This window comes from Kitasatospora sp. NPDC008115 (assembly GCF_042957205.1).
Classification (GTDB): domain Bacteria; phylum Actinomycetota; class Actinomycetes; order Streptomycetales; family Streptomycetaceae; genus Kitasatospora.
In genome coordinates, this window is sequence record NZ_JBIBHU010000001.1 from 527,059 (window position 1) to 576,098 (window position 49,040).

The following is a 49,040-nucleotide window of genomic DNA, read 5'->3' on the forward strand; positions in this document are numbered from 1 at the left end:
CACCCCGTACCGGCCCGCCCGGCACCACCGTCGCACCACCCGGCCGGGCTTGTACGGCACGTCCCCGGAAGACACAGGAAGCGATTCACCATGAGCAGCGTCGCCGTCACCGGAGCCGAGGGATTCATCGGCTCCCACCTCGTCGAGACCCTGGTCGCCGACGGCCACCAGGTCCGCGCGATGGTCCAGTACAACTCGTTCTCGTCGTTCGGCTGGCTGGAGACCCTCCCGAAGGAGGTGCTGGACTCCGTCGAGATCGTCCTCGGCGACGTCCGCGACCCCGGCTCCGTCAACGGCCTGGTCAAGGGCACCGAGGCGGTCTACCACCTGGCCGCCCTGATCGCGATCCCGTACTCCTACCGTGCCCCGCACTCGTACGTGGACACCAATGTCACCGGCACCCTGAACGTCCTGGAGGCCGTGCGCCACCTGGAGATCCCCCGCCTGGTGCACACCTCGACCAGCGAGACCTACGGCACCGCGCAGACCGTGCCGATCACCGAGGACCACCCGATCAACACCCAGTCCCCGTACGCCGCCTCCAAGGCCGGCGGGGACCGGCTGGCCGACAGCTACCACGCCAGCTTCGGGACCCCGGTGGTCACCCTGCGCCCGTTCAACACCTTCGGCCCGCGCCAGTCGATGCGCGCCGTCATCCCGACCGTGATCGCCCAGCTCGCCGCCGGCGAGACCGAGATCACCCTCGGCGACCTGCGCCCGACCCGCGACTTCATGTTCGTCAAGGACACCGCGCTGGCCTTCCGCACCGTCGGCACCGCCCCCGCCGAGACCGTGGTCGGCCGCACCTTCAACGCCGGTACCGGCGGCGAGATCTCGGTCGGCGACCTGGTCTCCCTGGTCGGCAAGCTGATGGGCGTCGACGTCGCCGTCAAGGAGGACGAGCAGCGCATCCGCCCGGCCAACTCCGAGGTCATGCGCCTGGTCGCGGACGCCACCCGGCTGCGCACCGCCACCGGCTGGGCCCCGGCGCACTCGCTGGAGGAGGGGCTGGAGCAGACCATCGCGTTCTTCCGCGACCCGGCCAACCTGGCCCGCTACAAGACCGACATCTACAACGTCTGACCCGACTCCGCCTTCCGTCGCTCCCGGCACCCGAAGGCCCCTTGTCGAACCGACTTCCGTGGGGGAACCACCATGCACGCAGTGATCCTGGCCGGCGGTAAGGGCGTACGCCTGCGCCCGTACACCACCGCGCTTCCCAAGCCGCTCGTCCCGATCGGCGACCAGCACGCGATCCTGGAGATCGTGATGCGCCAGCTCGCCGCCGCGGGCTTCCAGACCGTCACCCTGGCCATCGGCCACCTCGGCCACATCATCCGCGCCTACGTCGGCAACGGCTCCCAGTGGGGGCTGCGGGTCGGCTACGCGGTCGAGGACAGCCCGCTCGGCACCCTCGGCCCGCTGCTCACCATGCAGGACCGGCTGCCCGACCACTTCCTGGTGATGAACGGCGACATCCTCACCGACCTGGACTTCGCCGGGGTGCTGAAGCACCACGAGGCGGCCGGGGCCCCGCTCACCATCGCGACCTACGCCCGCCAGGTGAAGATCGACTTCGGCGTGCTGACCGCCGAGGCCGGCTCCATCACCGGCTTCCAGGAGAAGCCGAGCATCGACTACCGGGTCTCGATGGGCGTCTACGGCGTCTCCCGCGCCGCGCTCGCCAAGTACACCCCCGGCCTGCCGCTCGGCTTCGACGAGCTGGTGCTGGACCTGCTGGCCGCCCGGACGCCGCCGTCCGCCTACGAGTTCGACGGCTACTGGCTGGACATCGGCCGCCCGGACGACTACGACCGGGCCAACGCCGAGTTCGCGCTCAACCGCTCGCTGCTGCTCCCCGGCGAGCCGTCCGGTCCCGCCGCCGGCGAGGGCCTGTACGCCGTACCGAACGGCCAGGCGCTGCCGATCCCCGCCGCCAGAACCGCCCCCGAGGCCGCCGACGGGCAGCCCGCGGCCACGACGGCCTCGGTCCAGACCGGCCCCGAGAACGACGGACGGGCCGCGTGAGGATCCTGCTGCTCGGCGCCGACGGCTTCCTCGGCCGGCACGCCGCCACCGCCCTGCGGGCACTGCCCGGAGCCACCGTGCTGACCGCCGGGCGGCGGCCCGACCACGACCTGCGGCTCGACCTGGCCACCGCCCAGGCCGGCCCGCTCGGCGAGGAGTTGGCCGCGCTGACCCCGGACGCGGTGGTGAACCTCGCCGGCGCCGTCGCCGGCAGCGCCGTCACGCTCTCCGAGGTCAACGCGCGCGGACCGGCCGTGCTCTGCGAGGCGCTCGGCCAGGGCGCCCCGACGGCCCGGCTGGTGCACATCGGCTCGGCCGGCGAGTACGGCGTCTGCGCCCCCGGCGACTCGCTCGCCGAGGACGCCGACGCCCGCCCGGTCGGCGTCTACGGCGCCACCAAGCTGGCCGGCTCGCTCGCGGTGGCCGGCTCGCCGCTGGACGCCGTGGTGCTGCGGGTGTTCAACCCGGTCGGCCCGGGCGCCCCGGCCGGCTCGCTGCCCGGCCGGCTCGCCGCCGAGCTGCGCCGGGCCGCACCCGAGGGCGCCGGGGGAGTGGTGCGGGTCGGGGACCTCTCGGCCCACCGCGACTTCGTCGACGCCCGGGACGTCGCCCGCGCGGTCGCGCTCGCCGTCACCGCCCGGGGCCCGCTGCCCCGGGTGCTCAACCTGGCCTCCGGACGGGCCCGGCCGGTCCGGGCGATCGCCGACGGCCTGGCCGCGGCGGCCGCCTTCGCCGGCCGGATCGACGAGAGCGGCGCCGGTTCCGAGCGCTCCGCGGCCGTCTCCTGGCAGCAGGCCGACGTGTCGGCCGCCGCCCGGGCGCTCGGCTGGCACCCGGAGACCGGACTCGACGAGACGCTGCGCGACCTCTGGCTCTCCACCGAACCGCTGGTCACCGCATGACCGGGGGCAACCACCCCGACGGCCGCCTGCTGGTGCCGCTGTACGTCCACCCCGCGGTGGACCCGGCGGCCTGGCAGGCGGTCGCCGCCGCCGACCCCAGGCGCGTCGCCGCCGTCGTGCTCAACCTCGCCGACGGGCCGGGCGAGCCCGACGACGTCTTCGCCGAGGCCGCCGAGAAGCTCCGCAAGGCCGGCCTGCCGCTGCTCGGCTACGCCGACACCGACTACGGCCGGCGGCCGCACGCCGCCGTGGTGAACGACATCCTGACCTACCGTCAGCGCCACGGCATCTCCGGCGTCTACCTCGACCAGGTGTCGGCGGCGCCCGGCGCGCTGCCGCACTACCGGCGCCTGGCCACCGCGGCCCGGGCCGCCGGCTGCGCCACCGTGGTGTTCGGCCACGGCGACCACCCGGACCCCGGGTACGCCGAGGTCGGCCTGGCCGACCTGCTGGTCACCTTCGAGGGCGACTGGACGGCCTACCAGGAGCTGGCCCTGCCGCTGTGGACCGGCCGGCACGCCGCCGCCCGGTTCTGCCACCTGGTCTACGACGTGCCCGCCGAACTCGCCGGTGAGGCGGCCGCCTTGATCGCCGCCCGGCGGGCCGGGGTCGGCTGCGCGGTACCGGGCGCCGGGGAGAACCCCTGGCGCACCCTGCCGCATGAGCTGACCGCCCACCGCCCGCTCACCGAACCCATCTGACCCGATCCGGAGTCCGTGCCCCGTGACCCGCCGTACCCGGCCCGTGTGGGCCGCCCTCGCCCTCGCCACCGCCACCGCGCTGCTGGCGACGTCGTGCAGCAGCTCCGGCCCGGACGACGAGGACGACGCCTCGGCCGACGCCACCGCGGCCCCGCCCCCGGCGGCCACCGCCGCCCCCGTCCCGGGCGACCCGACCACGCCGGCCACCCCGGCGGTCCCGGTCACCCCGGACGCCCCGGCCACCCCGGCCACCCCGACCGTCCCGGTCACCCCGGACGCCTCCGCCCCACCCGGCGGCCCGGGCTCGCCGACCGCACCCGGCCGGCCGTCGACCCCGGCTCCCGGCACCCCCGGCACCCCCGCCGTGCCGGGAACCCCGGCCGGCCCGGGAACCCCGGGAACGCCCAACACCCCCGGCGCGCCCGGCACTCCGGGAACCCCCGGCAAGCCCGGCCCCGCCGGCGCCCGCTGGCAGCCCACCCCCGGCCTCGCCTGGCAGTGGCAACTCGGCGGCGGCGTCGACCAGTCCGTCGACGTCCCCGTCTACGACATCGACGGCTTCGAGTCCGACGCCTCCGTGGTCGCCGCCCTGCACGCCAAGGGCCGCAAGGTGATCTGCTACATCAACGCCGGCTCCTGGGAGGACTTCCGCCCCGACTCCGCCGCCTTCGCCAAGGCCCTCCAGGGCTCGGGCAACGGCTGGAAGGGCGAGAAGTGGTTCGACATCCGCAAGCTCGACCAGCTGCGGCCCCTGATGGCGGCCCGCTTCGACATGTGCCGGCAGAAGGGCTTCGACGCCGTCGAGCCCGACACCATCGAGGCCTACAACCAGAACAGCGGCTTCCCGCTGACCGCCGACGACCAGCTCCGCTACAACCGCATGCTCGCCGAACTCGCCCATGAGCGCGGCCTGGCGATCGGCCTGAAGAACGACCTGGAGCAGGTCCCGGCACTGCTGGACCACTTCGACTTCGCGGTGAACGAGGAGTGCGCGCAGTTCGACGAGTGCGCCCGCCTCTCCCCCTTCATCCAGGCGGGCAAGGCGGTGTTCCACGTCGAGTACGAGCTGGGCACCGAGAAGTTCTGTGCCCGCACCAAGGCGCTGGGCTTCAGCTCGATGCAGAAGAAGCTCGAACTGGACGCCTGGCGCAAGCCCTGCTGAGGAGGCGGGGCCCGGCACCCGAAGGCTGCCGGGCCGCCAGGCATTCCACCGCGGGGATTACTTGACGGCCAGCCAGATGACGGCGCCCAGCACCAGCAGGACGGCCACGGCGATGCCCGCGATCAGGCCGGTGCGGTTGCCGCTGTTGCCGCCGTAGGTGTTGACGGAGCCCGGCGCCTGGGGTGCCGGGGTCTCCTCGACGAAGGCCCGGAACATCTGGGTGCTGCCGGCGGGGTCGTACTCGTTGTCAGCCATGGCACGGACTCTAACGAATCCGCGGACCGCCCCGACACCCGGACTGCGCGCTACGGGCGTGCGACGGGTGTGTGAAGTCCGCCTCGTTCACGGAATGACCCCAGGGCCGATCGGGTTGACTCGGACCATGACCGATTCCCGCATCGACGCCCCCCGTTACGTGCAGCTCGGCGCCTCCGAGCTCGCGGTGTTCCCGCTCTCCCTCGGCGGCAACGTCTTCGGCTGGACCGCCGACGAGGCCGCGTCCTTCGCCGTCCTCGACGCCTACGCCGCGGCCGGCGGCAACTTCGTCGACACCGCCGACGCCTACTCCTGCTGGGTGCCGGGCAACACCGGCGGCGAGTCCGAGGCCATCATCGGGAAGTGGCTGCGCAGCCGCGGCAACCGGGACTCCGTCGTCGTCGCCACCAAGGTCGGCCTGCACCCCGAGGCCCGCGGGCTGGGCGCGGCCAACGTCAAGGCCTCCGCCGAGGGCTCGCTGCGCCGCCTGGGCGTCGACCACATCGACCTGTACTACACCCACCAGGACGACGACACCCCGGTGGAGGAGTTCGTCACCGCCCTGGACGCGCTGGTGCGCGAGGGCAAGGTGCGCGCCGTCGCCGCCTCCAACATCGGCGCCGACCGGCTCGCCGAGGCGCTCGCCTTCGCCGAGCGCGAGGGCCTGACCGCGTACACCGCCGTCCAGCCGCACTACAACCTGGTCTCCCGCGGCACCTTCGAGGGCCCGCTGGCCGACGTGGTCGCCGCGCACGGCCTCGCCACCGTGCCGTACTACGCGCTGGCCTCCGGCTTCCTCACCGGCAAGTACCGCCCGGGCGGCGCCGAGGTGGCGAGCGCCCGCGCCGAGGGCGCCGGCCGCTACCTGGACGACCCGCGCGGCCCCAAGGTGCTGGAGGCGCTCGACACGGTGGCCGCCGAGCAGGACGTCGAGCCCGCCACCGTCGCCCTGGCCTGGCTCGCCGCCCGGCCGACGGTCGCCGCCCCGATCGCCAGCGCCCGCACCGTCGACCAGCTCCCGCCGCTGCTGGCCGCCGCCGCGCTGGAGCTCACCCCGGCGCAGACCGCCCTGCTGGACGACGCCTCCGCCTGAGCACCGCCGCGCGCCAACGCGAGGGCGCGCCGTCCACGGCCGGTGGACGGCGCGCCCCTTCGCGCTCCCGGCAGGCCCTACGGCCGGCCGAAGTGGGTCGGGTGGAAGCCGCTGCTGATCGTGGAGACCCGGACCGTCTTGCCCGGCCGGGGCGCTTCGACGAACTTGTTGCCGCCCAGGTAGATCCCCACGTGGTGGATGCCCGAGGCCCGACCGCTGTCCGACCAGAACAGCAGGTCGCCGCGGCGCAGCTGGCCCTCGCTGATCGGCGTGGTCGCCGCGTACTGGTCGTCGGCCACCCGCGGCAGGCTGATGCCCGCCCGCTTGTAGGCCTGCTGCACCAGCCCCGAGCAGTCGAAGCCCGAGGGGCCGTTGCCGCCCCACACGTACGGCTTGCCCTGCTGGGCGAGCGCGTACTCGATCGCCGACTCCAGCCGGCCCGCGGACGGCGCCGGGTTGGGGGCGGGCGTGGTCGTGGCGGGCGTGGCGCCGGCCGACGAGGCCGACCCGCCGCCACCGGACTGGCCGGTGCGGCTCAGGTAGACGTCGTGGTGGCTGGTGTAGCGCCACTCACCGCTGCTGTTCTTGAACCAGTACTTGGAGCCGTCCCAGCCCTGCCGCATCCCGCCGGAGGCCGCGGTCGCCGAGCCGTTGGAACCGGCGCTCTGCGCGGAGGAGGAGCCGGAGCCGCCGCCCACCGCCTTGGTGTAGACGCTGTGGTGGCTGGTGTACCGCCACTCGCCCTGGGCGTTCTTGAACCAGTACTTCGAGCCGTCCCAGCCCTGCTTGCCCGGGGCGGCGTGCGCGGCCCCGGCTCCGGCGGTCAGTCCGACCACCCCGGCGCCGGCCAGCACGGTGGTGGCCAGGCAGGTATTTCGCACCGCCCGGTGTATTCGCCCCCCGCCGGACGGCTCCGCCGCGCGGGCGGTGCGCGGCCGGGCCACACAGTTCGGGCAGGCGCAGCCCGTGATCGCCGGGATGCTGCCGAGGCTCTCCTCGAAACCGATCAGCGCCGCGTCGTCCGCGTCCGCGAACGCCGGGGCGGCGTCCGTGCCGGTGGCTATCCTCATGCCGGTCGTCCTTCCTTCCGCCCGGCCCGGGCGGCCGGGGGCGGTACCGAGGCGGCCACTCCGGCCGGGGCGACGAAGGCGACCAGCAGCTGCTCCATCAGCGCGCTCCGGGCGGCCTCGTCCAGCTCGTGCGCGGTCGCGCGCTCCAGCCGGCGCACGGCGAGCGCCGCCGCCTCCACCGCGTCGTCCACCAGCACCGTGCGCAGGCCCGCGTCCAGGTCGGCCAGCCGGCGGCGGCGCATCGACTCGGCCACCTCCGGCGCGTAGTCCAGGGCCAGCGGCTGGGCCGAGTAGACCTCCAGGCCGGCCGGCGCGACCTCGGCGGCCAGCGCCCGGGTCAGCTCGTCGGCGAACCACTGGCCGTCGCGCAGCGCGGGCCCGGGAGCCGCGTTGCTGTCGCACGGCAGCGTGGAGGCGGTCCGGGTGAGCACCGCCTGGACCTGCTCGCGCAGGTAGCTCTCGTGGTCCTCGATCGCCAGCGTCGCGCGGGCGGTGTCCTTGACCCGCCAGACGATCAGCAGCCGGACGACGATCGGCGTCCCGGTGCGGTCGACGACCTTGACCGGCTCGCTGCGCCAGTGCCGCAGCCGGACGTCCACCCGGCGGCGGCGCAGCAGCGGGTTGACCCAGACCAGGCCGGTGCGGCGGACGGTGCCCCGGTAGCGGCCCCAGCGGGTGAGCACCCGGGTCTCGCCGCCCGCGTTGGCCAGCAGGCCGGCGAGCGAGAGGACGACGACCAGTCCGGCGGCGCCCACGGCGGCCACCGACCGGGCGGTCACCTCGGCCTGGCCGCTGGCCCGGGCGGCGTCCGTGCGCAGGTCGGGCAGCGCATCCCAGTACGGGATGACGCCGTCGCGTGCCAGCACCAGCAGGACGGCGGCCGTGCCGATCAGCAGGCCGGCCAGGGCGACCCAGCCGGGCAGCGAGGAGGCGCTCCGCTCACGGAGCGTCTGGTCGGCGCGCGGGGGGCGGCGCGAGGTGGCGGCGGCCGCCGCCCCGGCGTGGGCGGGCTCATGCTCTTCCACCACGGGGAGCGTCGAGGTCACCGGCGGCGCCGGATCCACCGTCTCCAGCGGATCGCGCAGGTCGACGGGGGTGCCGACGGACGGGCCCGGAACCACCGCGATCGGGGTGGTGGCGGGTCCGTTGTCAGCCGGCCTGGCAGGCCTGGGCGTCCTCGCGGCGTTGGCCGACGGGCTGGAACCCACGGCGGAACGTTCCGGCAGCGCCGGGGGGAACGACTTGGGCAGGTGGTCGGGTCGCTGCGAAGAATCGCGGGTGACGTCCATGCACGGATCCTCAGGTTCAGTGTGTCGCGCAACGGGCGGCCCGGATCTGACGGGCAGTGCCAGGGCCCAGGCTAAGTTCATACGTCATCAAATGCGACATTTGAACCAGTGCGTGTCGACATTTACTGACGAATCATCCGTAGCCGGACCTGACGCGCAGGCACATGAGCGGACAAAGGGGAGGCGGTTCAGCGCCGCCGGGGGCCGGATCCCCGGGTGATCACCCGGCGGGTGATCAGCCCGATGCCGGTGAGCACCAGCAGGACCCCGGCGAGCGCGCCGCGCCAGCCGTCCGACCGGTGCCGGTCGGAGGCCGTCGGTGACGGCGCCTCCTCCGCGTCGGCGGTGCCGGCGGCGGGGGCGGCGGTGGCTGCGGCCTGGGCCGCCTGCCGCGGCCCGCTCGGCGGCGGCGCGGCAGGCGCCCGGTCCGGGGTGGCGGCGGGGGTGGCCGCGGGGGTGACGGGCGGGGTGGAGGTCTGAGCGGGAGCGGGGGCGACGGTGGGCCGCGGGGACGACGCCGTGCTCGGGGTCGTGGTCGGCGTCGCGGTCGGGGTCGCGATCGGGGTCGTGGTCGGCGTCGGGGTCGCCGTCGGCGTGGCGGAGGGGCTCGGGGTCGGGGTCGCCGGACCGGACACCGTGGGCGTGGGCGACGGTGTCGCCGGTCGGATCACCACCCCGGTGAACGGTGGCACGACGACCGGCAGCAGCCCGGACGGGGCGGGACCGGGTACCCCGGCGGGAGCGGGAACGGACGGAACGGCGGGAACGGGTGCGGCCCCGCTCCCGGGCGGCACGGGAGCGCTGGGCGAGGGGGCTGCCGGAGTGGCGGCCGAGGGCCTCGGCACCGTCGGCGCGGCGCTCACCGGGGACGGAACGGCCACCGAGGGAACGGGCACGGTGGGCGTGGCGGTGGGCGTGGCGGTGGCACGCGTCGCCGTGGCCGTGGGGCTCGCCGTAGCCGTGGGCGTCGCCGCCCGGGTGGGCGTGGCCACCGGCGACGGCGTCGCGGCCGCCGGCCCGGAGGGCGTCGGCGCCGGAACCGCCGTCGGCGTCGCACCCGGCCCCACCGCCGACCCGGACGCCGCGACCCGGACCGCCACCGCGTCCGCCGCCGTCCTGTTCCCGGCCTGGTCGGCCGCCGTGACGACCAGCCACTGCTCCCCGTCCGTCAGGTCCCGGTTGGCCGTGCACGTCCAACTCCCGTCGACGGCCGCCGTCGCACCGCACGCGGTGATCCGCGCGGCCCCGCCGCCACCGCGCCCGGGGCCGGCGGTGACCAGCACCTGCGCCCCGGGCTCGGCCCTCCCCACCAGCCGGGGCCGGGCGGACCGGAGGGTCTCCCCGGCGGCCGGCGCGGTGAGCACCGGACGCTCCGGCGCCACGGTGTCGACCACCAGCTCGGCCGGCCGCCCCGCGGTCCGGTTCCCGGCGAGGTCGGCGGCGGCCGGGGTGAGCCGGTGCCGGCCGTCCGCCAGGTTCTCCACCGGCAGGCAGGACCAGCCGCCGTCGGCCCCGACGGCCGTGCTGCACAGGTCGGCCTCCGGGCCGCCGGGCGGCAGGTCGGTGACGATGACGGTGCCGCCCGGCTCGCCGGTGCCGGCCAGCCGGAGGCCGGGGTCGTTGGTGAACCCGGGCAGGCTGAGCACGGGGGTGCCCGGTGCCGCGGTCCGCACGGTGATCCGGACCGGCTCGCCGCGCAGCGCCGAACCGGTGACGGTGGCCGGCACCGGGGTGAGGGTGTGCGGGCCGTCGGCGAGCGGCGCGTCCGGGCGGCAGGACCAGTCGCCGCCCCGGGCGGACCGGGCGCGGCAGAGCACGGCGTCGCCCTCGCGGACCTCGACGCCCGCTCCGGTCCTCGCCCCGCCGCCGGAGATCCGGGGACGGTTCTCGGCGACCGTGCCGCCGTCCACCGGGTAGGAGATCTCCGGGCGGGCGGCTCCGACGGTGAGCCGGATCCGCTGGTCCAGGGCCTGTCCGGAGTCGGCGGAGCCGTCGGCCGGCACCACCTGGGCGGAGTCCCGGCCGATCCGCAGCCGGGCCCAGGTCTCGCCGGAGGAGGCATTGGCGGGGACGGTCCACTCCAGGGTGGTGCCGCCTCCGCCGGGGGCGACCTCGGTCTGCACCCGCTCGGCCGGGTCGAAGCGGCCGTTGCGGTCGAAGTCGACCCAGCCGGCCAGGGTGGCGGGCGCACCGCCGGCGGCGACGGGCACGGTGAGCCGGTAGCCCTGGCCGACCGCCGCCTCCTCGGGGAAGCCGAGGGTCCGGTCGGTGCCCCGATTGTCGGCGTCGCCGCCGAACCGGAGATCGGAACGCGGATGGGAGGCGCTGCCGTAGCTCTGCGGGGCGGCGCCGGAGCCGGAATTCCCGGTGGCCTTTCCGGCGGGTCCGGCGGGGCCCGGCCCGGGATTGCGGACCGCTCCGGGGAATGCCGCCCGGAACGTTCCGACGGCCTGCCGGGAAGTGCCCCCGGCGGCATTGTCCCCGGCGGTCCGGAAAGTCCGCTCGGGACCCCCGTCCGCACCCAGGGCGCCGAAGCGATCAATTCCGGGAGGGCCGGCGAATTCACCGGCGCCGCCGGCGACGGCTCCGCCGGGGGCCGCGACGAACCCCGGCCCGCCGGCGGACGGCGCGTTCCAGCCGGTCAGCAGCCCGGCCGCCAGAACGGCGGCGGCGCCCGCCGCAGCCGGGAACTGTCGGCTCATCCGGCTCTCCTTCGCATCGGCTGCCGGGCGGCCTGGATGGCCGGGCAGGCTGAACACAGGACTGGACACAAGATCAGACAAAACGGAATCACGATCCCGGGCCGGCCGTACCGCGACACTTGCACCATCGGCCGCATGACACCCGATTGGCGGCCCTCCGACCGGCAGGACGGGATGTACCCGAAAGAACTGCATTTCATCCATTAAGCGGGGTATCACGGGGTATCGCGCGGAGTCCCGGTGAAGCCGACCGCGCACCCACGTCCGGTATCCGACCATTCACCGGTGAACTCTGTTCGAATTGCCGGACCGCTCGGCAGCCTGCGCGACCCCGGGACCCGCCACGCCGGGTACGGGGCGCTCCCCGACCACTTCCCCGCCGTCGGCGGCCGGACCGGATCCGGCCCGACCCGGTGCCGGCGATCTTCAACCGGGCCCGGTCGCCGATCTCCTCGGAATGGTTCCTGGATCAACCGGACCGAGCAGGGCTGAGCCCCGGGCGAACCCCCGGCGAACCCCGGAAACGCGAAGACCCCCGGCCGATGGCCGGGGGTCTTCCTGTGGTGCGCTCAGCAGGATTCGAACCTGCAACCTCTTGATCCGTAGTCAAGTGCTCTATCCGTTGAGCTATGAGCGCAAGTTCCGGGCGGACCCGGTCTTGCGGGGTTTGGTGCGCTCAGCAGGATTCGAACCTGCAACCTCTTGATCCGTAGTCAAGTGCTCTATCCGTTGAGCTATGAGCGCTCGCCCCGTCGAACGTTTCCTCCGGGGCGGTGCGGGGACAACATTACATGACCTGCGGCGTGGGACGAAATCGATTGATCCGGGCACCCCGGGCACCCCGGGCACCCCGGCCCGCACCTCCCCGGACATGCGAAGAGCCCCGCCGACGAGATCGTCGGCGGGGCTCCCGGCTGGCGGAGGCTGAGGGATTTGAACCCTCGATCAGGAATAACCCCGAAACCGCATTAGCAGTGCGGCGCCATAGACCGGACTAGGCGAAGCCTCCTCCACACGGATCAAGCCCGCGTGCGCGGACTCGTTCCCTGTGCCTGTGATGATGCCACAACCCGGGGGCCCGGCACCAACCGCCGACCACGTTACTAGGCGGGTCGTCCCCGCCGCAAAGAAGAATGAGATACTGCCCTCTCCGGAGAGAGCTGCCCTGAGCCGAGGAGACCTGTCGACGTGAGCAGCAGGCCGATCCGAGGCGCTGCTCGCCTCGCCGCCATACTCGACGCCCTGCCCGACGCGCTGCTGCTGGTGAACAGCAACGGCACCGTCGTCGATGCCAACAACGCTGCCGTCCAGGCGCTACAGGCACCCGGCACCTCGCTGGTCGGCATGGGCGTGCTCGACCTGCTCCCGGAGTTCGACCCCAGCCGGATCCCCGGCTCGATGCGGCCCGCCGCCCGCGAGGACGAGGCGCTCGACCGCCCGGTGCGGATGACCGCCCGGCGCACCGACGGCACCACCTTCCCCGTCGAGGTCTCCGGCAACGACTTCGACGACGACGGGTCCGGCGCCGGAGCCGGCCCGGGCTCCGGCTACGCGCCCCCGACGCCCTACGACCCGTACCGCGAGGGCTCCCGCTCCTCCGACCTGCTCCTGCTGCTGGTCCGCGACCTGACCGGCCGGCTCGGCGTCGAGGCGGAGCTGCGCCGCCAGCACAAGCAGACCGAGATGATCCTGCGGGCCGCCGCCGAGGGCGTGCTCGGCGTGGACCTCGAAGGCCGCTGCGTGCTGGTCAACCCGGCCGCCGCGCACATCCTGGAGTACCGGGCCAGCGAGCTGGGCGGCCGTGAGCTGCACCCGCTGATCCAGCACTCCCGGGCCGACGGCACCCCGCTGGCGCTGGAGGAGTCCGCGCTGCTGGACACCCTGACCTCCGGGCGCAAGCACCGGGTGCGCGGCACCGTGCTGTGGCGCAAGGACGGCCGTCCGGTCACCGTCGACCTCACCACCGCCCCCGTCCGGGACGGCGACCAGCTGGTCGGCGCCGTGATGACCTTCACCGACCGCAGCCGCGAGCTGGCGCTGGTCGCCCGCAACGAGCACCTCACCGCCGTCCTGGAGAGCGAGCTGGGCGGCGCCCTGACGGCGCTGCACCGGCGGATCGACGCGCTCGCCGCCGACCCCGCCGGGCAGCTCTGGCCGGAGGCCAACTGGACCCTGCGCCGGCTGGCCGACGAGTGCCGCCGGTACGGCAAGCTGATCGAGGGCGTGCTGGCCCACCAGCGCTCCGAGGCCGGCGAGGGCGCCGGGTCCGGGGCCGACGGGAAGGGCGCGGACGGCAAGGGTGCCGACGACAAGCCCGGCCGGAAGGCCGCCAGGCCGGTCGCCCTGGACAAGGTGGTCCGCCGGGCCGTCGAGCACGCGGGCGAGCTGGTCGGCCCCGGCCGGGTGCGGTTCTCCGTGCACGCCGCCGCCGTCGAGGTGATCGCCGACGAGCAGCGGCTCGCCCAGGCGCTGGCCCACCTGGTCGCCGACGTCAGCGGCATCGGTCTGGCGCTGGACGACGCCGCCCCCGAACCGCCCTCCCCCGGGCTCGCCGCCCCCGGCACGCCGGCCGCCCTGCCGCCGGCCGGCGGCGACGTGCCGGCCGTGGTGCTCGCGGCCGCCCAGCGCGGTGAGGTCGCCCGGGTGGAGATCCGCGGCCCCGGACGCGGCGGCAGCCCCGTCCACCTGCCGATAGCCCGCGCGGTGGTGGAGCGCCACGGCGGGGTGCTCCAGCCGCACGAGCTGCCGGGACGCGCCGGCACCACGTACGTCGTCGAGCTTCCGCTGGACCCGGCCGCCGCCAAGGCCGCCGCCGAGCGCGCGTCCGCCGAGGGCCGGTCGGACCGGCCGAAGGAGAGCGACAGCGCCGTCCTGCCCGACCTGCCGGGCATCCCGCAACTGCCGAGCGCCGCCCCCGACGAGGAGCCGGCCGCCGCCGAGGACGCCGCTCCCGCCGGCGCTCCGGCGGATGACGCCGCGGAGAGCACGCCGAACGGTTCCGCCGCCGCCGACCCTGCGCCGACCGGCGGTGCGCCGGGCGAGGCGCCGGCCGCCGAGCAGCGGCGCGGACGCCGTGGCCGGCCGGCCGTCGAGCAGCCGCCCGCCACCCCTGAGCAGCCCGGCCCCGACGGGACCGCGCCCGCCCCCGCGGCCGGCGGCGCCCCGGAGGTGCCCGCCGACCAGTGGCCCAACGCCCCCGCCCGGATCGAGCGGGCCGTCCCCGAGCAGTGGAACGGCACCGGCAACGACCCCGCGTACGGGCGCCAGGGCCTGGGCGGCCCGAGCGGCCCGCAGAACGACCCCTGGGGCAAGGACGACGGCCGTTCCGGCACCGCCTACGCCGTCCCGGTCGACGGCGCGCGCCCGGACGGGCGCCCCGGCGAGCTCCGGCCGGGCCCGGCCGCCGGTGCCGACGAGCGCCGGGCCGCCGACGGCGAGGGCGGCGGACGCGGTCCGATCGCGCTCGGCCCCGGCGGCGGCGAGTCCGCGCCGGACGCCCCGGCCGGGCCCGAGGGCGCCGACGCCGAGCCCCGGCCGTCCCGGCGCCGCCGCGCGCTGCCCGGCGCCGAGGACTCCTCCGGCGGCTTCGCCCTGCCCGGCATCACCGACGCCCCCGCCTACCCGGGGCTGGAGCACGCCCTGCCGGCCGGACCGGCGCCCGCTCCGCCCGAGCCCGCCGCGCCCACGCCGACCGGCCGGCGGCGCCGGCTGGCCGTCCCACCCGGACCGGGCGGCGAGGCCGGCGGCCCGTCCGCGCCCGAGGGCGCCGCGGCGGGCGGCTCGGCGCTGCCCGCGCTGCCGTCGGCCGCCCCGGCGCTGCCCGGCCCCCCCGGCTCGCCCGGTTCGCCCGCCGGCGAGGGCGCTCCGCGTCCGGTCGGCAGCGGCCTGGGCGAGCTGGCCCCGCCGCGTCCGCTCGGCGCACCCGGGACCCCCGGCGCCGTCGTGCCCGTGACGCCGGTGGCGCCGGCGGCGCCCGCCGACGGCCGGCCCGCGCCGCGTCCGATGGCCGAGCTGCCCGCCGGGTCCGGCGCGCCCGCGCCCGCCCCGGCGGCCCCCGGTACCCCGCAGGTCAACGCGCCGATCGCGCTGCCGGGCGGCCGCGGCGAGGTCGGCGAGCACGCCTCGATCCCCGCCCCCGCCCCCGACGGCGGTCCGCGCCGGCTGCTGGTCTGGCCCGAGCCCGACCCGGCCACCCGGCAGGCGCTCCAGGACCGCGGCTACCGCCCGGTGATCGTCCGCTCCCGCGAGGAGGTGGACGCGCAGGTCGCCGGGTTCCCCGCCGCGCTCTTCGTCGACCCGCTGACCGGCCCGATCACCCGCACCGCGCTGCAGTCGCTGCGCACGGCGGCGCTGAACAGCCGTGTCCCGGTGCTGGTCACCGCCGGCCTCGGGCAGGCCACCCGGGACGCCGCGTACGGCGCCGATCCGGCCGTCCTGCTGCGCGCCCTCGCCCCGCGCGACGGCGAGAACCACGCCCCGCGCGTCCTGCTGGTCGAGGGGGACCCGGACATCGCCGCCGCGCTGATCGGCAGCCTGGAGCGGCGCGGCATGCACGTCGAGCACGCGGTGGACGAGAACGACGCGGTCGCCCGGGCCAGCAGTGTGCAGCCCAACCTGGTGGTGATGGACCTGCTGCAGATCCGCCGCCGCCGGGTCGGCCTGCTGGACTGGCTGCGGGCCAACGACCGGCTGCACCGCACCCCGCTCGTCGTCTACACCTCGGTGGACCTCGACCCGCGCGAGCTGCCCCGGCTGCGCACCGGCGAGACGGTGCTCTTCCTCGCCGAGCGCTCGACCAGCGACGACGTGCAGTCCCGGATCGTCGACCTGCTCGGGCGGATCGGCGCCATGGGCGAGGCGGGCGTCGCCGCGGCGGGCTGACAGGCGGACAGGCCGGGGGCCGGCCACCCCGGGAAGGGGTGGCCGGCCCTCGGCGTGCGCCCTACTCCTTGCCGAGGCGCGTGACGTCCAGCCGCTGCGCCGCGTAGTCGGCGCGGATCACCTTCTTGTCGAACTTGCCGACCGAGGTCTTCGGCACCGCCTCGACGATCGCCCAGCGCTCCGGCAGCTGCCAGGAGGCGATCCGCCCGGCCAGGAACGCCCGCAGCTCCGGCAGTCCGGCGGTGGCGCCCGGCCGCAGCACGACGGTGGCCAGCGGGCGCTCGCCCCACTTCTCGTCCGGGACGGCCACCACGGCGGCCTCGGCGACCTCCGGGTGCGCCATCAGGTGGTTCTCCAGGTCCACCGAGGAGATCCACTCGCCGCCGGACTTGATCACGTCCTTGGCCCGGTCGGTGAGGGTCAGGTAGCCGTCCGCGGTGATCGTGCCGACGTCGCCGGTGCGCAGCCAGCCGTCCTCGGAGAACTTGTCCTCCGGGCGCTGCGGGTCCTGGCCCGCGCCCCCGTAGTACGCCCCCGCGATCCACGGGCCGCGCACCTCCAGCTCGCCCGCCGACACCCCGTCGTGCGGCATCCGCTCGCCGCCCGGGCCGATCAGCCGGGCCTCGACGGAGGCCGGGAAGACGCCCTGGGTGACCCGGTAGGGCCACTCCTCCTCCGGGGTCAGGCCGCCCGGCGGCTGGGCGAAGGAGCCGAGCGGCGAGGTCTCGGTCATGCCCCAGGCGTGGATGACGCGGATGCCGTGGCGCTCCTGGTAGCCCTGCATCAGCGACGGCGGGCAGGCCGAGCCGCCGATCACCACCATCCGCAGGCTGGAGGTGTCGTAGTCGCCGGCGTCCAGCTCGTCCAGCAGGCCGCTCCAGATCGTCGGCACGGCCGCGCTGACGGTGGGCCGCACGGCGGCGATCATCGCGGCCATCGGCTTGGGCTGGAGGAAGCGGTCCGGCATCAGCAGGCTCGCGCCGGACATGAAGGCGGCGTGCGGGATGCCCCAGGCGTTGACGTGGAACATCGGCACGACCGGCAGCGCGGTGTCGCGCGGGGTGAAGGCGAAGTTGTCGCCGGTGTTGACCTGGAGGCAGTGCAGGTAGACCGAGCGGTGGCTGTAGAGCACGCCCTTGGGGTCGCCGGTGGTGCCGGAGGTGTAACAGAGCACGGCGGCCTGGCGCTCGTCGATGTCGGAGCGCCACGGATAGGAGGTCGGCCGGTCCGCGATCAGTTCCTCGTAGTCGTGCACGCCGCCCGCGAAGCCGGCCAGCACCGACCGGTCGCCGGGGCCGCTGACCACGATGTGCCTGAGGGTCGGGGCGAGCTCGGGGAGGACCGCCGCCAGCAGCGGGAGGACGGTGCCGTTGACGATGATCACGCGGTCGGCGGCGTGGTTGACGATGAACGACAGCTGGTTCGCCGGGAGCCGCAGGTTGAGGGTGTGCAGCACCGCGCCCATCGCCGGTACCGCGAGGTAGGCCTCCAGGTGCTCGGCGTTGTTCCACATCAGGGTGGCGACCCGGTCGTCCGCGCTCACGCCGAGTTCGTCGCGCAGGGCCCAGGCGAGCCGCGCCGCGCGGGCGCCGACCTCGGCGTACGTCCGGACCACCGGGCCGGTCCCGTCCCAGGTGGTGACCGTCGCCCCGCCGTGGATCGTGGACCCGTGCTCAAGGATCCGGGCGACGGTGAGCGGTACGTCCTGCATCGTGCTGAACACGGGTCCTCCTCGACCTGGGCGGCACTGCGGCGGCTCCTGCCCCGGCCCGGCCGGACGCCGGCTACTGGGCGGTAATACGGGCAGTAGGGCCCGATTCTGCCGCGCCCGCTCCCCGATGTCAGCATCCCGACGACGTTGCCCCGATCACGACCCGGCCACGGTCCGGCCACGGTCCCCCCGGTCGGGCGGGGGCCGCCCGGCTGCGGGCGCCGCCGGCCGGGATACTGGGGCCATGGGCGACGGACGCGGCGAACGGCGGGTGGGGCGGGGTCTGGCCGGGTTCCGGGTGCCCTGCCCGTGTTGTTCCGGCGGGGTGCGGACCCAGGCGCGCAAGGGCCTGCGGGCCGGGCGCACCGGTACCGGGTACGTCCCGGAGACCTGCCGCTACTGCCAGGGCCGGGGCTGGCTGGGGCTCGCGCCGCGGGAGTGAGGGGCCGCCGCGCCGGCGGGGCCGTCAGCGGGCGAGCGGGGCGTCGACCTGGTTGCGGTCGACGGTGAGCGTCGCCCCGCCGTAGGTCTCCTCGACGTTGCCGCGGTACTGGTGGACGCGCTGGTGCCGGGACCAGAGTTCCGCGGTGAGCGGTCCGCCACCGGTGGTGTCGGCACGGTCGTCCCAGCGGGCGTACCAGAGGACGTCGGGCAGCGGTGAACTGCCGGCCCGGGCGGCCGCGGCGAGGTCGGCGATGCCGGAGTCCAGGCTGGAGTAGAAGCCCGAGCGGTAGCCGGCCGCGTGCAGCGCCTGGGTCCAGCCGACGGTGAAGTCGACGACGGCCTGGCCGCAGGCGCGGTCGCGCAGCGGGTAGGCCTCGATGTCCAGGAAGACCGGGCTGCCGTGGCCGAGGCCGACCGCCCGCAGTCCGGCGACCGCCTCGTCCGCCTCCTGGCGCCCCTGCCGGGTGGCCCGCGCGGGGTCGATCCGCTTGGGCTTGCGGCTCAGTTCGCTGCACGGCGCCTGGAGGCCGACGTGCACCGGCAGGAACCGCCACCCCATCGCCCGGGCCTCGCGCACCCAGTCGGCGGTGAGCCTGGGCTGGGCGCAGCCGCGCTGGCCGCCGCTGGTGTAGATGCCGAGCGCCCCGTACGGCGAGGCGTCGCGCCAGGCCCGCAGGGTCTCCAGCGGGGGCGCGGTGCAGGCGTCGAAGGCCGCGCCGGTGTAGATGTCGCGGGCGCGGGCGGCGGGCGGCCCGAGCCGGTCGGGCAGCACGGCGGCCCGGATGCGGGGGACGGCGGCGGCCACCGGAGCGGCGTCGGCGCCCACCCCCAGGCCGGCGGCGGCCAGCAGGAGGACGAGGGAGGCGGCGGCGAGGGCCGCGCGGCGGAGATGGCGCACGCCGCCTTGATACTGACGGACCGTCGGGCGGGTGCGGCCGACACGCCGGGCACGCCGTCGACGCTCACCCTTTCGGACGCACCCGTCCGCATCCGTCCCGATTCTTGTAACGAGCTTGCTGCCCAGTGGCTCCTTACGGCAAACTCGCCACCATGCCCAGCTCCCATCCCAGCGAAACCTCCGCCCCGACGTCGGCCGCCGCCGTCGCCGAGGCGCTTGCCATGCCGCCCGCCCCCAAGGGCGAGCCCGCCGGCGAGCGGGGCAGCTGGCGACGAGGCCGGGCGCCCGGCGAGGGGCTGCCACCGGACGCGAGAGCCGGCCGACGGCTCACCGGCCTTCTGCGGCGCCCGGGAAGCATTCCGGCGCCGCTTCTCTGTGTCACGGCCATGTTCCTGGTGCAGACCGGGATCGCGTTCTCCAAGCCGCTCTTCGGGCCGCTCGGGGTGAGCGGCACCACCTTCCTGCGGCTGGGCTTCGCGGCCGTCGTCCTGCTGGCCGTCACCCGGCCGAAGCTGCGCGGGCGCCGGCCGCGCGACCTGGCCGCCGCCGCCCTGCTCGGCATGGCCTCGGCCGGCATGACGCTGCTGTTCGCCGGGGCGATCGACCGGCTGCCGATGGGCACCGCCGCCACCATCGAGTTCCTCGGCCCGCTCGCGGTGGCCCTGGTCTTCGCCCGCCGCGCCAGCCACCTGCTGTGGGCGCTGCTCGCGGCCGGCGGCGTGGCGCTGCTCACGCTGCTCGGCGAGGGCGGGGAGGGCGGCGGGCTGGACCCGGTCGGCCTGCTGTACGCCTTCGGGGCGGCCGCCTGCTACGCCGCGTACATCCTGTTCACGGACAAGGTCGGGGCGGCGTTCCAGGGCTTCCAGGGGCTGGCCGTGTCGATGACGGTCGGCGCGCTGACGGTGGCGCCGTTCGGCCTCGGCCAGGCCTGGCACGGGCTGACCGAGCCCGGCGCCTCGCCGCTGATGCTGCTGCTGGCGGTGGCCGGGGTGTCGCTGCTGCTGCCGGTGATCCCGTACGCGCTGGAGATGACGGCGCTGCGGCGGATGCCGCAGCGGGTGTTCAGCGTGCTGGTCAGCCTGGAACCGGCGGTCAGCGCGCTGGTCGGCCTGGTGGTGCTGGGTCAGCTGCTGGGCGCCGTGCAGCTGGCGGGCATCGGCTGCGTGGTGGCGGCGAGCGTCGGGGCGACGCTGACCGGCAGACGCTGACCGGGAGACGCTGACCGGGAGACGCCGAGGCACCGCCCGACGGTGCGCAGGGGGCGCGCATCGGATTGATGCGCGCCCCCGCCGCATCAGGGCCAGAGGAGGGTGCGCGACCACTCCGGGGTGCGGACCGGGCCGGTCCGGGTGTAGCGCAGCCGGACGTGGTGGCGCTCCGCGTCGCCCTGCCAGAACTCCACCTCGTGCGCCCAGAGCGTGTAGACGGCGTGCCCGGCCGCGACCGCGTCCGGGGTGGCCTCCAGCCGGCGGCGGGCGACCGCCACCGCCTCCTCGTACTCGGCCGGCGAGGCCAGCGGCTCGCTCTGCCGCCCGACCAGCGCGCCGATCCGGGCGGCCGGGGAGCGGGTGGCGAACTCGGCCCCCGCCACCTGGTCGGCGGCCCGCTCGACGGTGCCGCGCACCCGCACCTGGCGGCCGAGCTGCGGCCAGTAGACGGTGAGCGCGGCGGCCGGGTGGTCGGCGAGCTGGCGGCCCTTGGGGCTGTCGGCGGCGGCCGAGAAGACCCAGCCGGTCCCGGCGGCGTCCACGTCGCGCAGCACCAGGACGCGGGCGTCCGGCATGCCGTCGGCGTCGACCGTGGAGAGGGTGAACACCTGCGGGTCCGGCACGCCGGCGTGCAGGGCGGTGGCGAGCCAGTCCACGAAGAGCGGGCCGGGCTCGGCCGGGGCCGCCTCGGTGTCGAAGGTCGGCAGCGGGCGGGCCATCGGCGGGCGGCCGAGCATCAGCTCGGGCACCGACCGGGGCGCGGCCGGAGCCGGCTCCCCGCCGGGCCCGGGGCCCGCCGCGGGCCCGGTCTCGCCGGGGCCGGTCAGGCCCTCCTCCTCCGCTGCCATCGCGCCCTTCCTTCCGGTTGCCGCGGCCGCAGCCCGCGGCGGGCCGGTCGCCGCAGGGCGGGCCGGGCGCGGGGTGCGCTGTCGGAGCGCAACCGTACCGCCGCGCGGTGACGGCGCCGGGCGCGGGCCCTGGACTGGACCTGTCGCGGGCCCGGACGCGCCCGTGGGCGGCACCGATGTGCGGTGCCGCCCACGGGACCGGTGCGCGGTGACCCTTTCCGCTGCCCGGTTGCGCTTCGCGTCCTGTGCGGTCCTTCCGATCCGCTCCGCCCGTCCTGCCCGTCCTGCCTGTCCTGCCTGTCCTGCCTGTTGCAGCCGTCCTGTCCGTCCCGGTCGTCCGCCGACGGCGCCCCCGCCGTCCACGGCACCCGGGCGGTGCTCAGGAGAAGACCGGGGCGAGGGTGATGTCGTAGTTCTGGTTGGACTGGCCGGCCAGCACGCCGCCCGCGTTGTCCTTCACCCCGAGGGTGTTGGCCTGGTTCGAGGCCCCGGCCCCGGTGGCCGTCTGCTGGGCGGAGATGTGGTTGCCGTCGACCGAGCCGAAGACGTTGCCCGTGCCGACGTTCGACACCACGCCGCTGGTGGACCCGTCGTTGGCGAACGCGCCGTCGTCGGCGGCGGCGGAGCCGGCACCGGCGATCAGCAGACCGGCCGCGAGCGGGGCCGCCAGCAGTGCACCGGCCGCCCTGCGTGTTCGGGTGCGAGCCATGAAGCCTCCAAAAAGCGGTAATCATGCAAGATGTGCGGGAGTTCGCCGGCCAGACGAACCCCTGCGGGCTGCGACGCCGGGAGACAGACTTCCGCAACAAATCGACAAAGCGCCACCTCACGGCGCCCTTTTCGCCCTTTAGCGTGATATCCGGCCACCCGGCGCATAACTGCCGCCTGCACCGAAAACACGCCCTTCACACCACCTCCCACCTGCGGCGTAGTCGAACCGGCGGGTCACGATCAGTGCGCCCGAAACGGCGCGGGGAGAGCGTGCGGACAACCCGGCGCACCACGAGGGCGCGCGACGGCGGCGAACACGCCCCCTTATCGGTGCGGTCGCATTACCGTGTCGACAATTCAGGCCGCTTTCCGTCGGCCTGTACGAAGGCCCGGGCGCGGGGCGCGGGGGGGTGCGCGGGGGGGGTGCGGGGGGTGCGGAGATCCGGGCTCAGACCGCCTTGCCGGGATTGAGAATGCCCAGCGGGTCGAAGACCGCCTTCAGCTGCCGCTGGAGGTCCATCGCCACCGGCCCGAGCTCCTTCGCCAGCCACTCGCGCTTGAGCAGCCCCACCCCGTGCTCGCCGGTGATCGTGCCGCCCAGCTCCAGCCCCAGCGCCATGATCTCGTCGAAGGAGCGCTGCGCCCGGGCCGACTGCCCGGCGTCCGCCGCGTCGAAGATGACGATCGGGTGGGTGTTGCCGTCGCCCGCGTGGCTCACCACCCCGATGGTCAGCCCGTTCCGCTCGGCGATCGCCGCGACGCCGTCCAGCATCTCGGCCAGCCGCGAGCGCGGCACCGCCACGTCGTCGATCATCGTGGTGCCCAGCCGGTCCAGCGCGGGCAGCGCCTGACGGCGGGCCTCCAGCAGCAGCTCGGACTCGGCCTGGTCCTCGGCGGGCACCACCTCGGTCGCCCCGGCCGCCCGGCACAGTTCGCCGACCGCGGCCAGCTCGGCCGCCCGTTCCGGGCCGTCGAAGGCGACCAGCAGCAGCGCCCGGGTGGACTCCGGCAGCCCCATCCGCCCCAGGTCGTTGACCGCGCGCACGCTCACCGCGTCCATCAGCTCCATCAGCGACGGGGTGAAGCCGCGCGCCATCACCTCGCAGACCGCCGCGCCCGCCGCGGCCGCGCTCGGGAACTCCGCCGCCAGCGCCAGCTGCGGCGCGGGCGCCGGACGCAGCGCCAGCACCGCGCGGACCACCACGCCCAGGGTGCCCTCGGAGCCCACCAGCAGCCGGGTCAGGTCGTAGCCGGCGACCCCCTTGGCCGTCCGGCGGCCGGTGGACAGCAGCCGACCGTCGGCCAGCACCACGTCCAGGCCGAGCACGTACTCGCCGGTCACCCCGTACTTGACGCAGCAGAGGCCGCCCGCGCCGGTGCCGATGTTGCCGCCGATCGTGCAGGACTCCCAGCTCGACGGGTCGGGCGGGTAGGCGAGCCCCGAGGCGGCGGCGGCCCGGGAGAGCTCGGCGTTGACCACCCCCGGCTCGACCACCGCGATCCGGTTCACCGGGTCGATCTCCAGGATCCGGTTCATCTTCACCATCGACAGCACGATGCAGCCGTCGACGGCGTTGGCCGCGCCGGACAGCCCGGTCCTGGCGCCCTGCGGGACCACCGGCACGCGCAGCGCGGTGGCGGTCCGCATGACGTGCCGCACCTGCTCGACCGTCTCCGGGAAGACCACCACCGCGGGCGTGCCGGCCGGGCAGAAGTCCGCCATGTCGTGCCGGTAGGCGGCGGTCACGTCCGGGTCCACCGCCAGGGCGCCGGGCGGGAGGCCCTCCGCCAGCCGGTCCGTCAGATCACTCATCGCCGCCTCCGCTCACGCCGCCCGCCCTCGCACTCTGCCCGCCGCCCGCCCACCCGGCAAGTACGCCGCTCCGGCGCGGCCGGCCCCTGCGACTACGCGCGGACCACCGGCTCCTGGAGTTCCGTCACCCAGTCCGCCTCGTCCTCCGGGCACTCCAGGTAGAGCTCGCGGGCGTACCCCGTCGAGCGGTAGCCGTTCTCCTCGATGAAGCGCGCCAGTGCCTGGCCGGCGCCCAGGGAGGCGTCCATCGAGCCGCGGTGGACCACGCTCGCCGCCTCCTCGACGGCCGGCAGGTCGACCACCGCGAAGCCGTGCTCCCCGGCCGGGTCGACCGTGGCGGGGATCGGCACGGCCGCCCGGATCAGCACCGAGCCGTCGCCGTCCCCGGTGTCCTCGTAGCGGGCGACGGACGGCCCGGCGTGGTTGATGCCGGCCGCCGCCAGCCGGCCGCAGAGCTCCTCGAACAGCGGACCGATCACCGGCCCGATGTCCTGCGGCTCGTAGCCCGCCGCGACCCCGGTCAGCTCGGCCACCCGCACCGCCGGCACCCGCTTCACCACGACATCGTGTGTGGACATGGTCCCCTCGCTCTCGATCGTCCGGAGCCTCGCCTCCACCCGGGCCAGCCGCTCGGCGTCCGCGGCCATGGCCGCGGCGAGCTCTGCCCGCCGCAGCCGCAGCATCCCGCGCAGTTCGGCGGTGTCCACCTCCTCATCCAGGACGGCCCGCACCTGGTGCAGCGTGAAGCCGAGGTCCTTGAGGGCGATGAGCCGGTTGAGCCGGGCCAGTTGGGCCGCCTCGTAGCAGCGGTAGCCGCTGACCGGGTCGACCCGGGCCGGCCGGAGCAGCCCGATGGCGTCGTAGTGGCGCAGCATCCGGACCGACACCCGGCCGTGCTTGGCGAAGTCTCCGATGTTCAACATGGTTCCTCCAGTGCAGACCCTCACACGGTGTCACGGTCAAGCACCGGCTTCGCCACCCCCGTCCGTCACCCCCGTCCGTCACGTCGGTCCGTCACGTCAGTCCGTCACGTCGAACCCCCTCCGCTGCCCCAGCACCTGGAGGCTGCGCTGGCCGGGGATGCCGTTGGCGTCCTCGCCGGAGTAGCCGAGGCTGCGCTGGAACGCGGCGTACGCCTGCACGGAGCGGGTGCCGAGCGAGCCGTCCACCCAGCGCTCCTCCAGGAACCCCTCGTCCGCCAGGGCCTGTTCGACGATCCGCACCTCGCCGCCGTGGGTCTGGTGGCCCTGCTCGGCCCCCGGGTCGGTGCGCGCCGCCGCGACCACGTGGGCGAGCGAGACCCGCCGCGGCGAGGGCAGCCGGCCCAGCAGCCGGCGCAGCGAGTCCTCGCCCGGCACGCCGTCGGCGTCCGGCCCCGAGTACCCCAGGGCGTGCTGGAAGTCCTGGTAGTTGAGGGTGTCGGCGTCCCGCCAGTCCTCGTCGGGCCCGGACCGGTAGTGCCGGCCGAAGCCCTGCCGGACCAGCGCCTCGCCCACCTCCCTGACCTGCGGCCCGTGCGCGCCGTAGCCGTACTCCAGCCCGTTGACGGTCACCCGGTAGCGGGCGGGCCCGGACCCGCCCTGCGGCGGGGGCAGCGGCGCCCCGCCGGCCACCGCGACGATGCCGGGCATCACGACCTCGCGGAACTGCCGGACGCGGGCGTCCCCCGGGCAGGCCGTCCCGCCGTTCGACCACTCGGGGAACATCCGGTGCACCCCGAAGCCGGGCCCGTCCCACGCCGGGCAGATCCGCAGCGGAATGCCGTGCCGCCGGTGCAGCCACACCCCGAGCGCGACGAGCGCGTTGACCTGCGCGTCCGTCCACGGGTCGGTGCTCCGGTCGTCACTGGCCGTCTCCACGCTCACCGCACCGGTCCCGTCCGCCCTGCGGTTGGCGCGCATATTGGCGTCGGCCCGGGTCTCGGTGCCGATGAACTGCCCCACGGAGCCGTCGTACCCGACCCCGAAGTGGGACTCCAGATTGGTGGAGTCCCTCCAGTACTCGTACATCCGCCGCGGCGTCCACGGCGCCGCCACACTGTGGAAGATCACCTGCGTCGGCATGATCGCCGCCTGCTCGTCCGACTCGGGCTGGAGCTCCATCTTCTCCGCACCGGGGTACCAGGCCATCCGTCTCTCCTCGCCAGGCACAGGGCAGTTCGCCCCTTACGCCCGGATAGACGGACTCCACACCCCCACACGCGGACACACCCGCCCCAAACCCCCCGTTCAGGTGAATACGGACCCTGCCCCACCCCACCCCGAACAGCACGAAGGCGGGTGCCGACCTCAGTCGGCACCCGCCTTGAGCAGGTGGTTCTTCTCCTACCGGCGGAGAGCGTGGGATTCGAACCCACGGTACGGGGTCACCGCACGACAGTTTTCAAGAGCATCGAACTACCAAGTGCAACGATGGCTGCACCTGCGCCAAAGCGCCTCAGCCACAGTCTCCGAGCTGTCCGTTCCACCAATGTTCCACCGTGCACCTGAGAGCAGCTACGGCACCCCCAACCCACCATGACTCGCAAGACGGCCGCTCCGGCCCCATAGCCAGCTGTCACTGCCCAGTGGTGTGATAGCAGACAGGTCAACGGGCGCAGGGGGAGCGCAGCCATGAGTGGAACGAGATCTCGAGGATCCAACCTCGATCGAGCAACTCCGCTTCGCGTCGATCGCCGTCAGCCCACTGCGACACCCCGGTACCATGCTGGACACGAAAGTCAGTGTCGGCGGGGCATGCAGCGCGCGGTGTACACCATCCGCTCCACCCCAGCCAAGGCGCTGGCTCGATGCGCCGCTGGGAAAACTGATCCCGGCTGCTCAGAGAGGGGTTGCGTGAGCTCCGGATTCAGCCTTCCGCCGGCCTCTGGCGTGGGTTACCAGGCAGTGTCGTTCGACCTGCTTGGCGCCGCCGTGGGCGGTAGCTCTGACACGGTCCACGCAGCTCGCCTGGCAGCATTCGCCAGGATCCGTACCGAGAAGTCACGATACGGAATCGTCAACGACTACGTGGCCACCCGACTGGGGCTCGCCATCGGCGCCCCGGTCGTAGACGGCTACCTGGTGAAGGTCGGTTCGGATACGTGGGCCTTCTCCACCGTCGCCTTTGGCGAGAAGGGCCAGCGGCTCCCCCCGGCAGACCTTGAGGAGCTCGCGACGCTTCGTCCGTGGGAGGCCACTGGAATCTACGTGCTTGATCAGTGGATCTTGAACCTTGATCGACACGACGAGAACATTGGCTACCTTGAGAAACTAGGCGTCGCTGCATTCGATCATGAGTGGTCGCTCTTCGGCCCAGGCCGGGAGGACCAGACCGCGAGCCTCCGCGCCAGCCGGGACAAGCGGGTCGAGAAGCATCCGATAGCCGAGTGGCTTGCAACCGACGTCCACGTCTCGCAGTGGCTACGCCGGGTGAGATCCGTTCAGCCCGAGGAGCTCAACCGACACGTGGGTGGCTGTGTCCATGTCGGCCTCCTCTCTCGCGAAGAGGCGGGGGCCCTCGTAGACTTCCTGATATATAGGCAAGCCAACATCGCACGCTACATCGATGATTCCTGGGGCGACTTTAAGAATCTGACCAAGATCAGCCTACCCGACACGGAGGTGAGTGATAATGAGTAACTGGTTTCTAGTGAAGTACATCTCGGATGTATTCAGAAATGAACCGATGAACGTTGGCGTAGTTGTCTCTGGCCCCTCCGGCGTCGGATCTCGCTTCATTGGAGAGCGGGAGGACGGCTCGATCAACGGGCAGCGCCTCGGGAAGAAGATCGACGGTGTCGAGACATACAAAGCATGGGTTAAATTCATTCGGCGCGAGGCCGAAAAGGGAAGACTTGAGTCTCGCATCGATTCCCTAGCTCGTCGAGTTGGCGACAGTTACCTAATTGAGCGGCGCGGACCGGTCCTCTCCGGGCATGAAGACCAATCCCCGTCCGAAATCGCCGCCGAGCTCTTTTCCGCCTTGGTCACTACAGGTACCCCAGCAGCTCCGTCGCTTGACGCACTGGCCGAAGATGCCATCTCGCGCCTTGACCTACCACAAGGTCACGCAATCGATCGCGACGTGGATTACGACGTAGCCGACAGAAACGAAAGACACATAATCCACTTCGACTACCGTCACCGCGGCGGACCTGTGACCCTAATGGACCGGATCAGTCTGGCGCGACACGGGAAGCCGCTTTCACAGTCAGTGAATGATCTTCTCTTCAGGATCGACAAGATGGAGAAGAGTGGCAACGTGGATAACTTCGTTGCACTGTACTCGGGAGCAGACGCTTCAAGTGCTATCGAAAAGCAACTTCGCCTCATTAACGCCTACGCAAACACCGTAAACCTGAGCAACTCCGAAGCGAGCGACACCTTGGGTCAAATTCTAGGAGTCCCGACTCTACCCATTGCGGCACGCGGACTCCAAGGTGCTCGTTAGCGTTCAAGGCCAACTATCACGCATTCAACATCCCGGGCCGAATAGCGTCCACCAGAAGGCTCGGGATGTTTGCGTTTGATTCAATTAAGAGCGTCAGCAATTCTCTGCATCGAGTCGACGATGGCCACTGCTCCTGCGGCAGCCAGCTTGACGCCCTTCCCGGGCTTATTCGCAAAGCCGATGGTCGGCACGCCTGCAGCATCTCCAGCTTCCACATCTCGGGCGGCGTCGCCAATGAACACACAGTTCTCCGGCTTGGCACCCACCGCGTCCATAGCCTCCAGCAGGAGCCGCGGGTTCGGCTTCATGGACGACGGGTCACCGGGAGTTCGCCCAAAGACACCTGCCACATAGCCGCTCAGCCCGTGGGCCGAAAGATACGTCTCAATCGCCACGCCCGCGTTATTGCGAGCGAGCGTGAGCGCCGTGAGCACGCCGCCCGGGCCGAGGCTGAGCGGCGTGAGCGGGAGGCCGCCGAGCGGGCCCGCGCCGCGCTGCTGTCCGCCGGCCCGGCCGCCGAGCGCCTGCCGGAGGAGCGGGCCCGTGAGGTGGTCAAGGCCGCCATCGAGGCCGGGTTGCCGCAGCGCCAGGCGGTGGAGCTGACCGGATGGTCCGTCGGCTGGATCGCCGCCCGCTACAAGGAACACCCCACCGTCCGGCCCGCCCTGCACGCCGTCCCCACCACGACCGCTGAGGAGCAGGCATCGTGACCACCAGCCACACCGCTTCCGGGCTGATCAACGCGGCTGGAGCGCTGATGGCCGCGCTCAGCGCCACGCCGACCTGCCCGTTCCCAGGGTCACCAGCGAACAGGTCGTGTCCGCCGAACGCGACGCGTCCGGCGACCTGGTCCTCGTCTGGGGCCTGTGCTTCGGCTTCCACCGCGACACCGCGCTGAGCGACTTCGAGCAGTGGCGACAGGCCCTCGTGGTCGCCCCCGCCGCTGTCGAGCACAGCAGCACCGGTCCCCACGCCTGGCTGAGCGCCGCCACCACCTACGCCGGCACCCCGCTGACCCTGACCGGCTACTACACCCTCGCTGTCCGCGCCCCGCACGTCGACCACGGCGTGCCGGGCACCGAGGACGGCGGTGCGAGGTGAGCAAGCCGATCACTTCCCTGCCGCTGGTCGGTACCGTCCGCCGTGACGGCATCACGTACCGCGTCGCCGACCCCGTGCCGCTGGACGTGGTCAGCGGCCTGATCCGCGAGCCGTGGTGCTCGCGCCTGGTCGTCACCGACGCCAAGAGCGGCGGCGCCTGCCCCGGCGAGTTCACCGCGATGTGCGTGGTCGACGGCGAGCCGTTCGTCCTCGTCGGCCGCATCAGGCAGCGCTGATGTTCGGCCGCGACCCGAAGCCGCCCAAGTCCGGCCAGCAGCGGCGCGCGAAGGCCGTCCGCGAGGCAGACCGCGCCGGGCAGCGCCAGATCGACTCCCGCCGCACCAGCCGGTCCACCACCGCCTGGCACCGCGCCGAGGCCCCCCGCGCCTGGTGGCGCTCTTCCTGACCCGCTCCCCGATGCGCGCCCCGCACACCCTCCGGTGTGCGGGGCGCGCATCCTCTCTGACCTGGGAGTTTCCATGGGCTACTTGCTGAGCCTGTTCCTCGTGCTCCTCGACGCCGCGATCGCCGGCGTCGCCGTCCGCCAGCTGATCCGCCGGGGGTCGAACCGATGACCACCCCGCACAACGGCGACTGGGACGACGACCTCGCCGACATCCTGCAGAGGCTCGTCACCCTCGGCCCGACCCCCGAGCCCGCCCCGGCGTCGGCCCCGCCGGTTCCGCCTCAGCCCGCCGTTCCGCCGATGCCGTCCGCGCCACCCCAGGCCCCGCCCGCCGCGGCCGGGCCCGAGCCGGTGGTCGCCGAGTGGTGGCGCAAGGACGGTCCGACCCCGCCGCCCGTGCACACCCCGGTCCCGCTCGGCGCCGCCCAGGGCGACCAGGCCGGCGCCCGGCCCTCCTTCGAGTCCGCTGCACAGGCCTTCTGGGCTCCGGTCGGCCGGATCCTCGCCGACCAGGTCCCGCACATCGCCTCGCAGGTCGGCCAGCAGGTCGGCCAGCTCCTCACCGAGACCGAGGCCCAGCGCCACGCACGCGAGCAGGTCCAGTACGAGGCCCTGATCGCCTCCCAGCGCGCCGTGCGTGACGCCCAGTTCGCCGCCGCCGGCGAAACCCCCGAACAGCGCGACGAGCGCCACCGCGTCGAGGACGTCCTCACCCCGGGACACCGCCGCGACGACCTCGTCGGCATGGTCGACCTGCTCGCCGACCGGATCGGCGAGACCCCCGAGGAGCGGGCCGCCCGGCGCGAGGCCGAACGCGAGCTCGCCAGGCAGCGGGCCCGCGCCGAGGAGGACGCCCTGCGCGCCGCCCAGGGGGAGAGCCCCGAGCAGCGCACCCGCCGCCACCGCGTCCAGCGGCTCGCCGACCAGCGCGAGGCCCGCACCCGGGCCCGCCGCCAGCGGCGCCACGCCGCCCGCACCAAGGGCGACTCATCCGACCGGGCCCGCCGCTTCCGCCGCTGGTGCGTGCTCACCGCGATCAGCGCGACCAGCGGCTACTGGACCGGCCTCGTGTCCCTGGCCGCGCCGGGCGGCCCGTTCGTCGGCCTGCTCCTGGCCGCCGGCGGCTGGGCCGTCGACCTCCACACCCGCGACCGCGGCCGCCTGCGGGTCTCCGAGGTCCGCGGCCCCGGCCCCCTCCTGCTCCTGATCGCCCTACGCGTCCCGGTCGCCTCCGGCCTCGCCGTCGCCCTCGGCCTCGACCACGCCCTCGCCGCCCTCCCCCTCTGACCGACCAAGGAGCCAGACCATGAGCAGCCTCATCGCGATGGGCGCCGGCGGCGCCGCCACCGTCACCACCATGTACCTCTACGTCGGCATCCGCGGGAAGAACAAGATCAAGGTCGACGACGACCAGGTCCCCTACTGGGCGTTCGGCATCGGCCTGCTGAGCGCCAACGCGGGCACCGCGTTCCAGCAGCTGTCCGGCATCGGCCAGCAGCTGGGCGCCTCGTTCGAGGGCAACGCCGCGCTGGGGGACTGGCAGACCGGCGCGACCGCTGCCCTGCTGACCATCGCCGTGTTCGGGCTCAAGCCCCGGCCCTGGAAGGACGCCCTGTTCGGCGCCATCGCCCCCAGCCTCTACGCCGCCGCCGGCGGATTCTGGGCCATCCCCGCGTCCGTCCTCAGCGGCCTGATCAACTCGTTCATCGGCTGACCGCGATGGAGAAGATCTTCCCCACCGACACGGTCACCGCCACCATCCTGTACCCGTTCACCGGCCTGGCCGCCGGGACGCCCGTCCTCGTCCGCAAGCTGACGGCCCCCCAGCGCGAGCGCCGCGCCGAGGCCGCCGCCCTCAAGGCCAAGCAGGACAACATCGCGGCGGAGGTCACCGCGGCCGCCGAGGCCGCGTTCGCCAAGAAGGTCTCGGCGGAGACCGACCCGGTCAAGCGGGCCGCGATGGTCCAGGCCCAGGAGGCCTCGCAGGTGGCGGCCCGCCAGTTCGAGCTGGAGCAGGCCAAGGCGGCCCGTAAGGCCAAGCGCGGCAGGCTCGGCGACGCCGCCGGCGCGGCGGCCCTGATGCTGATCGTCGGCGGCCCGCTGGTGTGGTCCCTCGTCGGCCCCTGGGTCCGGCCCGGGATCGGCCTGCTCATAGGCGGGTGGTGGATCGCCGCCCTCATCCACGCCCCCACCCCCGCGAAGGCCTCCAAGGCCCCCGCCGTGGAGGACGTCGACGACCCGGCCGCCAACAACGTTGACGACGACCAGGACCAGCCCGAACCGGTGGTCGCGCCAGCCCTCGCCCCGGCCGAACTGGCCTCCGCCGTCGAGCACATGGTCGCCCTGCGCGCGCAAAGCGACGGCGGGGCCGGGAAAGTGCTCCTCTCCGAGGTCCTCGCCAGCCTCCAGCGGCACGGCCGCTACCCCGGTGCCAGCACCCGCGATTTCGGGGCCGTCGTGAGGGCTGCCGGCCTCCCCATCGAGAAGCGCGTCCGGGTCGGCGAAACCATCTCCCCCGGCCTCACCGCGGCCGGTCTGAGGGGCCACCTCGGACACTCCCCGCGTCTGCCCGCCCACGCGGTCCCCGACCGCACCCCCTCCGAGGCTGCCTGAAGCACCACCCGCCCAGCCCACCCCGAGCCCCCGTCCGGCGCTCCGGACGGGGGCTCTCCGGGCCTTTCCTCAGCCCCTCTCCCCCGACCCTGCCCGAAACCTCGCGCGCTCGACTACGCATGCGCTCCGACCTGCGAAAACCACACGACCACACCCTCAACTACACGCCGACCACGCCCTCGACCACACCGCCCGGAGAGGGGCTGGCGTGGGCGTCCGCCGCCTGAAAGCGAGCCGCATGACCACCGACGATCACGACCACCCGTACGACGCCCACGGCGACGAGGGCGACGTCGACCGGCCGACCCGCGAGGAGGAGAAGGCATACGAGATCGCCCTCGACGTCGCCGACGAGCAGCGCCGGGCAAAGGCCGAGCAGGCGGCCGGACCGCAGCCCGGTCACACCGAGACGTGCGAGGGCTGCCACGGCACCGGAGGCGGCTACGAGGACGAGGTCTGGGGCGACGACGCCTACGACGTCGTCACCGTCGAGTACGACCGCTGCCCCGAGTGCGGCGGCTGCGGCTTCTACGACTGTGACGCCACCTGCGAGACCGACCAGGACTGACCCGGCCCGCCCGGCCGACCGTGCCGCCCGCCCCCTGCCGCAGCCAGCGGCCCGGGGCGCGGACGGCGCGGGGACCGGACAGATCGGATCCGTACACCCCGGAGGCACCACATGGCCGACCCGCACACCCCGTACTTCAAGGACGTCCTGACCGCGCTCGGCGCCAACGCCGAACCCGCCGAGTCGTTCGCCCAGTACTGCAACGACGACGGCGAGCGGATGCTCGCCGAGATCTTCATCCGGCTCGCCGACGACCGCGCCGCCACCGGCGGCCACCCGCACGGCCTGGGCCTGTTCTGGAACCAGGTCACCGGCTGGCTGTGGATGCGCGGCACCAGCGACGGCCGCCTCTCCAACGAGCAGCCCCTGGTCCTCGCCCCGGTCGCCACCCCCGCCAGCATCGCCAGCGCCGTCCACGCCCTCCTGACCGGACGGGCCACCGCACTTCCCCTGCCCGGCGAGGACGCCCCGGCGACCGCCTACCCGGCGGTGCAGGAGCTGGCCGCCCCGGCCCGGTCGTCCGAGGAGGACGACCGGGACCCGCTCGACATCTGACCTCCCACATCCATCGGGCGGTCCGCGCCCGACGTCTTCCGTGGCTCGGGCCGCCCTGCTCCGTAGGAAAGGAGCCGCGTTGAGCATTGAGTCCGCGCACCCGAACGTGATCCCGTTCCGGCCCGAGCCCGCCGAGGTCAAGGCCGCCGAGCAGGCCGTCATCGGCGCAGCCCTGCTCGACCCCGTCCAGATCCCCGCGTTGGCCGCCCAGCTCGGCGACCCCGGGGCGTTCTACCACCCCGCGCACGAGACGATCTGGCGTGCCATCACCCGCATGGCCGGCGGTGAGCGGCCGGTGGATCCGCTGCTGCTGACCGGTGTCCTGCGCGCTCAGGGCGACCTCGGCCGGATCGGCGGGCCCGGCTACCTCCACACGTGCATCGAGGCGACCCCGACCGCGGCGAACGGTGACTACTACGCCGAGATCGTGCGCGCCGCGGCCGAGCGCCGCCGGATCAACACCGCCACCAGCCGTCTGGCCCACATGGCCGGCGACGGTGGGGCCGACCTGGACGACGTGCGCGCCGCCGCCCTGGCCGCGCTCGCCGACCTCGCCACCGGTGAGACCTGGCTCGACCCCGTCCCGCTCGGCTCCCACGGCGCCCTGCCGACCTTCCCCGTCCACGCCCTCCCGAAGTGGGTGGGCGCCTACGTGGAGGCGGTGGCGGAGTTCACCCAGACCCCGCCCGACATGGCCGCCACCATGGGCCTGGCCGCGCTGTCGACGGCCGCCGGCGGGCGGGTCGGGGTGGAGATCCGGCCCGGCTGGCGCGAGCAGTCGAACCTCTACCTGGTGTGTGCGATGCCGCCAGCCAGCCGCAAGTCCGATGTCTTCGCCGCGATGACCGCACCGGTCTACCGCATCGAGGACGAACTGCGCGCCGAGACACGGGCCCGGATCATCGAGGCCGAGACCGCCAAGGAGACCGCGCTGGCCGAGGTCGACGCGCTCATGGCCCGGGCCCGCAAGAACCCCGACCTCGACCGCGCGCACCTGGTCGCCGAGATCTCCGCCGCCAGGATGCTCGCCGACGAGATCGTCGTCCCGCCCAGCCCGAGGCTGACGCTGTCCGGGGACATCACCCCCGAGACCGTCACCCACCAGCTCGGCGTCCACCGCTGCCTGGCCGCGCTCTCCCCCGAGGGTGACCTGTTCGACAGCATCGTCGGCCGCTACAGCAGCAAGCCCAACCTCGGCGTCTTCCTCCAAGCGCACAAGGGCGAGCGGCTCCAGGCCGACCGGATCACCCGCGAACAGCCCACCGTCGACAAGCCCGCCCTCACCATCGGCGTCACCCCGCAGCCCGCCGTCCTCCAGGAGCTCGGCGCCGCCCCCGGCGCCCGCGACCGGGGCCTGCTCGCCCGCTTCCTCTACTCCCTGCCGCCCTCCAACCTCGGCTACCGCAAGATCCGCACCACGCCCGTACCGGAGCAGGTCGCCGCCGCCTACGACCTGCGCCTGACCGCGCTCCTGCGCGCACTCACGGGCCTGGACGAGCCGGTCACCGTCAGGATGACCGAGGCCGCCGACCTCGCCGTGGAAAAGCTGCAGGAGAAGTTCGAGGTCCAGCTCCGCCCGGACGAGCCGCTCGCCCACATCAAGGACTGGGCCGGCAAGCTCGTGGGCCACGTCGCCCGCATCGCCGTCCTGCTCCACCTCGCCGACCACGGCACCGGCGACTGGCGCGCGCCCGTCGAGGCCGCCACCGTCGACCGGGCCGCCGAGATCGCGGAGTACTACACCGCGCACACCCTCGCCGTGTTCGACCTCATCGCCGCCGACCCCGCCACCGAGGACGCCCACGCCCTCCTCCAGTGGCTCCGGCGCCCGAAGAAGGACGGCACCCACCGCACCCACATCAAGGCCCACGATGCCGTCGCCAGCAGCCGCCGCTTCAAGAAGGTCGCCGACGTCGAACCGGCCCTCGCCCTCCTCGAACAGCACGGCTGGCTCCGCACCGACCAGCCGCCCGCCGGCGGCCAGCGCGGCCGAGCCCCGGCCGTCACGTACCGTGTCCACCCGGCCGTGAGCACCCCCACGGACGGGGCCGAAGCCCCGTAACCGTCAGGGATGTCAGGGAAAATCCCTGACCAGCCAAAACACCGCCGGACGGCCTGTCAGGGAACGTCAGGGATGTCAGGGAAAGGCCGAATTTCCCTGACATCCCTGACACTTTCCGCCCTCCGCGCCCGTCCGCGAGAGATCCGGTAACACTCCGCAACCACCATTCGCACCCGCCGATGGAGTCGCCGCCATGCCCACGCAGGACCCGAAGCTCAAGCTCGCCGCCGTCCTCGAAGAGCTGGAGATGTCCCGCTCCGCCTTCTACCGCATGGTCGCCCGCGGGAAGGCCCCGAAGCTCATCAAGCTCCCCAACCACCAGATCCGCGTGCGCCGCAGCGACCTCGACGCCTGGTGGGCCGCGCAGGAGCAGAACGCCGCCTGACCCGCGCCCGCCCTTCCCTCGCAGCCCCCGGCCGACCGGCCGGGGGCTGCTCTCTTTCTGGAGCCCGATTGCTCACCTACGACGTCCAGATCCACGCCATCCGCGATCTCGGACGCGGTCGACGGCCGCACCAACTCCGCTGGCGCGTGGGGAAGAACCCCCACTCCGCGACCTTCACCACCTTCCCGCTCGCCGACGGCCGGCGAGCGGAACTGCTGACCGCCATGCGCAAGGGCGAGCAGTTCGAGACCGAGACCGGCCTGCCCGCCTCCGAGTTTCGGAAGCTGAACCAGGTGACGTGGTTCGCCCACGCCAAGCAATACGCCGAAGCGAAGTGGCTGCGCTCGTCGGCGAAGAACCGTGCCACCCGTGCGGACGCCCTGGCGACGCTCACCGAGGCCTTGGTGACGGACCGCCGAGGCAGGCCGGACCGCAAGGTGCTCCGCCTTGCGCTCTCCTGCTGGGCGTTCAACTTCTCCGAGCACCTGGCCGAGCCGCCCGAGGAGATCAGCTCGGCCTTGGCCTGGGTGACCAAGAAGTCCATCCCGCTGGACCAGTTGGACGACTCCGAGAACGTCCGCCTCGGCCTGGAGGCCATCGCCCGGCTGCTGGACGGAAGCGTCGCCGCGGACACCACGCTCGCCCGGAAGCGGATGGTGTTCAACAACGCCCTGCGGTACGCGGTGGAACGTCGGCGCCTGCCCAGCAACCCGCTCCAGTTCGTCGACTGGACACCGCCGGCCACGAGCGACGAGATCGACTTCCGGTGGGTGCCCAGCCCGGGGCAGGGCCGCGCGCTGCTGACGGGCGCCGGGCAGGTCTCGGCTCGGGGACAGCACCTGCGGGCGTTCTACGGGTGCATCCTGTACGCCGCCACGCGGCCGGCCGAGGCGACGAACCTGCGGCTGGCCGACTGCACCCTCCCCGAGATCGGGTGGGGCGAGCTGGTGCTCGGCAGCAGCTCGCCCCGAGTCGGGTCGCGCTGGACGAACGACGGGCAGTCGCACGAGGAGCGCGCCCTGAAGCGGCGGGCCCGGAACGCCACCCGGGAGGTGCCGATCCCGCCCGTGCTGGTCCAGTTGCTCCGTGAGCACGTCGCCGCGTACGGGGTGGCACCGGACGGCCGGCTGTTCCGCGCGGCGCGGGGCGGTCGGCTGCTGACCAAGGAGACCGCGGCCGTCTGGAAGCAGGCCCGCGAGATCGCGCTGACGCCCCACGAGGTGAAGACGCGACTCGCCGACGTGCCGTACTCGGCGCGACACACCGCCGTCTCCGGGTGGCTGGCGGCAGGCGTCGACCAAACCGAGGTGGCCCGGCGGGCGGGGCACAGCGTGGCCGTCCTGCTCCGGTTCTACGCGAAGGTCATCAACGGGCGCCAGGAGCGCGCGAATGGCCTGATCGAGCGGTTCCTCGACGGCGAGGAGCCAGCCTCGTAGGGCCCGGATCCGTTCCACAGGTGTTCCACACAGGGTGGTCCGGAGGGGCATCGGGGTGGGACAGCCCGGGACAGAATCGAAAAGAGCGGGTATCGGCATGTAGCCGATACCCGCTCTGATCAGGGCGTTCTCCAACAGCGGAGAGCGTGGGATTCGAACCCACGGTACGGGGTCACCGCACGACAGTTTTCAAGACTGTTCCCTTAGGCCGCTCGGGCAGCTCTCCAGGCGGAGGTCAGCCTAACGGGTCCGGCGGGGTTCGGTGCACCCGGTTTCCGGGGCGGGGTGGGGGTCAGTTGTCTCCGACGCGCTCGCTGAGGGTGACCTTGGTGGTGGCGGTCTGGCCGTTGCGGGTGTACTCGACGTCGACGGTCTCGCCGGGCTTGTGCGTCCAGATCTTGCTGACCAGGGCCGGGCCGTTCTCGATCGGGCTGCCGCCGAGCTTGGTGATGACGTCGCCGGGCTTGAGGCCGGCCTTGTCGGCGGCGCCGCCGGGGGTGACGGCCGGCTGGCCCTGGATGTCGCGGGTCTGGATCTGCGCGCCGTCGCCCTTGTAGTCGTCGTTGCGCAGCACGTCGAGCTTGGCGTAGACCGGCTTGCCGGTCTTGATCAGGGTGTCGGCGACCCACTTGGCCTGGTTGATCGGGATCGCGAAGCCGAGGCCGATGGAGCCGGCCCGGCCGTTGCTGGAGGCGTTGGACTGGATCGCCGAGTTGATGCCGATCACACCGCCGCCGGAGTCCAGCAGCGGGCCGCCGGAGTTGCCGGGGTTGATGGAGGCGTCGGTCTGCAGGGCGTTCATGTACGAGGACTGCGCGCCGGTCTCGTCGCCGGAGGCGACCGGGCGGTCCTTGGCGCTGATGATGCCGGTGGTGACGGTGGACTCCAGGCCGTACGGCGCGCCGATGGCGATGGTGGAGTCGCCGACGTTCACCTTGTCGGAGTCGGCCAGCGGCAGCGGCGTCAGCTTCTCCTTGGGCGGGTTGTCGAGCTTGATGACGGCGACGTCGTAGCCCTCGGCGCGGCCCAGCACGGAGGCGGGGTAGGAGGAGCCGTCGGCGAACTTGACGGTCAGTTTGCCGCCGCCGCTGGAGGCGGGCGCGACCACGTGGTTGTTGGTGAGGATGTGGCCCTCGGTGTCGAAGACGAAGCCGGTGCCGGTGCCGGACTCGCCGTTGCCCTGGGCCTTGATGGTGACGACGCTGGGCAGCGCCTTCTGCGCGATGCCGGCGACCGAGCCCGGGGCGGCCTCGTTCTTCTGCGAGTTGTTGGCCTGGACCGTGGTGGAGGTGCGGCCGGCCTTGGCGCTGACGCTCCCGCCGTCGCGGTCGGCGATGGCCACGCCGACCGCGCCGCCGGCCACGCCGGCCACCAGGGCGACGGCCGTGACCAGGGCGATCAGGCCGCCGCGCTTCTTGCGCGGGCCGCCGGGGAGCGGCGCGCCGGGGTACTCGCCCGGGTAGCCGAGCGGGCCGCCGGGACCACCGGGGGCCCCGGGCGCGCCGGGGGTGATGTCGTGCGGGGCGCCCCAGCCGCCGAGCGGCTGGCCGGCGCCGAACGGGTGGTGGTGCCGGCCGGTGGCGCCCGGGCCCTGCGGGGCGCCGGGGGCGGCGAACGGGTCGTGCGCGGCGAGCGCCGGGGGCACCGGCGTGCCCGGGGCCGGGGTCGCGTACGGGTTGCCGCCGTGCGGGGCGGCGACGGGCGCGACGGGCGCCGGAGCGACCGGGGCGGCCGGGGCCGCGGGCGCGGGCGGCAGGACCGGCGGCGGGGCGTCGAGGTACCCGGACTCGGCGGCCGGGGCGGGCGCCGGGGCGGCGGCCGGCTCCGGGGCGGCGACCTTGCTGAACGCCAGCGTGGGCGTGAACCCGCCGGAGCCCGCCTCGGCGGCCGGCTGGGCGGAGGACGGCAGGCCGGCCGCAGGCTGCTGCGCCGGACCGTCAGAAGCGGAACCCACCACCCCCTGGCCGCCGGAGGGCTGCTCCCCCTGCGACCCGGTGGACCCAACCTCGCGCTCGGTGCTCACGGACGACCTCCATAGCTGACAGGACCAACAACCATAGTTTTTCGCACACCCGATTCGATTGCCGTAAGGACCCTTCTGAAGAACTCATAAGAATCCTTAGCCGGGCCCGACGGCCGCCGCAGCGCCGTGCGCGACCCCGCCCGCCTTGGCGTTCTCCCCGCGGCCGACTAGCCTGTCGCTCCGAACTGACACGCGGGAGCTTGGACCCACCAGGCTGAGAGTGCGCCGGTCGACCGTATGCCACGGAGTCCCGTGGACGGCCGTCGAGGGGGCGCAGACCGCCGGAACCTGTCCGGGTAATGCCGGCGTAGGGAGAAATCGGCCATGCCGCCTGCTTCGTCATCCTCGTCCTCCGGCGCGCCCGCGGCCCCGGGCGTCCCCCCTCGGCAGGACGCCTCGGGCGCCGCCGCCGGTTCCCACGGCGCGGCCACCGCCGTCCTTGAGCCCGCGGGCCGCACCGAGGCACCGCTGGTGCTGGACACCGAGCCGCCCCGCACCCTGCGCTTCCGCGACCACTTCGCGCTCTGGATGAACCTCGGCGTCTCGCTGATCGGCTTCACCACCGCCGCGACCGTGCTCGGCGCCAAGGGCAGCGAGCTGTCGCTGGCCGCCGCCGTGACCGCGATCGTGGCCGGCACCGTGGTCGGCACCGCGATGCTCGGCGTGGCCGCCCTGATCGGCGCCCGGACCGGCGCGCCCGCCATGGCGAACCTGCGCGGGCTGTTCGGCACCCGGCTGTCCTACGTGCCGACGGTGCTCAACATCGTCCAGTGCGTCGGCTGGGGCGTCTACGAGCTGCTGACGATCGCGCTCGGCGCGCAGACCGTGGTCGGCACCGAGGGCTACCGCTGGGTCTTCGTCGTGCTGGCCGGCGCGCTGACCACCGCGCTGACCATCTGGCCGCTCGGCGCGATCGCGGTGCTGCGCCGCTTCGTCGCCGCCGCGGTGGCGGTCGCGATGGTCTACTTCACCGTCCAGCTCGGCCGGCACGGCGTCCCGGACCCGGGCGCGGGCAACTGGCACGGCTTCCTGCCCGCGACCGACGCGATGATCGCGGTGTCGATCTCCTTCGTGCCGCTCGCCGCCGACTACACCCGGCACTCGCGCACCCCGCGCGCGGCGTTCTGGGGCAGCTTCTCCGGCTACACGATCGCGCAGGTCTGGTGCTACGTGCTCGGGCTGATGGCGCTGCTCCAGGCGGACGGCGACCCGGAGCGGATCTTCGACTCGTTCCTCGGCGTCTGGGCCGGCTGGCTGTTCCTGCTGGTGCTGGTGCTGCGCGAGACCGACCAGTCCTTCGCCAACGTCTACTCGACCGCGATGTCGATCCACAACCTGCTGCCGAAGGTCGACCGCCGGGTGCTGACGGGCGGCACCGGTGTGCTGATCACCGTGCTCGCGCTGCAGATCACCGAGTTCACCGAGTCCTACTACGCCTTCCTGGGCCTGATCGGCTCGGTCTTCGTGCCGATGTTCGCGGTGCTGGCGGTCGACTACTTCCTCGGTGCCGGGCGGCGCGGCTGGAACCTCTCCGCCGACGCGCCGTCCCGGTGGCTGATGCTGCTGCCGTGGGCACTGGGCTTCGCCACCTACCAGCTGATCGCGCCGACGGCGGTGGCCGGCTGGTGGACGGACCTCTGGACCTCCGCGCAGGAGGCGCTGCACTTCACCCCGCAGGAGTGGACCTCGGCCTCGCTGTTCGGCTTCCTGGTGCCGGCCCTGGCCACCTGGGCGCTCACCCCGCTCGCCCGGGACCGGTCCGCCGCCGCGCGCTGACGCCCGCCCGGCCCCGGACGCGGAGGCGAAGACGGCCCCTCGGGTTGGGGCCGTCTTCGCCTGCGCGTCATGTCCGCGTCCTATCGTGTAGGGCGTGACCAGCCCCGATGTCTCGCCCGCGACGGCCCGCACCGCGCCGCCCGTCCAGGTGATCGCCCACCGCGGTTCCTCGTTCGCCCTGCCCGAGCACACCCTCGCCGCCTACCGCCGGGCGCTCGCCGAGGGGGCGGACGCCCTGGAGTGCGATGTGCGGGTGACCGCCGACGGGCAGCTGGTCTGCGTGCACGACCGGCGGATCGGGCGGGTCTCGGACGGCCGGGGCACGGTCTCCGCGATGACGCTGGCGGAGCTGGAGGCGCACGACTTCGGGGCCTGGAAGACCGGCCGGCCGAGCGAGGACCCGGAGCTGCGCGGGGTGCTGCGGCTGGAGAGCCTGCTGGAGCTGGTCGTGGACTGCGGGCGCCCGGTGGACCTCGCGATCGAGACCAAGCACCCGGTGCGCTTCCGCGGCCGGGTGGAGTCCGAGCTGCTGCGGGTGCTGGAGCGGTTCGGGATCGGCGGCGGGAGCGGCGCCGGCGGCGGGACGGCGGCCGGGGGCCACGGCGTCAACGCCCGGATCATGAGCTTCTCCTCCGTCGCGCTGGCCCGGGTGGCGGCCGCCGCGCCGCAGTACCCGCGGGTGTTCCTGTTCGAGCGCGGCCTGGTGCTACGCGGACGGCTGCGCCCGGGCGCGCCGCTGCCGGGCGGGGCGCGGATCGCCGGTCCGGGCATCGAGCTGGTGCGGGCCCGGCCGGGGCTGGTGACCAGGCTGCGCGAGCTGGGCCACCAGGTGCACGTGTGGACCGTGGACGAGCCGGCCGACGTCGAGCTCTGCCTGGAGCTCGGGGTGTCGGCGATCATCACCAACCGCCCGGCCGAGGTCCTGGCCCAGCTCGGCCGCTGAGCCCGGTGGTCATGGCGTGATTCGTGGTACCGCTGTGGTGAACCGTTCAACCACCACCGGCCGTTGACCGTCTTGGTAGGGACTCAAACCTTTCGGCAACGATTTCTGTCGCAATTCATACAGTTTCACGACGGAGGGTGAGCAGCGAATCACCTGTCGCGCACCGACGGTGGACGGGCCTGAAATGTCCGCGCGGGATCGCCGTGCGGTCGTTTCCGACGTATTGCCAAGGGGCATCCATCCCTCGGCATACGCTGAAGGAGGTCCGGGGGTGGCGTTGATGGTGGCGCGTGAAGTGCCGACTTCATCGACCATGGCAGTGCCGCACGGCCCGGCGAGTGTCGGGGTCGCACGGCGCCGACTGCGTCGAGATCTAGGAGACCGCGAGATACCGGAACCGGTCATTGATGATGCTGTTCTGATCCTTTCCGAACTATTGAGCAACGCTTGTCGTTACGCCCGTCCGCTCGGGCCACTGCCCGCGCTCGACCGGGGCGCCCGCGCCGGGGTCGTCGGACCGCTGCTGGTCGGCGGACGGTCCCGGACCGGCGGGCCGGCCACCGCACCGGGCGAGGGCGGCGAGGACGCCGGCGGCGTCCTGGTCCGCTGGCAGATGCACGCCGACGGCGTACTCACCCTGGAGGTCACCGACGGCGGGGCGCAGACCCGGCCGTCGCCGTCCAGCCCCTCGCTGACCTCGCACGGCGGCCGCGGGCTGAGCATCGTGGACCAGCTGGCCAGCGACTGGGGCGTGCGCGACGCCCCCGGCGAGGTGACCGTGTGGGCGGCCCTGCCGGCCCGGGCCCGGCACGCCCGGCGCACCGGCGGCTGACGGCCACCACGACCCGATCAGCGCGGCGAACAGCGCGGCAGGACGGCACGGCAGGACGGCGGGCAGGGCACCCGCGGCGCGCCCGGGCAGCGGGCACGGCGGGCCCGCCCCCGCTCCCGCCCCGCGCCCCGGCGCACGCCCACGCGCCGGAGGAACGTCAGTAGGCTGCCGGGAGCACAACACCACCGTTCCCGGGAGAGCCGCACCATGGGCAAGAAGGCCGCCAAGAAGGCGCCGCAGCGCAGCCAGTCCACCCCCGTCGCCACGGGCGAGATCCCCGTGGTCGGGGCCCGCGAGAACTGCCCCTGCGGCTCGGGCCGCCGCTACAAGGCCTGCCACGGCCGCGAGGCCTCGCACGCCGTCCAGGAGCTGGTGCACCGCCCGTTCGAGGGCCTGCCGGGCGAGGCCGACTGGGTGGCGCTGCGCGAGCTGGTGCCCGCCGCCACCGTGCCGCTGACGCTGGCCGCCGGGGTGGCCGAGACCGCCGCCGGCGAGGTGCCGTCGGTCACCCTGGCCACCGTGCTGCCGCTGGCCTGGCCCGCGCTGCGCCGCCAGGACGGCTCGATCCTGCTGGGCCTGCAGACCCAGTCGTCCTCCGGCGACCTGAGCCGCGACCTCGCGGACGCCCTGGAGCTGGCGCTGGCCACCGAGCCGGGCACCCCGGTGCCGGCCCGCCGGACCGTGCCGGGCGGCCGCCGGCTGCAGGACCTGCTGGACACCGCCGCCGCCTTCGAGCCGGCCGTGCACACCGGCTTCGAGTTCTGGCTGGAGGACGCCGAGACCGCGACCGGCGAGGTGGCCGCCTCGCTGGAGCGCGCCAACGCCTCGGCGATCCCCACCGAGAAGCTCGCCGGCGTCGACTCGGCCTACTGGTGCGGCACCCCGGAGAAGAACCACCTGCGCTGGGTGATGACGGTGCCGGAGGAGCGGCTGCTGGACGCGCTGGCCCGGCTGACCGCCGCCGAGCAGTCCGCGATCGGCCCGGACACCCGGCTGGTCGGCTCCTTCCGGGCGCACGGCCTGACCGTCCCGGTCTGGGACCTGCCGCTCGGGATGACCGCGGCCGACTGCGAGAAGCCGGCCGCGGAGTTCGCCGAGCGGCTCGCCGCGACGCTCGCCGACCCGGCCCCGCTCACCGCCGACGAGCGGCGGGCCCGCGCCAACCTGGTGAACCGTCAGGTCACCCTGAACTAAAGGCGGGACGGAACGCCGGGCACATCCGGCGGATCGAACGTGATACGCGTCACATTGGCGCCCGTGACCCGCAATTTCCGGGCTGCGAGGGCCTCTTGGAAATTGGCGCGGGCGCGGATCCTTGTTACTGTCTAAAGAGTCCGGTCGCTGGTGCATCCCCCGTCGCCAGCGGCCGGATCTTTTGTTTTCCGGACATCCCGTGCCGGGACCGGTCGGCCGTGCCCGATCAGTAGGCCGGCGACGGGACGTCAGTACGCCGAGCGGCCGCTGTCCAGCTGGACCGCCGCCGCCACCAACTCGCCCAGCAACGGCTCGACCTGCGGGAGCCAGACGCCGCCGTCGGCACCCTGACGGGGCGGCAGCACCCAGCGCACCCGGTCACCGTCCCCGCCGCCGGGCGGCAGCGGCAGGAAGCCGCCGGCCCCGTGGTAGCGCAACGATCCGGGCACCCAGGGAAGTTGGACGAGCACCTCGCCGAGCGCGTCGAGCGACCAGGGGGCGACCAGCATGGCGTAGCGGTCCGGCATCGCCAGCACCGGGCCGAGCCGCAGCCGCAGGGCGGCCAGGTAGGCGAGCGCGCGGGCGCCGGCCGTCGCCGGCAGGCTGACCGCGCAGACCGCCCGGCCGGTCGCGACCAGCACCGGGGCGTCCGGGCAGCGCCGCTCCCACCACCAGCGCACCATCCGGGCGTCGGTGGTGGCCGCGAGCAGCGGCGGGTCGTGCGGGTGGGCGCCCGGGACCGGGCAGTCCTGCTCGCCGCAGGAGCAGTGTCCGCCGGCGAGCAGGACGGTACCGGGGACGACGGGCCAGTGGTGCCCGGTGGCCGCCGTCAGGGCCCCGGCCAGCCGGGCCGCCCGGGCCGCCGGCCGGCTCCTCGGGTCTTCGCGCAGTGGGTTGTCGCGCATTGGCACCCGTTCCTTTCCGTGACCGCTCGGTGGCTCCGCCCCGCGGTCGCCAAACCGGCCGCCACCGCGTCCGGGGACGCCGGACCTGCCCGCGGACCGGACGGAGGGATCCGCCCGGGAGCCGGGCCGGGCCGGAGAACGGACCGGGACCGGGGCCGGGCCTGGGCCGGGCGGCGGGGGCGGGGGCGGGCGGCGGTACGGACGGCGGTGCGGACAACGGCGCGGGCCTGGAGCACGCGGTGGAGCACGATGTGAAAGGGCTGCGGAATAGAACAGCCCTTGGAACGAGAATCCCGTATGCGACCGGATGGACGCCGCCCGGCCGCGGTTGGTTCCACCGTACGAGTGAGTCGCTTCCGGCCGACCCGGCCGGCCGGCGCCAGGGGCATACGATCCGGACGGCCGCCGGAGCCGTCCCCCCGGTTCTGCCCGCTCACCGGCCGCTCCATGCCCGGCGGGCGGAGGCGCCGCGTCCCGACGGACCGCGGCGCGACCGACCGGCGCGCGCGAAACGGAACGCGCCCCCGGACCGGGCCCGCGACGGCGCGCGACCGGCCACCAGCCTTGACCAGCCTTGTCATGACTCTGGACATGCCCCGAATGGCCTGTGTAGAAGTGGTGGCATTGCTGTCGATCAATGACGAGTAGTAGCGAATCGAGGCGAAACGCGCCCTTTGGCCGTGCTCGCTCCAAACGGCCGTACCTGGGGGTTCCGCATGATCCGCGTGACACGCACCACCGCGTCAGGAGTGGCGGCATGACCGAGTCCCACCCACCGTCGACGTCATCGGAGCCGGCCGAGGCCGGCGGCACCAGCGGGCTCTCCGTGCTCGACCCGCCGGGCTTCCCCGATCCGGCCGCGCCCGCGGCCCGCCCGGACGGCCGAGCGCCCGGTGAGCTCCCGAACGGCGGCGAGGGCGCGGGCCGCGCCGCGGGCGCCCCCGGCGCACCCGACGGCGCCCAACCCGCCGTGGCCGCCTTGGCCCCCGCCGGAGTGCAGGACCGTTTGGCCGGACGCCTGTCCGATTTCACCAGCCTGCACGAGCACACCGAGCAGCTCGCCCGCGCCCGCGGTCTGTCCGCCACCCTCGACGCCGTGCTCGCCTCCGGCGCCGCGCTGCTCGGCGCCGACCGCGCCCTGCTGGTCACCGCGCTGCCCGGCGGCGGCCCCAGCCAGCCGGTCGGCCTCGGCCTGGACCGCGCCTGCCTCGGCGCGCTGGAGACCGTCCCGCCGGACCAGAGCCTGCTCGCCCGGCTGCTGCGCGAGCACGACCGGCCCGCCGAGGTGCGGTCGCACGACCTCGTCGGCGACCCCGCGATCGGCGCCCGGCTGCGCGAGCTCGCCGGCCACCTCGGCCTCGGCGGCTGCTACGGCCTGCCGTTCGCCACCGAGGAGGACGGCCCGCTGGCCGCCGCGCTCTGGTTCTACGACGAGCCCGGCGGCCCGACCGACCGCCAGCGCGAGCTGGCCCGCCGCTACACCGGCGTCGCCGCCCCGCTGCTGGCCAAGCAGATCGACGCGGCGAAGGTCCGGCGCACCACCGAGGCGCTGCGCCGCGGCCTGCTGCCCGACCGCCTCCCCCGGCCCGCCGGCCTGCGGCTGGCCGCCCGGCTCGTCCCGGCCGGCCTGGACCGCTCCTGCGGCAGCGACTGGTACGACGCCATCCCGCTGCCGGACGGCACGGTCGGCCTGACCGTCGGCTCGGTCTCCGGCGACGGTCCGGGCGCCGGACCGGGCTCCGCCCCCGGCGCGGCCGCCGCGATGGGCCGGGTGCGGGCCGCGCTGCGGGCGTACGCGGTGCTGGAGGGCGAGGACCCGGTGTCCGTCCTGGGCGACCTCGAACTGCTGCTGAAGACCACCGAGCCGACCCGCACCGCCACCGCCGTCTACGCCTGGGTGGAGCCGGAGGGCCGGCGGATCACCCTGGCCGGGGCCGGCCACTGCCCGCCGGTGCTGGTCACCCGGTACGGCGCCGAGTTCGTGGAGACCTCGCTCTCCGCCCCGCTCGGCGTGCTCTCCTGCTGGGAGGCGCCCGGGGTCGAGTTCACCGCCGAGCGCGGCGACACCCTGGTGCTCTACACCGAGGGGCTGGCCCGCCGTTTCGGCCCGACCCTGCACGCCGGGCAGGCCAACCTGCGCCGGGCCGCCGCCGACGCCCCGCGCGACGTGCGGATCGACCCCGAGCGGCTCTGCGCCCACCTGGTGGCGGTCGCGGCGGAGCTGGACGCGGCCCGCTCCGGGCGCGGTCCGGCCACCGACGACCTGATGCTGCTCGCGGCACGCTTCGAGTAGCCCGGCCACGCGGCCGAGGTCCGAACGGGTGAGCGGCCGGGCGTCCGTACCATGGACGGACGGCCGCCCACCTGTGTCGCGATCCGACGCGCCCCGGGCGGCATTACGCGCAAGGAGGCGACGTACGTGACCGAGGACCGCACCCCCGCGGTGGCCGAGAACCCCGAGGCCGTCGGCGGCGACGAGGAACCGCAGCAGTTCAAGGGCCGCAAGAACGGCCTCTACTCCGAGGTCTCCGACGAGCTGGCCGCCTCGATGAAGTCCGGCTGGGCGGACACCGAGCTGCACGGCCTGGCCCCGGTCCCGCAGGCCCCGTACGCCGCCGAGCGCCGCGCCGGGCTGTCCGCCGCCTTCCCCGGCGAGCGCCTGGTCGTCCCGGCCGGCACCCTCAAGGTCCGCTCCAACGACTGCGACTACAGCTTCCGCGCCGCCAGCGAGTACGTGCACCTCACCGGCGACCAGACCGAGGACGCCGTGCTGGTCGCCGAGCCCTCGGGCGACACCGGCCACGACTTCCACCTCTACCTGCTGCCCCGCTCCGACCGCGCGAACGGCGAGTTCTGGCTGGACGGCCACGGCGAGCTGTGGGTCGGCCGCCGGCACAGCCTCACCGAGCAGGAGCAGCTGCTCGGCCTGCCGGTCCGCGACGTCCGCACGGCCGCCGACGAACTGGCCGCGCGGGCCGGGGACGGCGTGCCGACCCGGATCGTGCGCGGCTACGACGCCGGCCTGGAGGCCGCGCTCGCCGAGGTGCTGGACGCCGACAAGGACGCCTCCCTCAAGGAGTTCCTGAGCGGCCTGCGGCTGGTCAAGGACGAGTGGGAGATCGGCGAGCTGCGCGCCGCCTGCGAGGCCACCGTCAAGGGCTTCACCGACTGCGTGCGGGAGCTCGGCCAGGCCGTCGCCACCTCCGAGCGCTGGATCGAGGGCACCTTCTGGCGCCGCGCCCGGGTCGAGGGCAACGACGTCGGCTACGGCTCGATCTGCGCCGCCGGCCCGCACGCCACCACCCTGCACTGGGTGCGCAACGACGGCGAGGTCCGCCCCGGCGAGCTGCTGCTGCTGGACGCCGGTGTGGAGACCAGCACCCTCTACACCGCCGACGTCACCCGCACCCTGCCGATCAACGGCCGCTTCGACGCGCTCCAGCGCAAGATCTACGACGCGGTCCACGACGCGCAGGAGGCCGGCATCGCGGCCGTGAAGCCCGGCGCCCGGTTCCGCGACTTCCACGACGCCTCGCAGCGGGTGCTCGCCGAGCGGCTGCTCGCCTGGGGCCTGCTGGACGCCTCGGTGTACGACGTCGAGAAGGTCCTGGAGCTGGGCCTCCAGCGCCGCTGGACCCTGCACGGCACCGGCCACATGCTCGGCCTGGACGTCCACGACTGCGCCCACTCGCGCACCGAGGAGCACGTCGACGCGCTGCTGGTGCCGGGCATGGTGCTCACCGTCGAGCCCGGCCTGTACTTCCAGCAGGACGACCTGACCGTCCCCGAGGAGTACCGCGGCATCGGCGTGCGGATCGAGGACGACATCCTGGTCACCGCCGACGGCAACGAGAACCTCTCGGCCGGCCTGCCGCGCCGCGCCGAGGACGTCGAGGCGTGGATGGCCTCGCTGGCCTGAGCCGACGGGCCCGCCTGTACGGGCCCGCGTGTACGGGCCGACGGCGGTCCGGCCCCCCCGCCCGGGGGGGCGGCCCCCCCCCCGCCCCGCGGGAGGCGCCGGCACCCGGCCGAGGAGGTGGACCCCCGGCGGCTGACCACCCGCATGGCGGCCGGGCCGTCCCCCAAGGCCCCCC

42 protein-coding genes, 4 tRNA genes, 1 pseudogene and 1 riboswitch are annotated in these 49,040 nt (G+C 74.3%); of the genes and pseudogenes, 29 read left to right on the top strand and 18 right to left on the bottom strand.

Going from position 1 to position 49,040, the window contains the following annotated elements; all coding sequences use genetic code 11:
- Positions 1-90 precede the first annotated feature (90 nt).
- The 5 genes and pseudogenes from ACFZBX_RS02325 to ACFZBX_RS02345 all read left to right on the top strand — a co-directional run bounded on the left by ACFZBX_RS02325 (position 91) and on the right by ACFZBX_RS02345 (position 4,793).
- A complete protein-coding gene (locus ACFZBX_RS02325) occupies positions 91-1,083 on the top strand; it encodes an SDR family NAD(P)-dependent oxidoreductase (RefSeq protein ID WP_391530943.1) in 993 nt (330 codons plus the stop codon).
- A 72-nt stretch (positions 1,084-1,155) separates the two neighbouring features.
- Positions 1,156-1,863 (top strand): annotated as a pseudogene (locus ACFZBX_RS02330) (NDP-sugar synthase); the annotation flags it as partial.
- Between the two features lie 161 nt (positions 1,864-2,024).
- Positions 2,025-2,930 (top strand): NAD-dependent epimerase/dehydratase family protein, encoded by a 906-nt coding sequence (locus tag ACFZBX_RS02335; RefSeq protein ID WP_391530944.1) that lies wholly within the window; start codon positions 2,025-2,027, stop codon positions 2,928-2,930.
- Positions 2,927-3,631 carry a spherulation-specific family 4 protein gene (locus ACFZBX_RS02340; RefSeq protein ID WP_391530946.1) on the top strand — a complete coding sequence of 235 codons (705 nt, stop codon included), beginning with the start codon at positions 2,927-2,929 and terminating at the stop codon, positions 3,629-3,631. Before ACFZBX_RS02335 ends, ACFZBX_RS02340 begins: the two co-directional genes overlap by 4 nt.
- Before the next feature lie 364 nt (positions 3,632-3,995).
- On the top strand, positions 3,996-4,793 hold the full coding sequence (locus tag ACFZBX_RS02345) for an endo alpha-1,4 polygalactosaminidase (RefSeq protein WP_391531050.1): 798 nt from the start codon (positions 3,996-3,998) through the stop codon (positions 4,791-4,793).
- A gap of 57 nt (positions 4,794-4,850) precedes the next feature.
- On the opposite strand, the gene ACFZBX_RS02350 is transcribed toward ACFZBX_RS02345, so the two are convergent.
- Entirely contained in the window at positions 4,851-5,048 is a 198-nt protein-coding gene (locus ACFZBX_RS02350; protein WP_391530947.1) for a hypothetical protein, read from the bottom strand.
- A 127-nt stretch (positions 5,049-5,175) separates the two neighbouring features.
- Here ACFZBX_RS02350 and ACFZBX_RS02355 point away from each other — a divergent pair, with 127 nt between their 5' ends.
- A complete protein-coding gene (locus tag ACFZBX_RS02355; RefSeq protein WP_391530949.1) occupies positions 5,176-6,141 on the top strand; it encodes an aldo/keto reductase in 966 nt (321 codons plus the stop codon).
- A 77-nt stretch (positions 6,142-6,218) separates the two neighbouring features.
- Here ACFZBX_RS02355 and ACFZBX_RS02360 read toward each other — a convergent pair whose 3' ends face one another.
- The 6 genes from ACFZBX_RS02360 to ACFZBX_RS02385 form a co-directional block, all read right to left on the bottom strand.
- Positions 6,219-7,211 (bottom strand): C40 family peptidase, encoded by a 993-nt coding sequence (locus ACFZBX_RS02360; protein WP_391530951.1) that lies wholly within the window; start codon positions 7,209-7,211, stop codon positions 6,219-6,221.
- Positions 7,208-8,500 (bottom strand): SPFH domain-containing protein, encoded by a 1,293-nt coding sequence (locus ACFZBX_RS02365; RefSeq protein ID WP_391530952.1) that lies wholly within the window; start codon positions 8,498-8,500, stop codon positions 7,208-7,210. The genes ACFZBX_RS02360 and ACFZBX_RS02365 overlap by 4 nt, the downstream gene beginning before the upstream one ends.
- A gap of 188 nt (positions 8,501-8,688) precedes the next feature.
- On the bottom strand, positions 8,689-11,202 hold the full coding sequence (locus ACFZBX_RS02370) for an Ig-like domain-containing protein (RefSeq protein WP_391530954.1): 2,514 nt from the start codon (positions 11,200-11,202) through the stop codon (positions 8,689-8,691).
- A 561-nt stretch (positions 11,203-11,763) separates the two neighbouring features.
- Positions 11,764-11,839 (bottom strand) — tRNA-Arg (locus tag ACFZBX_RS02375).
- Between the two features lie 31 nt (positions 11,840-11,870).
- Positions 11,871-11,946, bottom strand: a tRNA-Arg gene (locus tag ACFZBX_RS02380).
- A gap of 171 nt (positions 11,947-12,117) precedes the next feature.
- Positions 12,118-12,211 (bottom strand) — tRNA-Ser (locus ACFZBX_RS02385).
- 179 nt (positions 12,212-12,390) lie between these two features.
- On the opposite strand from ACFZBX_RS02385, the gene ACFZBX_RS02390 reads away from it, so the two are divergent.
- Complete coding sequence (locus ACFZBX_RS02390) at positions 12,391-16,083, top strand: PAS domain-containing protein (RefSeq protein WP_391530956.1); 3,693 nt, start codon at positions 12,391-12,393, stop codon at positions 16,081-16,083.
- 61 nt (positions 16,084-16,144) lie between these two features.
- On the opposite strand, the gene ACFZBX_RS02395 is transcribed toward ACFZBX_RS02390, so the two are convergent.
- Positions 16,145-17,806: a long-chain fatty acid--CoA ligase gene (locus ACFZBX_RS02395; protein ID WP_391530959.1), complete on the bottom strand. Its 1,662-nt coding sequence runs from the start codon at positions 17,804-17,806 to the stop codon at positions 16,145-16,147.
- Between the two features lie 232 nt (positions 17,807-18,038).
- Here ACFZBX_RS02395 and ACFZBX_RS02400 point away from each other — a divergent pair, with 232 nt between their 5' ends.
- The gene (locus tag ACFZBX_RS02400) at positions 18,039-18,236 is read left to right on the top strand and encodes a hypothetical protein (protein WP_380761376.1); all 198 of its coding nucleotides are present in this window, start codon (positions 18,039-18,041) and stop codon (positions 18,234-18,236) included.
- Positions 18,237-18,260: 24 nt separating this feature from the next.
- On the opposite strand, the gene ACFZBX_RS02405 is transcribed toward ACFZBX_RS02400, so the two are convergent.
- Positions 18,261-19,136, bottom strand: a complete 876-nt coding sequence (locus ACFZBX_RS02405; RefSeq protein ID WP_391530961.1) for a DUF1906 domain-containing protein — start codon at positions 19,134-19,136, stop codon at positions 18,261-18,263.
- A gap of 152 nt (positions 19,137-19,288) precedes the next feature.
- Here ACFZBX_RS02405 and ACFZBX_RS02410 point away from each other — a divergent pair, with 152 nt between their 5' ends.
- On the top strand, positions 19,289-20,344 hold the full coding sequence (locus ACFZBX_RS02410) for a DMT family transporter (protein WP_391530963.1): 1,056 nt from the start codon (positions 19,289-19,291) through the stop codon (positions 20,342-20,344).
- A gap of 86 nt (positions 20,345-20,430) precedes the next feature.
- Here the strand turns inward: ACFZBX_RS02410 and ACFZBX_RS02415 are convergent, their stop codons facing one another.
- The 5 genes from ACFZBX_RS02415 to ACFZBX_RS02435 all read right to left on the bottom strand — a co-directional run bounded on the left by ACFZBX_RS02415 (position 20,431) and on the right by ACFZBX_RS02435 (position 25,845).
- The gene (locus tag ACFZBX_RS02415; RefSeq protein WP_391530965.1) at positions 20,431-21,192 is read right to left on the bottom strand and encodes a pyridoxal 5'-phosphate synthase; all 762 of its coding nucleotides are present in this window, start codon (positions 21,190-21,192) and stop codon (positions 20,431-20,433) included.
- A gap of 379 nt (positions 21,193-21,571) precedes the next feature.
- Positions 21,572-21,901 (bottom strand): hypothetical protein, encoded by a 330-nt coding sequence (locus ACFZBX_RS02420; RefSeq protein ID WP_391530967.1) that lies wholly within the window; start codon positions 21,899-21,901, stop codon positions 21,572-21,574.
- A gap of 450 nt (positions 21,902-22,351) precedes the next feature.
- Positions 22,352-23,716 carry an FAD-binding oxidoreductase gene (locus ACFZBX_RS02425; protein WP_391530969.1) on the bottom strand — a complete coding sequence of 455 codons (1,365 nt, stop codon included), beginning with the start codon at positions 23,714-23,716 and terminating at the stop codon, positions 22,352-22,354.
- Between the two features lie 92 nt (positions 23,717-23,808).
- A complete protein-coding gene (locus tag ACFZBX_RS02430; protein ID WP_391530972.1) occupies positions 23,809-24,639 on the bottom strand; it encodes a MerR family transcriptional regulator in 831 nt (276 codons plus the stop codon).
- A gap of 96 nt (positions 24,640-24,735) precedes the next feature.
- Entirely contained in the window at positions 24,736-25,845 is a 1,110-nt protein-coding gene (locus ACFZBX_RS02435) for a peptidoglycan-binding protein (protein ID WP_391530974.1), read from the bottom strand.
- Between the two features lie 705 nt (positions 25,846-26,550).
- On the opposite strand from ACFZBX_RS02435, the gene ACFZBX_RS02440 reads away from it, so the two are divergent.
- Positions 26,551-27,336: a hypothetical protein gene (locus tag ACFZBX_RS02440; protein WP_391530975.1), complete on the top strand. Its 786-nt coding sequence runs from the start codon at positions 26,551-26,553 to the stop codon at positions 27,334-27,336.
- On the top strand, positions 27,329-28,147 hold the full coding sequence (locus ACFZBX_RS02445) for a hypothetical protein (RefSeq protein WP_391530977.1): 819 nt from the start codon (positions 27,329-27,331) through the stop codon (positions 28,145-28,147). Before ACFZBX_RS02440 ends, ACFZBX_RS02445 begins: the two co-directional genes overlap by 8 nt.
- Positions 28,148-28,227: 80 nt before the next feature.
- Here the strand turns inward: ACFZBX_RS02445 and ACFZBX_RS02450 are convergent, their stop codons facing one another.
- Positions 28,228-28,542 carry an HAD family hydrolase gene (locus ACFZBX_RS02450; RefSeq protein ID WP_391530978.1) on the bottom strand — a complete coding sequence of 105 codons (315 nt, stop codon included), beginning with the start codon at positions 28,540-28,542 and terminating at the stop codon, positions 28,228-28,230.
- Between ACFZBX_RS02450 and ACFZBX_RS02455 the strand changes: the two genes are divergently transcribed.
- From ACFZBX_RS02455 to ACFZBX_RS02510, 12 genes are all read left to right on the top strand, one after another.
- Complete coding sequence (locus ACFZBX_RS02455) at positions 28,513-28,857, top strand: hypothetical protein (RefSeq protein ID WP_391530980.1); 345 nt, start codon at positions 28,513-28,515, stop codon at positions 28,855-28,857. The two genes, ACFZBX_RS02450 and ACFZBX_RS02455, sit on opposite strands and share 30 nt — an antisense overlap.
- 106 nt (positions 28,858-28,963) lie before the next feature.
- Positions 28,964-29,248 (top strand): hypothetical protein, encoded by a 285-nt coding sequence (locus ACFZBX_RS02460; protein WP_391530981.1) that lies wholly within the window; start codon positions 28,964-28,966, stop codon positions 29,246-29,248.
- A complete protein-coding gene (locus tag ACFZBX_RS02465) occupies positions 29,245-29,484 on the top strand; it encodes a hypothetical protein (RefSeq protein ID WP_391530983.1) in 240 nt (79 codons plus the stop codon). Before ACFZBX_RS02460 ends, ACFZBX_RS02465 begins: the two co-directional genes overlap by 4 nt.
- The gene (locus ACFZBX_RS02470) at positions 29,484-29,654 is read left to right on the top strand and encodes a hypothetical protein (RefSeq protein WP_391530985.1); all 171 of its coding nucleotides are present in this window, start codon (positions 29,484-29,486) and stop codon (positions 29,652-29,654) included. The genes ACFZBX_RS02465 and ACFZBX_RS02470 overlap by 1 nt, the downstream gene beginning before the upstream one ends.
- A 165-nt stretch (positions 29,655-29,819) precedes the next feature.
- On the top strand, positions 29,820-30,941 hold the full coding sequence (locus ACFZBX_RS02475; protein WP_391530986.1) for a hypothetical protein: 1,122 nt from the start codon (positions 29,820-29,822) through the stop codon (positions 30,939-30,941).
- Positions 30,942-30,960: 19 nt separating this feature from the next.
- On the top strand, positions 30,961-31,368 hold the full coding sequence (locus ACFZBX_RS02480) for a hypothetical protein (protein WP_391530987.1): 408 nt from the start codon (positions 30,961-30,963) through the stop codon (positions 31,366-31,368).
- A gap of 5 nt (positions 31,369-31,373) precedes the next feature.
- The gene (locus tag ACFZBX_RS02485; protein WP_391530988.1) at positions 31,374-32,267 is read left to right on the top strand and encodes a hypothetical protein; all 894 of its coding nucleotides are present in this window, start codon (positions 31,374-31,376) and stop codon (positions 32,265-32,267) included.
- Between the two features lie 238 nt (positions 32,268-32,505).
- On the top strand, positions 32,506-32,835 hold the full coding sequence (locus ACFZBX_RS02490; protein ID WP_391530990.1) for a hypothetical protein: 330 nt from the start codon (positions 32,506-32,508) through the stop codon (positions 32,833-32,835).
- Between the two features lie 111 nt (positions 32,836-32,946).
- Positions 32,947-33,390 carry a hypothetical protein gene (locus ACFZBX_RS02495; RefSeq protein ID WP_391530991.1) on the top strand — a complete coding sequence of 148 codons (444 nt, stop codon included), beginning with the start codon at positions 32,947-32,949 and terminating at the stop codon, positions 33,388-33,390.
- A 79-nt stretch (positions 33,391-33,469) separates the two neighbouring features.
- A complete protein-coding gene (locus ACFZBX_RS02500) occupies positions 33,470-35,452 on the top strand; it encodes a DUF3987 domain-containing protein (RefSeq protein WP_391530993.1) in 1,983 nt (660 codons plus the stop codon).
- A 193-nt stretch (positions 35,453-35,645) separates the two neighbouring features.
- Positions 35,646-35,837: a helix-turn-helix transcriptional regulator gene (locus ACFZBX_RS02505; protein ID WP_391530995.1), complete on the top strand. Its 192-nt coding sequence runs from the start codon at positions 35,646-35,648 to the stop codon at positions 35,835-35,837.
- A gap of 146 nt (positions 35,838-35,983) precedes the next feature.
- Positions 35,984-37,273 (top strand): tyrosine-type recombinase/integrase, encoded by a 1,290-nt coding sequence (locus ACFZBX_RS02510; RefSeq protein ID WP_391530997.1) that lies wholly within the window; start codon positions 35,984-35,986, stop codon positions 37,271-37,273.
- Positions 37,274-37,411: 138 nt separating this feature from the next.
- Here the strand turns inward: ACFZBX_RS02510 and ACFZBX_RS02515 are convergent.
- Both ACFZBX_RS02515 and ACFZBX_RS02520 read right to left on the bottom strand, forming a co-directional pair.
- Positions 37,412-37,499: transfer RNA gene (locus ACFZBX_RS02515), tRNA-Ser, on the bottom strand.
- Positions 37,500-37,565: 66 nt separating this feature from the next.
- Positions 37,566-39,296 (bottom strand): S1C family serine protease, encoded by a 1,731-nt coding sequence (locus tag ACFZBX_RS02520; RefSeq protein ID WP_391530999.1) that lies wholly within the window; start codon positions 39,294-39,296, stop codon positions 37,566-37,568.
- A gap of 182 nt (positions 39,297-39,478) precedes the next feature.
- Positions 39,479-39,627: riboswitch (TPP riboswitch) on the top strand.
- Between ACFZBX_RS02520 and ACFZBX_RS02525 the strand changes: the two genes are divergently transcribed.
- From ACFZBX_RS02525 to ACFZBX_RS02540, 4 genes are all read left to right on the top strand, one after another.
- Positions 39,621-41,072: a purine-cytosine permease family protein gene (locus ACFZBX_RS02525; protein WP_391531000.1), complete on the top strand. Its 1,452-nt coding sequence runs from the start codon at positions 39,621-39,623 to the stop codon at positions 41,070-41,072. Its footprint overlaps the riboswitch before it by 7 nt.
- A gap of 94 nt (positions 41,073-41,166) precedes the next feature.
- Complete coding sequence (locus ACFZBX_RS02530) at positions 41,167-42,015, top strand: glycerophosphodiester phosphodiesterase family protein (protein WP_391531002.1); 849 nt, start codon at positions 41,167-41,169, stop codon at positions 42,013-42,015.
- A gap of 271 nt (positions 42,016-42,286) precedes the next feature.
- A complete protein-coding gene (locus tag ACFZBX_RS02535; protein WP_391531003.1) occupies positions 42,287-42,847 on the top strand; it encodes an ATP-binding protein in 561 nt (186 codons plus the stop codon).
- Between the two features lie 207 nt (positions 42,848-43,054).
- Positions 43,055-44,041 (top strand): DUF5926 family protein, encoded by a 987-nt coding sequence (locus tag ACFZBX_RS02540; RefSeq protein ID WP_391531005.1) that lies wholly within the window; start codon positions 43,055-43,057, stop codon positions 44,039-44,041.
- Positions 44,042-44,289: 248 nt separating this feature from the next.
- On the opposite strand, the gene ACFZBX_RS02545 is transcribed toward ACFZBX_RS02540, so the two are convergent.
- Positions 44,290-44,946, bottom strand: coding sequence for a bifunctional DNA primase/polymerase (locus ACFZBX_RS02545; protein WP_391531006.1), 657 nt, complete (start codon positions 44,944-44,946; stop codon positions 44,290-44,292).
- A gap of 757 nt (positions 44,947-45,703) precedes the next feature.
- Here ACFZBX_RS02545 and ACFZBX_RS02550 point away from each other — a divergent pair.
- Together ACFZBX_RS02550 and ACFZBX_RS02555 are read left to right on the top strand one after the other, a co-directional pair.
- The gene (locus ACFZBX_RS02550) at positions 45,704-47,239 is read left to right on the top strand and encodes a PP2C family protein-serine/threonine phosphatase (protein WP_391531007.1); all 1,536 of its coding nucleotides are present in this window, start codon (positions 45,704-45,706) and stop codon (positions 47,237-47,239) included.
- A gap of 126 nt (positions 47,240-47,365) precedes the next feature.
- Positions 47,366-48,865 carry an aminopeptidase P family protein gene (locus ACFZBX_RS02555; protein ID WP_391531009.1) on the top strand — a complete coding sequence of 500 codons (1,500 nt, stop codon included), beginning with the start codon at positions 47,366-47,368 and terminating at the stop codon, positions 48,863-48,865.
- The last annotated feature ends 175 nt before the right edge of the window (positions 48,866-49,040 follow it).

Bases quoted from the DNA above. Each gene is read 5' to 3' on its own strand.
- ACFZBX_RS02325 (WP_391530943.1), top strand. From the start codon at position 91: ATGAGCAGCGTCGCCGTCACCGGAGCCGAGGGATTCATCGGCTCCCAC.
- ACFZBX_RS02340 (WP_391530946.1), top strand. From the start codon at position 2,927: ATGACCGGGGGCAACCACCCCGACGGCCGCCTGCTGGTGCCGCTGTAC.
- ACFZBX_RS02350 (WP_391530947.1), bottom strand. From the start codon at position 5,048: ATGGCTGACAACGAGTACGACCCCGCCGGCAGCACCCAGATGTTCCGG.
- ACFZBX_RS02355 (WP_391530949.1), top strand. From the start codon at position 5,176: ATGACCGATTCCCGCATCGACGCCCCCCGTTACGTGCAGCTCGGCGCC.
- ACFZBX_RS02360 (WP_391530951.1), bottom strand. From the start codon at position 7,211: ATGAGGATAGCCACCGGCACGGACGCCGCCCCGGCGTTCGCGGACGCG.
- ACFZBX_RS02365 (WP_391530952.1), bottom strand. From the start codon at position 8,500: ATGGACGTCACCCGCGATTCTTCGCAGCGACCCGACCACCTGCCCAAG.
- ACFZBX_RS02370 (WP_391530954.1), bottom strand. From the start codon at position 11,202: ATGAGCCGACAGTTCCCGGCTGCGGCGGGCGCCGCCGCCGTTCTGGCG.
- ACFZBX_RS02400 (WP_380761376.1), top strand. From the start codon at position 18,039: ATGGGCGACGGACGCGGCGAACGGCGGGTGGGGCGGGGTCTGGCCGGG.
- ACFZBX_RS02410 (WP_391530963.1), top strand. From the start codon at position 19,289: ATGCCCAGCTCCCATCCCAGCGAAACCTCCGCCCCGACGTCGGCCGCC.
- ACFZBX_RS02415 (WP_391530965.1), bottom strand. From the start codon at position 21,192: ATGGCAGCGGAGGAGGAGGGCCTGACCGGCCCCGGCGAGACCGGGCCC.
- ACFZBX_RS02420 (WP_391530967.1), bottom strand. From the start codon at position 21,901: ATGGCTCGCACCCGAACACGCAGGGCGGCCGGTGCACTGCTGGCGGCC.
- ACFZBX_RS02425 (WP_391530969.1), bottom strand. From the start codon at position 23,716: ATGAGTGATCTGACGGACCGGCTGGCGGAGGGCCTCCCGCCCGGCGCC.
- ACFZBX_RS02430 (WP_391530972.1), bottom strand. From the start codon at position 24,639: ATGTTGAACATCGGAGACTTCGCCAAGCACGGCCGGGTGTCGGTCCGG.
- ACFZBX_RS02435 (WP_391530974.1), bottom strand. From the start codon at position 25,845: ATGGCCTGGTACCCCGGTGCGGAGAAGATGGAGCTCCAGCCCGAGTCG.
- ACFZBX_RS02445 (WP_391530977.1), top strand. From the start codon at position 27,329: ATGAGTAACTGGTTTCTAGTGAAGTACATCTCGGATGTATTCAGAAAT.
- ACFZBX_RS02470 (WP_391530985.1), top strand. From the start codon at position 29,484: ATGTTCGGCCGCGACCCGAAGCCGCCCAAGTCCGGCCAGCAGCGGCGC.
- ACFZBX_RS02475 (WP_391530986.1), top strand. From the start codon at position 29,820: ATGACCACCCCGCACAACGGCGACTGGGACGACGACCTCGCCGACATC.
- ACFZBX_RS02480 (WP_391530987.1), top strand. From the start codon at position 30,961: ATGAGCAGCCTCATCGCGATGGGCGCCGGCGGCGCCGCCACCGTCACC.
- ACFZBX_RS02485 (WP_391530988.1), top strand. From the start codon at position 31,374: ATGGAGAAGATCTTCCCCACCGACACGGTCACCGCCACCATCCTGTAC.
- ACFZBX_RS02490 (WP_391530990.1), top strand. From the start codon at position 32,506: ATGACCACCGACGATCACGACCACCCGTACGACGCCCACGGCGACGAG.
- ACFZBX_RS02495 (WP_391530991.1), top strand. From the start codon at position 32,947: ATGGCCGACCCGCACACCCCGTACTTCAAGGACGTCCTGACCGCGCTC.
- ACFZBX_RS02505 (WP_391530995.1), top strand. From the start codon at position 35,646: ATGCCCACGCAGGACCCGAAGCTCAAGCTCGCCGCCGTCCTCGAAGAG.
- ACFZBX_RS02525 (WP_391531000.1), top strand. From the start codon at position 39,621: ATGCCGCCTGCTTCGTCATCCTCGTCCTCCGGCGCGCCCGCGGCCCCG.
- ACFZBX_RS02540 (WP_391531005.1), top strand. From the start codon at position 43,055: ATGGGCAAGAAGGCCGCCAAGAAGGCGCCGCAGCGCAGCCAGTCCACC.
- ACFZBX_RS02545 (WP_391531006.1), bottom strand. From the start codon at position 44,946: ATGCGCGACAACCCACTGCGCGAAGACCCGAGGAGCCGGCCGGCGGCC.
- ACFZBX_RS02550 (WP_391531007.1), top strand. From the start codon at position 45,704: ATGACCGAGTCCCACCCACCGTCGACGTCATCGGAGCCGGCCGAGGCC.